Source organism: Pseudomonas sp. PAMC25584, from assembly GCF_058135675.1.
Window position 1 is genome coordinate 5,095,766 of sequence record NZ_CM176870.1, and the last position, 56,163, is coordinate 5,151,928.

Sequence of the window (56,163 nt, forward strand, 5' to 3'; positions counted from 1 at the left end):
GCGCCGGATACGGGCAGTTCGAGGTCTTTCTTCCACTTCACGTCGCCATTCATGCGATCCATGGAGATCACCACGCCGGTCACGTCAGCGGCCACAATGTTGTCACCGTCGATTGCCGGTACCAACATGTTGTAGGTTTCGCCCTGACCGTCACCGATGGAGCGGCTCCATTGCTTTTGCAGGACCACTTCTTCCTTGAAGCTGGTCAGCTCGGCCGGAGGCAGTTCTTTTTTACTGTTGCTGCTGCAACCCGCGGCCAGAACGGCCAGAGCCAGCAATGCTGCATGTTTCCAACGGATCACGTCACGCATCCCCTTTGGCCAAGTCGTCGAGCTTGATTTGTAAGCCACCGACCGCTGCTTCATCAGACAGCGCCGCCTTGGCTTTTTGGTACGCAGCATTGGCTTCGTCGGTACGACCCAATTGGACCAACAGGTCGCCCTTGAGCTCTTCGCGAGTGGCTACAAATGCCTTGTCAGCATCACCGTCGAGCAGTTTGAGTGCTTCGTCGGCCTTGTTCTGTGCCGCCAATACCTGAGCCAGGCGCTGACGTGCGATTTCACCCAGGGTCGGGTTGGTCGGCTTGTCGGCGATGGCCTTCAGTTCGGTGACTGCATCATCCAGCTTGCCGGTGTCGACCGCGACTTTCGCGACGAACAGGCTGCCGTATTGGGCGTAGGTGCTACCGCCAAATTCGCTCTTGAGCTTACCAGCCAGGTCTGCCACTTGCGCAGGATCGGGCTTGCCGCTCGGCGTCAGCGTGGTTTCCAGCAATTGCTGATAGAGGATCGAGGCACCTTGGGACTGGTTCGCCTGATACTTGTGCCAGGCTTGCCAGCCGAACACTACCACTAAAGCCAGCAGGCCACCGGTAACCAGGGGCTTGCCATTACGCTGCCACCAGTCCTTGAACTCGGCCAACTGCTCATCATCAGTACTCGACACCCCAACACTCCTCAATCGCTAAATTCGGCTGTTCGACAGCTTCAACCCTGCACGACGCAGGTGGCCAAGTGCGCGGCGAGCGCATCAAAGGCAATGTTCTGTTGCTCGCCCTGGCCACGCAGGGGTTTGAAACCTATCACTTGCTGGGCCAATTCGTCATCGCCGAGGATCAGTGCGTACAGCGCACCGCTCTTGTCGGCCTTCTTGAACTGGCTCTTGAAGCTGCCGGCGCCAGCATTGATCTGCAGGCGCAGGTTCGGCAGTTGGTCGCGCACTTTTTCGCTCAGGGCCAGGCCAGCCAGTTCGGCGGCCTCGCCAAAGGCACACAGGTACACATCCACCTGCCGGGAGATTTCTTCCGGAACCTGCTCAAGGGTTTCCAGCAGCAGGATCAGCCGCTCGATACCCATGGCAAAACCCACGCCGGGCGTAGGCTTGCCACCCATCTGCTCGACCAGGCCGTCGTAACGGCCACCGGCACACACGGTGCCCTGCGCGCCGAGTTTGTCGGTAACCCACTCGAACACGGTCTTGCTGTAGTAATCGAGGCCACGCACCAGTTTCGGGTTGATCACGTATGGAATACCGGCGGCATCCAGACGCGCCTTGAGGCCCTCGAAGTGGATACGGGATTCGTCGTCCAGGTAGTCGGCCATCTTCGGCGCGTTGACCAGTACGGCTTGCGTGTCGGCGTTCTTGGTATCGAGGACGCGCAACGGGTTGGTTTTCAGACGGCGCTGGCTGTCTTCGTCCAACTTGTCCAGGTGGGCGGACAGGTACTCGACCAGGGCGACGCGGTAGCGGCCCCGGGACTCGCTGGTGCCCAGGCTGTTGAGTTCAAGCTTGACCGCATCGCGGATGCCTAGCAGCCCCCACAGGCGCCAGGTCAGCACGATCAGCTCGGCGTCGATGTCCGGACCGTCGAGGTTGAACACTTCCAGGCCGATCTGGTGGAACTGGCGATAACGGCCTTTCTGTGGACGCTCGTGGCGGAACATCGGCCCGATGTACCACAGCTTCTGCGGCTGGCCACCGCCGCTGAGGCCATGCTCGAGCACGGCGCGCACGCACGCGGCGGTGCCTTCCGGACGCAGGGTCAGCGAATCGCCGTTGCGGTCTTCGAAGGTGTACATCTCTTTTTCGACGATGTCGGTCACTTCACCGATGGAACGCTTGAACAGCTCGGTGAACTCGACGATCGGCATACGGATCTGTTTATAACCGTAGTTATCCAGCAGACGCGCAACGGTGCTCTCGAAGTAGCGCCACAGCGGCGTCTGCTCCGGAAGGATGTCGTTCATGCCACGAATGGCTTGCAGAGACTTGCTCACATCTATTCCTTAAATTCGCTGGATCAGCCGCGCGCGATAACTGCAGCGTCAGCTTCGACCTTCTCGGCCGCTTTCTGGCGGATCAGTCTTTCGAGCTCATCCACCAGATTGTCATTCGTCAGTTTCTGCGACGGCTTGCCGTCGATGTAAATCAGGTTCGGGGTGCCGCCGGTCAAGCCGATATGGGCTTCCTTGGCTTCACCCGGACCGTTGACCACGCAACCGATCACCGCAACATCCAGCGGCACCAGCAGGTCTTCGAGGCGCCCTTCCAGTTCGTTCATGGTTTTCACCACGTCGAAGTTCTGCCGCGAGCAGCTCGGGCAGGCAATAAAGTTGATGCCACGGGAACGCAAATGCAGGGATTTGAGAATGTCGTAACCGACCTTCACTTCCTCTACCGGGTCTGCCGCCAGGGAGATGCGGATAGTATCGCCAATCCCTTCGGCGAGCAGCATACCGAGACCCACCGCAGATTTCACTGTGCCTGAGCGCAAACCGCCCGCTTCAGTGATACCCAGGTGCAGCGGCTGCACGATTTCCTTGGCCAGCAAGCGGTAGGCCTCTACCGCCATGAACACGTCGGAGGCCTTTACGCTGACCTTGAAGTCCTGGAAATTAAGGCGCTCAAGGTGTTCAACGTGGCGCAGCGCCGATTCAACCAGCGCGGCGGGGGTCGGCTCGCCGTATTTCTTTTGCAGGTCTTTTTCCAGGGAACCGGCGTTGACGCCGATGCGGATCGGAATCCCGCGATCACGGGCAGCATCCACCACCGCGCGCACACGGTCTTCGCGACCGATGTTGCCCGGGTTGATACGCAGGCAATCAACACCCAACTCCGCAACGCGCAAAGCGATCCGGTAGTCGAAGTGAATGTCGGCAACCAGCGGCACCTTGACCAGTTGCTTGATGCGGCCGAAGGCTTCGGCGGCATCCATGTCCGGTACGGAAATCCGCACGATGTCGACGCCAGCAGCTTCCAGACGATTGATCTGGGCGACGGTGGCAGCAACATCATTGGTGTCGCTGTTGGTCATGCTCTGTACCGCGATGGGGGCGTCGCCGCCCACCGGCACCGAGCCGACCCAGATCTTGCGCGATACGCGACGTTTGATTGGAGATTCGCCGTGCATGACTATTGTCCCAACTTCAGGCGAGCAGTTTCGCCACTGGTGAAAGGCGCTACGTCGACAGGCTGGCCGTTGTAGGCCACTTGCGCACCACGGGCAAAGCCCAGACGCAGCGTCAAAGGAGGCTTGCCGCCCTGGTCGAGCGTATCTCCCTTACGCTTCATACCGCTAAACAGCACTTTGCCATTGCCATCGGTGAGTTGCGTCCAGCAGTCAGCGACGAAAGTAATATGTACGCGCCCGTCACCGGCGATCAACACAGGCGTGGTCGGCGGCGAAATCGCGGGCGCCGCAGGGGCGGTAGGCGCTGGCGTCTGCACAGGAGCGGCCGGCGCCACAGGTGCAGCCGGGGTGTGCGCCGTTGCAGGCGGTACGACCGGGGTATGCGCCGGTACAGCTGGAGCCGGCACCGCAGCGATGGCCGCCGGGGCCGATTCCACTGCGGGTTGCTCGGCAGTCACTGGCGCTTCAGGCGCAGCCTGGCCTTCGGCGACAGCCTGGTCTTCCGGCTCGTCCAATGGGTGAATCTGCGTGGTGCCGTCGGCGCTTTCGACTTCGACGTGCTCCAGAGCGTTGCTGGTCAAGTCCTTGGTGCGCTGGGAGGCTTGGTCCTGCCACCAGACGAAGCCGCCACCAATCACGGCGATCAGCAACAACAGGCTGACGATGCGCAGGATCGTGTGGGACACCCGCACCGGCTCTTCGATGCGCCCCAGACCATGGACATTGCTGCCCTGGGAGTCGGTGCCGGTGAACTGGTCGAATTGCTGGACCAATATGGTCTGGTCGATACCCAGTAATTTGGCGTAGGCGCGGATATAGCCGCGGGCGAAGGTATGCCCAGGCAGCTTGTCGAACGCGCCGGCTTCCAGGTTGCCCAGGGACGTGGTGGTCAAATTGAGCTTGAGGGCCACTTCCGCCAGAGACCAACCATTGCTTTCGCGGGCCTGACGCAAGGTGTCGCCTGGGTTTACGCGATTAGCTGCTACAACTTCCGGGTGCGCCGCTTTCATCATTGCTCCGACAGGTATTGCTGATATTCCGGGGTACCGGGATAGAGTCGTTCGAGTTGCTGGCCATAACGTGCGGCCGTGTTGCGTTCTTCATGAACCGTCGCCAGGCGCACTCCGAGCAATAGACTACGTGCATTTTGCCCGCTGAGCAGGCTAAAACGCTCGTAATAGTCACGTGCCGGCACATAATGCCTGTCTTCGTAAGACAACTCAGCCATTTCGAGCAAGGCGCGAGGCTGGCGACTGTTCAGGTGCAGGGCTTTTTCCAGGTGCTGGCGCGCGATATCACGCTGGCCGAGACGCTTGGAAGCCACCCCAAGGTTCTCGAACACCCGCGACCGCTCTGGGTAGAGGGTATCGGCGCAGGCTTGCTGGAAATAAAGGGACGCCTGTTCATAGCGTTTCTGTTCGAACAGGAAGCTGCCGTAATTATTCAGCAGCCGTGGATCGGCAGGGCGCGAAGCCAGGGCCTTGTTGAAATACTGATCGGCCAGCTCAGGCTCGGCCTGGGCCTGGAACACCAGGGCCAGTGCGCCATTGGCGTCGGCATCGTCGCTATCCAGCTCAAGAGCCCTCTTCAGCGGCACCTTGGCCTGCTCGCTCATGCCTTGGCGCAGGTAACCCAAGCCCAGTTGCACATAAGCCACTCGCGCCTCTTCACGACCCTTGCCGGTTTGCAAAGGGCTGTCATGGCCCGAAGAAACACAACCGGCCGCGAGACCGGTAACAAGCAATAGCAGCGCAAGGCGCAAGGGCATAGAGATCCTCTCTCAGGTTCGAGTCGCAGTGCTTTGCGGCATATCGTCGGCGGCGCTCAGTTCGCGCACCGCGATATAACGTTCGCTGCGACGGGTGCGATCCAGCACCTGTCCTACCAATTGGCCACAAGCGGCGTCGATGTCTTCACCACGGGTGGTGCGCACGGTGACGTTGTAGCCGGCCTGGTGCAGTTGATCCTGGAAACGGCGGATGGCGTTGTTGCTCGGCCGCTCGTAGCCAGAATGTGGAAACGGGTTGAAAGGAATCAGGTTGATCTTGCACGGGGTGTTCTTGAGCAGTTCGATCATCTCGACCGCGTGCTCGACCTTGTCGTTGATGTCCTTGAGCATAGTGTACTCAATGGTCAACACGCGCTTCTCGCCCAAGGTCGCCATGTAACGCTGGCAAGACTCGAGCAGCATCTTAAGCGGATACTTCTTGTTGATCGGCACCAATTGGTTACGCAATGCGTCATTGGGTGCGTGCAGCGATAACGCCAGGGAGACGTCGATGTGCTTGGACAGCTCATCGATCATCGGTACCACGCCGGAAGTCGACAGGGTCACACGGCGCTTGGAGATGCCGTAGCCCAGGTCGTCCATCATCAGGTGCATGGCGGCGATGACGTTATCGAAGTTCAGCAGCGGCTCACCCATGCCCATCATCACCACGTTGGTGATGGCACGGTCGACGGTTGCCGGGACGCTGCCAAAGGATTTGTTGGCAATCCACACCTGGCCGATGACTTCGGCGGCGGTGAGGTTGCTATTGAAGCCTTGCTTGCCGGTGGAGCAGAAACTGCAGTCCAGGGCACAGCCTGCCTGGGACGAAACGCACAAGGTGCCACGTTTGCCCTGGGGAATGTAGACGGTCTCGACGCAACTGCCGGACGCCACGCGCACCACCCACTTACGGGTGCCGTCGCTGGAGATGTCCTCGCTGACAACCTCGGGACCACGGACCTCGGCAATAACCTTGAGCTTGTCGCGCAGGGCCTTGCTGACGTTCGTCATGGCGTCGAAATCGTCGACACCAAAGTGGTGAATCCACTTCATTACCTGACCGGCACGGAAACGCTTCTCCCCGATTGAGTCGAAGAATTTTTCCATTTCCTGCTGAGTCAGACCCAGCAGGTTGGTTTTTACAGTCGATGTAGTCATGGATTCACCTTCACTCTTAAGCCAATGCTTAGCGAGTGGTTACTTCAGTAGCTGCGAAGAAGTAAGAGATTTCGCGAGCAGCAGCGGCTTCGGAGTCCGAACCGTGTACAGCGTTGGCGTCGATGGAATCAGCGAAATCAGCACGGATGGTGCCGGCAGCGGCTTCTTTAGGGTTGGTAGCGCCCATCAGCTCACGGTTCAGAGCGATAGCGTTTTCGCCTTCCAGAACCTGAACAACAACAGGACCGGAGATCATGAAGGCAACCAGGTCGCCGAAGAAGCCACGAGCGCTGTGCTCAGCGTAGAAGCCTTCAGCTTCAGCCTTGGACAGTTGCTTGAGTTTCGAAGCTACAACCTTCAGGCCGGCTTTTTCGAAACGAGTGGTGATCTCGCCGATGACGTTTTTTGCAACAGCGTCAGGCTTGATGATGGAGAAAGTACGTTGAACAGCCATGGTGTAACTCCAGAAACGGTAATTTACGAAAAATTAAACCCGCGAATTATACGCGGGTTCTTGGGTATTGCCTAACCTGCGGGGATGATCAGTCTATTTCTTCGATCCAGAGAGCCTGGACCGCTTCCAAGACCTTCTCGCCGCAACGGCCAGAAGTATTGTCGAAATCGGGAAGCTCCATGATCCACTGCTGCAGGTCGACGAAGTTGACCATCAGCGGGCTCACATCCGGCTTGGCTTCAGCCAGTTCTTCAGCAATGCGCTGCACATCATTCCAACCGTAACTCATGACAGTACCACCAGTCAGTGCGCCGCTTCGGCCGCATGGTTGAGCGAATATTTCGGAATTTCGACGGTGATGTCTTCAGTCCCGACCTTGGCCTGACAGCTTAGGCGAGAAGTCGGCTCCAGGCCCCAGGCACGGTCAAGAAAGTCTTCTTCCAACTCGTCCGCCTCTTCCAGAGAGTCGAAACCCTCGCGAATAATGCAGTGGCAAGTGGTGCAAGCGCAGACACCACCGCACGCACTCTCGATTTCGATGTGGTGCTCATGGGCAACTTCGAGGATGGACTTGCCGGTCTCAGCCTCCACGACCATACCGTCCGGGCAATGCTCGGCGTGTGGCAGAAAAATGACCTGCGGCATCAATTATTCCTCAATTTCATTCAGGTTGCGGCCCGCCAGGGCGGCTTTTACCGTCTGGTTCATGCGGCGGGCGGCGAAGGCATCGGTCACTTGCGACAGGCGCTTGGTCTGCTGCTCGATGGCATAGCCATCGGAGCCTTTCATCAATTCGGCCAGCTCCTGCATCTGCAGGTCGATGACCATGCGCTCTTCAGCATCCAGCAGGCGTTCGCCGTCGACCTCCAGTGCGCCCTGCACCGCTTCGAGCAGGCGCCGGGCATCGACTTGCTGCTCACGCAGTACGCGGGCGACCTTGTCGTCACCGGCATACTGGAACGAATCCTTGAGCATCTTGGCGATTTCGCCATCGGTCAGACCGTAGGACGGCTTGACCTGGATGCTGGCTTCAACGCCCGAGCCCAATTCACGCGCAGCCACACTGAGCAGGCCATCAGCGTCGACCTGGAAGGTCACGCGAATTTTCGCCGCACCCGCAACCATCGCCGGGATACCGCGCAATTCAAAGCGTGCCAGGGAGCGGCAGTCGCTGATCAGCTCACGCTCGCCTTGCAGCACATGAATCATCATGGCCGTCTGGCCATCTTTGTAAGTGGTGAAGTCCTGGGCGCGGGCGACGGGGATGGTGGTGTTGCGTGGAATCACCTTCTCCATCAGGCCACCCATGGTTTCCAGCCCCAGGGACAACGGAATCACGTCGAGCAGCAGCAGTTCGCCACCGTCGCGCTTGTTGCCTGCCAGGGTATCGGCCTGGATCGCGGCACCAATGGCCACCACTTGATCCGGATCGATTTCAGTCAGCGGCTGACGGCCAAACGCTTCGGCAACAGCGTCGCGAACGCGCGGCACACGGGTCGAACCACCGACCATCACCACGGCAGCGACATCTTCCAACTCAACACCGGAATCACGCACGGCGCGGCGGCAAGCCTTGAGGCTGCGGGCGACCATCGGCTCGATCAACGAATCGAAGGCTTCACGGGTCAGCTGGGCCGACCAATTGCCGTAGGAAACGTCAACAGAGACCGCGCCAGTCAGGGCTTCCTTGGCGGCACAGGCGGTTTGCAGCAGATGGCGCTGCTCGCCGGGGTCTAGGTCAGCAGACAAACCGGCACTGTTGATGATCCAACCGGCGATCGCGTGGTCGAAGTCATCGCCGCCCAGGGCCGTATCACCACCAGTGGCCAACACCTCAAAGACACCGCCAGTCAGGCGCAGGATTGAAATATCAAAGGTGCCGCCGCCCAGGTCGTAAATTGCGACCAAGCCTTCGGCATGCTGATCCAAGCCGTAAGCCACGGCAGCAGCGGTCGGCTCGTTGAGCAGACGCAGCACGTTCAGGCCGGCGAGCTTCGCCGCATCCTTGGTGGCTTGGCGCTGAGCGTCATCAAAGTAGGCTGGAACCGTAATTACCGCGCCGACCAGTTCGCCGCCCAAGGTGGTTTCCGCGCGCTGGCGCAGCACCTTGAGGATATCGGCCGACACTTCCACCGGGCTTTTCGGGCCCTGGACGGTGTCGATGAACGGCATGTGCGACTCACCGCCAACAAAGCGGTACGGCAACTGGTCACCCAATTGCTTGACGTCGGACAACCCACGACCCATCAAGCGCTTGACCGACAGCACGGTGTTCAATGGATCGGTAGAGGCTGCCCGCTTGGCCGACTCACCGACTTCGGTGTGATCAGCGTGATAGCGCACTGCCGACGGCAGGATCACCTGGCCATCAGCATCGGGCAGCGGCTCGGACAGGCCGCTGCGCAAGGCGGCGACCAGGGAATTGGTGGTGCCCAAGTCGATTCCGACCGCCAGGCGACGCTGGTGCGGTTGAGGACTTTGGCCGGGTTCGGCGATCTGCAGTAGGGCCATGGTAATCAGGTCTTATCTGTCTTTCAGGCGTGCAACATGGGCAGCGCTGGGTTAATCGTCGAGGCGCTCTTCTAACTGGCGCACTTCGTAGGTGAGCTTGTCGAGGAACTGCATGCGCCGCATCAGGCGTTCTGCCTGCTCACGTTGCGCTGCATCATCCCAACAGGCTGCGAAGCTTTCGTAGAGCGCATCCTGAGCCACTTTCAGACGCCGCTTGAAGACCGCGACACCCGCCAGATCGGCTTCGTCCTGCAAGTCTTCGAGCTCTTCGCGCAACTGCATCTGCTGCATCAGAAAGTCCGGATCATGCACCGTGACTTCCAGCGGCAACTCACCACCATTCATCGCGAGCAGGTAACGCGCGCGCTTGGGGGGGCTTTTGAGTGTCTGATAGGCTTCGTTGAGGCTGGCCGATTGCTCCAGCGCCAGGCGTTGCTCGCGCTCGGAAGCGTCAGCGAAGCGGTCCGGATGCACGCCACGCGCCAATTCACGGTAGCGCCTGGCAAGCTGCTCGAGGTCCAGCCGAAAGCTCGGCTGCAGCTCGAATAAAGCGAAATGACAAGGATTGCCCACAAGTAGCCTCAGATGTTGAAGCTTTCGCCGCAGCCACATTCACCGCGCACGTTGGGGTTGTTGAACTTGAAGCCTTCGTTCAACCCTTCCTTGACGAAATCGAGTTCGGTGCCGTCCAGGTAGGTCAGGCTTTTCGGGTCGATGATCACTTTCTCGCCGTGACTTTCGAACACCTGATCTTCCCCCACCACCTCGTCGACAAACTCCAGCACATAGGCAAGGCCGGAACAGCCCGTGGTGCGAACACCCAGACGAATCCCCTCACCTTTACCGCGCCCATCCAGGGAGCGTCGCACGTGCCGCGCAGCCGCTTCTGTCATGCTGATAGCCATCGTTGACTCCTTACTCGTCGCCAAATGCTTAGATCAAGCCTTTCTTCTGCTTGTAGTCACGAACGGCGGCCTTGATGGCGTCTTCTGCGAGCACGGAGCAGTGGATTTTCACTGGCGGCAGAGCCAGTTCTTCGGCCAGTTGGGTGTTGCTGATAGTCACAGCCTCATCCAGGGTCTTGCCTTTCATCCATTCGGTCGCCAGGGAGCTGGAGGCGATAGCCGAACCGCAGCCGTAAGTCTTGAACTTGGCGTCTTCGATAACGCCCGCCTCATTGACTTTGATCTGCAGGCGCATCACATCGCCGCACGCCGGAGCGCCGACCATGCCGGTGCCGACATCAGGGTCTTCCGCATCCATCTTGCCGACGTTGCGCGGGTTTTCGTAGTGGTCAATGACCTTTTCGCTGTAAGCCATGGTACTGAATCCTCACTCATCAGGGCCGCTCTGGAGCCCTGTAAAAACGCCTGCGTTTTCCGCCACGTTCCTACAGAGCCGGGGTGGCGGCTTCTATAGTTAGTGTGCCGCCCACTCGATCTTGGAAATATCGATGCCGTCTTTGTACATATCCCAGAGCGGCGACAAGGTGCGCAGCTTGGTGACGGCCTCGCAGACTTTCTGCGCGGCGTAGTCGACTTCTTCTTCGGTGGTGAAACGGCCAAACGTAAAGCGGATCGAGCTGTGCGCCAGTTCGTCGTTGCGGCCAAGGGCGCGCAGCACGTAGGACGGCTCAAGGGAGGCCGAGGTGCAGGCCGAACCGGACGAAACCGCCAGGTCCTTGAGCGCCATGATCAGCGACTCGCCTTCGACGTAGTTGAAGCTCAAATTCAGGTTGTGCGGTACACGGGCAGTCATGCTGCCATTGATGTACAGCTCTTCAAGGTTTTCGACCTGCTTGTAGAAGCGATCGCTCAGAGCCTTGATGCGCACGTTTTCGGCAGCCATGTCTTCCTTGGCTACGCGGAATGCTTCGCCCATACCAACGATCTGGTGGGTCGCCAGGGTGCCCGAACGCATGCCGCGCTCGTGACCGCCGCCGTGCATGGTGGCTTCGATGCGCACGCGAGGTTTGCGGCTCACGTACAGGGCACCGATGCCTTTAGGACCGTAGGTTTTGTGCGCCGAGAACGACATCAGGTCGACTTTCAGCTTCGACAGGTCGATGTCGACCTTGCCGGTGGACTGAGCAGCGTCGACGTGCAGCAACACACCTTTGGAGCGGGTCAGCTCGCCGATGGCCACGATGTCGTTGATGGTGCCGATTTCGTTGTTCACGTGGATCACGGAAACCAGGATGGTGTCATCACGCATCGCCGCTTCGATCATCGCCGGCGTCACGATACCGTCGGTGGTCGGCTCGAGGTAGGTGACTTCGAACCCCTCACGCTCCAATTGGCGCATGGTGTCGAGGACCGCCTTGTGCTCGATCTTGGTGGTGATCAGGTGCTTGCCTTTGGTCGCGTAGAAATGCGCGGCGCCCTTGATTGCCAGGTTGTCGGATTCGGTAGCACCGGAGGTCCAGACGATTTCGCGTGGGTCGGCACCCACTAGGTCAGCGACTTGGCGACGAGCGTTTTCAACCGCTTCTTCGGCTTTCCAGCCGAATACGTGGGAACGGGACGCCGGGTTGCCGAAGTTTCCGTCAACCAGCAGGCATTCGCTCATCTTTTGCGCGACACGCGGATCAACCGGGGTGGTCGCTGAGTAATCAAGGTAAATCGGCAATTTCATGGACTTTCTCCTAAATCAGGCTGGCTGGCGTGCCGTTAGCTCTTCGGCTGTCACTCGACGGCGGACGCTTCAATCTTGTCCAGGCGCGGCGCCTTGGTGTTGCAACGGCGCTGGTCCTGACGCTGGGCTACTTCTTGCACCTCACGGCGAGTCACAAGATCAGCCAAGCTGATACCACTCAAAAACTCATGGATCTGCAGGCTCAAGTCACACCACAAGTGGTGGGTCAGGCAGGTGTCGCCAGCGTGGCAATCACCCAAACCCTGGCATTTGGTGGCATCGACGGATTCGTTGACCGCGTCGATCACCTGGGCCACCTGGATACCCTGCATATCGCGGGACAGTTGATAGCCGCCACCCGGTCCACGCACGCTGGAGACCAGATTGCTGCGGCGCAATTTGGCGAACAGCTGTTCGAGGTAGGACAGGGAAATGCCTTGGCGCTCGGAGATATCGGCCAGGGACACCGGCCCAGTTTGCGCGTGCAAAGCCAAATCAAGCATGGCGGTCACCGCGTATCGGCCTTTTGTAGTCAGTCTCATGGACAAGTACCAAGGTGTTTCAGAATGGGAGCAAGTATGCGATTCCCGAGTATTTAAGTCAACTATAAGACCTAGTACTTTAGTCAGGATTAGCCGTAAAAAGGGCGCGCAAATAATATCAGGATGGGGTCGGGACGAACAGCGGGAACACGGCCGAGCAGGAATTCCGAGACCAATGGAGATCAACATGCGTGAGGGGGCTTGCTCGCGATAGCGACGGATCAGTCAATGTATTGGGTGACTGAACCACCGCTATCGGGGGCAAGCCCCCCTCCCACAGGGTATTTCGGCTGATCGTGAGACTTCAGCCGACCTTGGTGGCGGCTTCGTCTTTGATCTCGGCGAAGTCCTCTTCGCGCAGCGAAGGCAGGTCTTTCGCACAATAGCTGCTGCCCAACTCCTTCAGAGCACCACACATGCCGTCCAGCTTGCCATCTACCGCCTGCAGGTGATCAAGCAACTGGCCGATGGCACGAGCCACTGGGTCGGGCATGTCTTCGCTGACGCCGTAGGCATCGAAGCCGATCTTCTCGGCCATAGCCTTGCGCTTGGCTTCCTGCTCATCACCGACTTCCGGCTTGACGATGATCCGCCCTGGAATCCCAACCACGGTTGCCCCGGGCGGCACGGCTTTGGTCACCACTGCATTGGAGCCGACCTTGGCCCCAGCCCCCACAGTGAACGGGCCAAGCACCTTGGCGCCCGCCCCTACCACCACGCCGTTTTCCAGGGTCGGGTGTCGCTTGCCTTTATTCCAACTGGTACCGCCAAGGGTCACGCCCTGGTACAGGGTCACGTCATCGCCGATTTCGGCGGTCTCGCCAATGACGATGCCCATACCGTGGTCGATGAAGAAGCGGCGGCCGACCTTGGCGCCCGGGTGAATCTCGATGCCGGTCAACCAGCGCCCAAAGTTGGACACCACCCGCGCCAGCCATTTCCAACCCATGCCCCACAAGGCACCGGACAGCCGATGAATCCAGATCGCATGCATGCCAGGGTAGCAAGTCAGCACTTCAAAGGCATTGCGCGCCGCCGGGTCCCGGTGGAAAACACTCTGGATATCTTCTCGCAAACGCTCGAACATTTTTAATCCTTCCGCTTAAGAAGCTCGCCACGGGCCGCTTTCTGGGTTTCCGTGAGGATGCCACGCAATATATTCATTTCCGCTCGACTGACCGAGCTGCGTCCGTACAGGCGACGCAGGCGCGCCATCAAGTGCCGGGGTTTTTCCGGATCGAGGAATTCAATGGCCACCAGGGTTTGCTCCAGGTGCTCATAGAACCGCTCCAGCTCGTCCATGGTGGCCAACTCGCCACTTTTGGTCGATGCCACTTCATCCTTCTCGACCTTGCTCGGCTGCCCTTCAGCGGCCAGCCAGGCCATGCGCACTTCGTAACTCAACACCTGCACCGCCGCCCCGAGGTTCAGCGAGCTGAACTCGGGGTCTGATGGAATATGCACGTGATAATGACATCGCTGCAGCTCTTCGTTGGTCAGGCCGGAGTCTTCACGACCGAACACCAGGGCGATTTCAGCGCCGCCGGCGGCTTCCTCCACCACTTTGGTCCCGCACTCACGCGGATCGAGCAATGGCCAAGGGATTCGACGGTCGCGGGCGCTGGTGCCAAGCACCAGGTTGCAGCCGACCAATGCATCTTCCAGGGTGGCGACGACCTGGGCATTTTCAAGGATGTCATTGGCGCCAGAGGCACGGGCATCGGCCTCGTGGTGCGGGAACACGCGCGGCTCGACCAGCACCAGGCGCGTCAGCCCCATGTTTTTCATGGCTCGCGCCACCCCGCCGATATTGCCGGGATGACTGGTATTGACCAAGACGACACGAATGTTTTGCAGCAAGGGAGGCGCTCTCGGACACGGGAAAGGGGAGCAAATCTTACAGAACAGCCTAAGGTTATGCCATGAAAGCTCACGTCGTCCTTCACCTGAAGAAAGTTTCTGCTAGAATGCTCGGCTTTCTTTAACAACCTTAGGTGACACATCCATGCAGCCCATGCTGAATATCGCGCTGCGCGCCGCCCGCAGCGCCAGTGAATTGATCTTCCGCTCCATCGAGCGCCTGGATACCATCAAGGTCGACGAAAAAGACGCCAAGGATTATGTATCCGAGGTGGATCGCGCCGCCGAGCAGAAAATCATCGACGCCCTGCGCAAGGCCTACCCTACCCACAGCATTCTCGGCGAAGAAACCGGCATGCATAAAGGCAGCGGCGAAGGCGAAGACTACCTGTGGATCATCGACCCACTGGATGGCACCACCAACTTCCTGCGCGGCATCCCGCACTTTGCCGTGAGCATCGCCTGCAAATACCGTGGCCGCCTGGAACACGCCGTTGTGCTGGACCCGGTTCGCCAGGAAGAATTCACCGCCAGCCGTGGCCGTGGAGCCCAGTTGAACGGTCGTCGCCTGCGCGTCAGCGGCCGCACCAGCCTGGACGGCGCCCTGCTGGGCACCGGCTTCCCATTCCGTGACGACCAGATGGACAACCTGGACAACTACCTGGGCATGTTCCGCGCCCTGGTTGGCCAGACCGCCGGCATCCGCCGCGCCGGTGCAGCCAGCCTGGACCTGGCCTACGTGGCCGCCGGTCGTTTTGATGCATTCTGGGAATCGGGCCTGTCCGAGTGGGACATGGCGGCGGGCGCGCTGCTGATCCAAGAAGCCGGCGGCCTGGTGAGCGACTTCACTGGTGGTCACGACTTCCTGGAAAAGGGCCACGTGGTTGCCGGTAACACCAAATGCTTCAAGGCAGTATTGACGGCGATCCAGCCGCACCTGCCGGCTTCGCTGAAGCGCTAAGCGAGCGAGCGAGCACAAAAAAGCACCCCTCGGGGCGCTTTTTTTATGCCTGGAATTTGGCGTTAACTTAAATACCAGCAACACCACAAGCCAACCGTGGAAGGGGGCTTGCCCCGGATATCGGAGTTTCAGCTACAGATAGACTGACTGACACACCGCCATCGGGGGCAAGCCCCCTCCCCACATTGTGAACTGCGCCAGGCCCGGAATTACGGCTGGTTCTGACCGAGAATCAAACGCCCCTCTTTATCGACCGGGATCTGACCGCCTGGATCACGATCCATGCGCACCGTACCTTCCTTGCCACCCAAGGTGTAACGCACGTCATAGCCGACAACCTTATCGCTGATGTCGTTGACGGTGTTACAACGGGTTTGCGTGGTGGTGTAGGTATCGCGGTTCTGCATGCCTTCCTGAACCTTGTTACCGGCGTAGCCGCCACCGACCGCACCGGCTACGGTGGCCAGTTTCTTACCGTTACCGCCACCGACCTGGTTACCCAACAGGCCACCCGCCAGCGCACCGACCACCGTACCAACGATCTGGTGTTGATCCTGCACCGGCTTCTGCCGGGTCACTGCGACGTCCTTGCAGACCTCGCGAGGCGTCTTAATCTGGGTGTTCACCGGCTGCACCGCCAGCACTTGCGCATACTCAGGGCCGCTTTTTACCAGGCTATAGGTGGCAACAGCACCCCCGGCAGTCACACCGACAGCACCCAATACCGCACCAACCAGCAACGACTTGTTCACGTTGAACCTCCTGACCATCACAAACGGACCGAAAGATCCGCGCTATACCCAGCCTTGGAGCAAAAAAAAAGGCGCGAGTTCAATACTCGCGCCTTCTTTGTAACAACAAATCAACGCTCACCCATCAAGGGCGGTCGTCGACCTCCTTGCCAGTCGCGGCCGGAGGGATCAGGTCTTCGCTGTTGAGGTTCAGCCAGATCAGTACCACGTTGGCGATGTAGATCGACGAGTAGGTGCCCGCCAGAACGCCGATAAACAGCGCCAGGGAGAAGCCCCACAGGTTGTCACCACCAAAGATCATCAGTGCCGCGATCGCCAGCAAGGTGGAGATCGACGTCGCCATGGTCCGCAACAGGGTCTGAGTGGTGGAGATGTTGATGTTCTCGATCAGCGTCGCCTTGCGCAGTACGCGGAAGTTCTCTCGAACCCGGTCGAATACCACGATGGTGTCGTTGAGGGAGTAACCAATGATCGCCAGCACGGCAGCCAGTACGGTCAGGTCGAAGGTGATCTGGAAGTACGCCAGGATACCCACGGTTACCACCACGTCATGGATCAGCGACACAATGGCGCCAACCCCGAACTTCCACTGAAAGCGGAAAGCCAGGTAGATCATGATGCCGCCGAGCGCCATCAGCATGCCGAGACCACCCTGGTCGCGCAGCTCTTCACCCACTTGCGGGCCGACGAACTCGACGCGCTTGACCGACGCTGGGTTATCACCGCCGACCTTCTGCAAGGCCTCGGCGACCTGATGACCCAGTTGCGGGTCTTCGCCCGGCATGCGCACCAGCAGGTCGGTGGTCGCACCGAAGCTCTGCACGATGGCTTCGTGATAGCCGGCCTTGACCAGCTCGCTGCGCACCTGGCTAACGTCGGCTGGCTTCTCGTAGGTCAGCTCGATGAGCGTACCGCCGGTGAAGTCCAGACCGTAGTTAAGGCCCTTATGGAACCAGCTGAACAACGCCAGAACGGTAAGGAGCACAGTGACGCCGAACGCAATATTGCGAACGCCCATGAAGTTGATTGTACGTAACATGGCAGCCCCTTAAATCCACAACTTCTTGAAGTCACGCCCGCCAAAGATCAGGTTGACCATTGCGCGGGTCACCATGATGGCCGTGAACATCGAGGTAAAGATACCGAGGGACATGGTCACCGCAAAACCTTTGACCGGGCCGGTACCCATGGCAAAGAGAATCCCGCCGACCAGCAATGTGGTCAGGTTGGAGTCGAGAATCGCGGTAAATGCCCGGCCGAAGCCTTCGTTGATTGCACGCTGCACGGTCATGCCAGCGGCGATCTCTTCACGAATCCGCGAGAAGATCAGCACGTTGGCGTCCACCGCCATACCCATGGTCAGCACGATACCGGCGATACCTGGCAGGGTCAGCGTAGCACCCAGCAGCGACATCAAGGCCAGCAGCATCACCATGTTGCCCGCCAGGGCCACGGTAGCGATGATGCCGAAGAAGCGGTAGATGGCGATGATGAACAGCGACACGAACAGCATGCCCCACAAGGCCGCATCGACACCCTTGGTGATGTTGTCGGCACCCAGGCTCGGGCCGATGGTGCGCTCTTCAGCGAAGTACATCGGCGCAGCCAGGCCACCGGCACGCAGCAGCAGGGCCAGCTCGGACGATTCGCCCTGGCCGTTCAGGCCGGTGATGCGGAATTGAGCACCCAGCGGCGACTGGATGGTCGCCAGGCTGATGATCTTCTTCTCTTCCTTGAAGGTCTGCACCGGCACGTCTTTCTCGACGCCGTTGACCATTTGCTTGGTGTAGGTGGTGATCGGGCGTTGCTCGATGAAGATCACCGCCATGCTGCGACCGACGTTGCTGCGCGTGGCGCGGCTCATCAGTTCGCCGCCGTGGCCATCCAGGCGGATGTTCACTTCAGGCGTACCGTGCTCGCCGAAACCGGCCTTGGCGTCAGTCACCTGGTCGCCGGTGATGATCAAGCCACGCTCGATCTGCGCCGCAGGGCGGTTGCCTTCACGGAACTCGAAGGTCTCGGAAGTGGCTTTGGAAGCACCCGGCTCGGCGGCCAGACGGAATTCCAGGTTGGCTGTCTTACCGAGGATGCGCTTGGCTTCAGCGGTGTCCTGCACGCCCGGCAGCTCAACCACGATGCGGTTGGCACCCTGGCGCTGAACGATCGGCTCGGCCACACCCAGTTCGTTGACGCGGTTACGTACCGTGGTCAAGTTCTGCTTGATGGAGTATTCGCGGATTTCCGCCAGCTTGGCCGGGGTCATCGCCAGACGCAGTACAGGTTGACCGTTGAGGTCGGCCGGTACGATGTCGAAATCGTTGAAGTTCTTGCGGATCAGCGCACGGGCCTGTTCGCGCGCGGCCTCGTCAGAGAAGCCCAGCTGGATGGCACCGTTGAGCTGCGGCAGGCTGCGATAACGCAACTTCTCTTTACGCAGCAGGCTCTTCACGTCGCCTTCGTAGACTTTCAGGCGCGCGTCGAGGGCCTTGTCCATGTCGACTTCCAGCAGGAAGTGAACACCACCGGACAAGTCCAGACCCAGCTTCATCGGGTGCGCACCAATGCTGCGCAGCCATTTTGGCGTGGTCTGTGCCAGGTTGAGCGCGACAACATAGTCGTCACCCATGGCCTTACGCACGACGTCTTTGGCCGGCAACTGGTCTTCTTGCTTGGTCAGGCGCAACAAGCCGCCCTTCGCATCAGCTGCCAAGGTTGCCGCTTTAACCTGGATACCCGCATCGGTGAGCGCTTTGCTCGCGCGTTCCAGGTCAGCCTGATTGACCTTCAGCGAAGTGCTGGCGCCAGAGATCTGGATCGCAGGGTCATCAGGATAGAGATTGGGAGCGGAATAAATAAAACCGATCGCCAGCACCGCCAGGATCAGTAGGTATTTCCACAGAGGGTATTTGTTCAGCATCACGCCGCCCGCTTATAACGCGGGGCGCCTTGCGCGCCCCGTCGATTGGTAAAGGTTGGAACTTAGATCGCTTTGAGCGTGCCTTTAGGCAACGTGGCGGCGATGGCGCCCTTCTGGAACTTCATTTCTACGGTGTCGGAGACTTCCAGAACCACGAAAGCGTCGGAAACCTTGGTGATCTTGCCCGCGATACCGCCGGTCGTCACAACTTCGTCACCTTTTTGCAGGCTGCCGAGCAGGTTTTTCTGCTCTTTGGCGCGCTTGGCCTGTGGACGCCAGATCATCAGGTAGAAGATGACCAGGAAGCCGACCAGGAAAATCCACTCGAAACCACCGCCCAGGGGGCCGGCAGCAGCAGGCGCAGCGGCATCAGCCATGGCGTTAGAGATAAAAAAGCTCATTTAGCACTCCAGTTGCAAATAGTGAATCTTAGGGTCGGAAAACTCAGTCCAAGGGCGGCACAGGGAGCCCGCGCTTGGCATAGAAGGCATCGACGAAGGCGGCCAATGTACCCTGTTGAATAGCCTCGCGCAAACCAGCCATCAGGACTTGGTAGTGACGCAAATTGTGGATGGTATTCAACATGCTACCCAGCATTTCCCCGCACTTGTCCAGATGGTGCAGATAAGCACGGGAGAAGTTCTGGCAGGTGTAGCAGTCACAGGTGGGATCGAGCGGCGAATCATCATGGCGATGGAACGCGTTACGGATCTTCAGCACGCCTGTATCGATGAACAGATGCCCATTGCGGGCATTACGGGTTGGCATCACGCAATCGAACATGTCCACACCGCGGCGCACACCCTCTACGAGATCTTCCGGTTTGCCAACGCCCATAAGGTAACGAGGTTTGTCAGCCGGCATCAGGCCCGGCAGGTAATCCAGCACCTTGATCATCTCGTGCTTGGGCTCACCTACCGACAGACCGCCGATGGCCAGACCGTCGAAGCCGATCTTGTCCAAGCCTTCCAGCGAGCGTTTACGCAGGCTTTCATGCATGCCGCCCTGGACGATACCGAACAGCGCCGCGGTGTTGTCGCCGTGGGCGTTCTTCGAGCGCTGGGCCCAACGCAGCGACAACTCCATGGAAACCCGCGCGACGTCTTCATCAGCCGGGTACGGCGTGCATTCGTCAAAAATCATCACAATGTCGGAGCCCAGGTCGCGCTGGACCTGCATCGACTCTTCCGGGCCCATGAACACTTTGGAACCGTCGACCGGCGAGGCGAAGGTCACGCCCTCCTCCTTGATCTTGCGCATCGCGCCCAGGCTGAACACCTGGAAACCACCCGAGTCAGTGAGGATCGGGCCTTGCCACTTCATGAAGTCATGCAGGTCGCCGTGCTTCTTGATCACTTCCGTGCCCGGGCGCAGCCACAGGTGGAAGGTGTTGCCGAGGATGATCTCGGCGCCGGTGGCGACGATGTCGCGCGGCATCATGCCTTTGACGGTGCCGTAGGTGCCCACAGGCATGAATGCCGGGGTCTCGACGGTGCCGCGTGGGAACGTCAGGCGACCGCGACGGGCTTTGCCGTCAGTGGCCAGCAATTCAAACGACATACGGCTCATAGTTGTTCCTCGGGGCCCGCGTCTTTAGGGGCAGTCGGCGCCGGATTACGGGTGATAAACATCGCATCACCGTAGCTGAAAAAACGGTATCCATTGTCGATGGCGGCCTGATAAGCAGCCATGGTTTCCGGATAACCGGCAAATGCCGACACCAGCATCAACAGCGTGGATTCCGGCAAATGGAAGTTGGTCACCAGGGCATCGACCACATGAAACGGCCGGCCAGGGTAAATAAAGATATCGGTGTCGCCACTGAACGGCTTGAGCACGCCATCACGCGCCGCGCTTTCCAGGGAACGCACGCTGGTGGTGCCCACGGCAATAACCCGTCCGCCGCGCGCCTTGCACGCGTTGACCGCGTCCACGACGTCCTGGCTGACTTCCAGCCATTCGCTGTGCATATGGTGGTCTTCGATGTTATCCACACGCACCGGCTGAAACGTCCCGGCCCCCACGTGCAGGGTCACATACGCAGTCTCGACGCCCTTGGCGGTGATCGCATCCAGCAACGGCTGGTCAAAATGCAGCCCGGCCGTTGGCGCGGCCACGGCGCCGAGGCGCTGGGAGTAGACCGTCTGATAGCGCTCGCGGTCCGAGTCTTCGTCGGGGCGGTCTATATAAGGAGGTAACGGCATATGGCCGACGCGTTCAAGCAGCGGCAACACTTCCTCGGCAAACTTGAGCTCGAACAACGCATCATGGCGCGCCACCATCTCGGCTTCGCCACCGCCATCGATCAGCAGGGTCGAACCCGGTTTCGGCGACTTGCTGGAACGCACATGGGCCAGCACGCGATGGCTGTCCAACACCCGCTCCACCAGAATTTCCAGCTTGCCGCCGGAGGCTTTCTGGCCAAACAGCCGCGCCGGAATCACACGGGTATTGTTGAACACCATCAAATCGCCTGGGCGTAAATGCTCAAGCAAATCAGTGAATTGACGGTGTGCGAGGGCACCACTCACCCCGTCCAGGGTCAGCAGTCGACTGGCGCGACGCTCGGCCAAAGGGTGGCGAGCGATCAGCGAATCAGGGAGCTCAAAAGTAAAGTCAGCAACGCGCATGATGGGGTTCGTCTAGCAGGGCCGGGAAGTCTAGCGGAAATAGTCAAAATTGACCATGAAACGTGATTGACCAACGGTAATCTCATCTCTATACTTCGCCGCCATTGAGCCCTGATGGCGGAATTGGTAGACGCGGCGGATTCAAAATCCGTTTTCGAAAGAAGTGGGAGTTCGATTCTCCCTCGGGGCACCATCTTAAAAAAAGACCTTGAAATTCAAGGTCTTTTTTTTCGCCTGTCGAAAAGTGGGCAACCGACAAAATCCCTGGCCACCGCTCCCTCAACTTGAAACACGGCCCGCTGTGGGAGCTGGCTTGAACTGGCCTAATGATTTTGGACACTTCAATCGGGCGCTATGATGGCGCCCAAATCTGAGGTGTTTGGATATGCGTAAATCTTATTCGAGTGAGTTCAAACTCAAGGCGGCCAGCATGGTGCTGGACGAGGGGCAGTCGGTTCCCGACGTCTGTGCCAGTCTGGATATTGGCCCGACTGCGTTGCGCCGCTGGGTCGATCAGGTTCGCAAAGAGCGGCTGGGCTCGACTCCGATTGGCGCCAAGGCTATTACCGCCGATCAACGAGAGATTCAGCAGCTCAAAGCGTTACTCAGGCAAAAAGACCTGGACATCGAAATCCTAAAAAAGGCCAGTGCTCTCTTGCTGTTGGACGCCAAAGATCATTCACGTTGATCTGTGAGCTGGACGAGCAGTACGGCGTTAACAATTGCTGTCGGGCGTTCGATGTTAACCGCAGCAGTTTTTACGCCTGGCGTCAGCGCCAAGGCAAGGTGAAACCTGAGCGGGAAAAGCTCAAAGCCGCCCTGGTCGAGCATCACAAGGAGTCCAGAGCATCTGCTGGATCGCGTACTTTAGCTAAGGAACTGCAAGCCAAGGGGCATCGCGTCGGGCGGTACATGGCGCGTAGCCTGATGCGTGAAGCGGGCGTCATCAGTCGTCAACGCCGGCGGCATAAGTACAAATCATCCGGCGTGGAAGCGCTGGTAGCGCCGCATGTGCTCAAGCGCCAGTTTGATGTCACAGCGATCAACCAGGTGTGGTGTGGCGATGTGACGTATATCAAAGTCGGCAAGCGCTGGATGTATTTCGCGGCAGTTCTGGATCTGTTCGCTCGCCGGATTGTGGGGTGGTCGTTTTCGATGATTTCCGATGCCACGCTGACCTGCGAAGCGTTGCGAATGGCGGTCGAGTTGCGAGGCCGTCCAAAAGAGGTGCTGTTTCACTCCGACCAAGGCTGTCAGTACACCAGCCACAAATTCAGGAATGAAATGCGCAAGCATGGACTCCTGCAAAGCATGAGTCGCAAAGGTGAGTGCTGGGACAACGCCCCGATGGAGCGTTTCTTTGGGAGCCTTAAATCAGAATGGGTACCAGAAGATGGCTACAGCTCAGAGCATGAAGCCCGAGTGGATTTGCAGCGTTATTTGATGCGTTACAACAACGTCAGGCTCCACAGCTACAACGGCTACCGGTCGCCGGTAGCTATGGAGAAACTGGCGGCGTGAAACCTTAACTGGTGTCCAAAATTAGTTGACCAGTTCAGCTTGCCTGCGATAGCGTCAGCCGCAACGCCCTCAAACCACCAGACTAAATACCCGCCACGTCTCCCTCCTCCATCACCCCATTGGGCAACACCCCATTCGCCAAATCATCCACCACCGCCTTTGCCATCTCCCCCAAATAATGCGCCGCCCAGGCATAACGATCCGCGCCCGTGTCCATGGCGGCATCCAACGCCAGCAGTTTTGAACAGCGCAGCAACTCGGAGGCATGCTCCAGGGCATCGCGGATGGGCACGCCGGAATTGACGCGGAATAGCCGGTGAAGGTTGGGCAGTTTGCCACAGGTGGAAAAGGTGATGACACCTAGGGTTTTGTTGAGGGGTAGGTTGATCATTGGACACCTCCTGGATGGGCGGAGGTGTGGGTTTTGGGATTGCGGGGGTATGGCCTGTCAGAAATACTCATGGCTTAAGCTCCTAATATAGTGAGCCTATTGTTTCTCGGATTCTCAAGTCTGGTCGCTGGGTTGGAAGCGACGGGGAGGAAGTTAGCGCAGGAGCGATTGGGGTTGAAAGTCAGTATCTGTGGCGAAAAGTTTCCATTAGGTCGCTCGGGGTTGGCGAACCACGCCGATTCCCCCCCAGATGCAGAGAGTGTCAGATTTTTTGTGTGCGGGCCGTTAACGGCCTGCCGTTAGGTAGGCCTTAGTTTTACCAGGTCGGCCTGATAAATCGATCTCCATACAAGATCGCAAATTGATTCATCGCACTCTTCCAGTCGTGTGCCGGCTTGCCCCAGTTTGCGGTGATATTGCGTAAGCCCAACCAGATTAGCTTCGTCGCGGCATCGTCCGTTGGGAAATGGCCTCTGGTCTTGATGATCTTGCGCAACTGAGCGTTGATACTCTCGATGGCGTTCGTTGTGTAGATCACTTTACGTATGGCCGGGGGAAACACGAAGAAGGGGATAACTCGATCCCACGCACGCTTCCAGGCCTTTGCGACCGTTGGATATTGCTTGCCCCAAGGGCCGGTTTCGAAGGCTAACAGCGCTTGTTCAGCGGCGTCAGCGTTGAGTGCCTGATAGATCGGCTTCAACGCTTTCGCCAGCTCGCGGCGCTTATCCCAAGGCGCGTAATCAAGACTGTTACGGATCAAATGCACAATGCAGGTCTGCAACGTCGTCTCGGGAAATACCGCGCTCAGCGCTTCAGGCATACCTTTGAGGCCATCAGTTACTGCGATCAAGACGTCCTCGACACCTCGGGTTTTGAGGTCGTTGAAGACCTTCATCCAAAACTTCGCACCTTCGGTTGTTTCAATCCAAATGCCCAAGATGTCTCGGGTTCCATCCGGCAAGACACCCAGCGCCAGGTAGATTGCCTTGTTGCGAACCAAACCTTCGTCGCGAATTTTGACTCGCAACGCATCGAAGAAAATCACCGGATACATCGGCTCAAGCGGTCGTTGTTGCCAGGCAGTGACTTCGTCTAAAACCGCATCGGTCACTGAACTGATGAAATCGTGAGAGACCTCTGTTCCGTACTGTTCGGATAAAAATGCACGGATCTCACGGACCGTCATGCCTCGGGCATACATCGCAATGATCTTGTCATCAAAGCCCGTAAAGCGGCGTTCGTGTTTTGGGATCAGGATCGGCGCAAAACTTCCATCGCGATCTCTGGGAATGTCCAGGCGAAGCGGGCCGTCATCGGTGAGCACCGTTTTGCCGCTCTTGCCGTTGCGCTGGTTACTCGACTCCTCAGGGCGCTCCGCGCCCTGAGGATAGCCAAGGTGGTGACCCAGTTCGGCACCAAGGGCTCGCTCGATCAGCGCCTTTTTGAACGCCATCGACGCATCCTGAATGGCTTCGGCACTCATCGGACCGCTGACGAACTGGTCGATCAGCTCTTTGGGAATGGTTGGAAGATCACGCGGGGCCTCACGGGCCGGTTTCTTTTTGGTCGGCATATATGCACCTCTTCTGCAATGTTATGCCCGAACACAAAATTTATGACAGTCCCCAGATGCAGGAAACAACCGGGGTCTGCCCCCGATTACTTCCGGGAAAACGTATTGGTTTAATGGGCATCAGAAATGACAGTGTGCGCAGGTCGCGATGGCTGATATCTTTCCCGCGCGCCCAATCGCGTCCAATCAACGCCGATCCAATCAAGGAAGATAAAAACAATGAAAGTATTGCTCATCGCTTCGCTAGGAATTTTGTCGCTGACTCAAACATCACTATCCTTCGCGGATAATGCTAATGGAAAAAATCTCTATCTACAGCGATGCAGCATGTGCCATGGAATGGATCTCAAAGCAACAGGACCGCTGGCTAAAAAAAGTAATCCGCCGACTCCTGATCTAACAACGCTCGCTTTCAAAAAACGATTAAATGATTATCCGGGCGTGATAGTGTCTTCGATAATACTTCGCCCAAATGGCGACTTAATTCCAAGAACCTTGCGAGAGAATGGAGTAAAGCTATCGCCGCACTCATGGAGCGTTAAGGATTTTCGCGATTTAAATCAATACATGGGTGGCGTTATTTCACAAACCCGATGACCGTTGAAGTGCCTGGTCCTATGCTGTCTCCTTGGATTGACATGCCGCTTTAAGCGCTCTGCCAACAGTTCAAACTCGATACATTTGCTACGGATTGGCCTACGCTGGAACAGCAGGCTGCCGAGAAAGAAACGAAGAACGCGCTGCGGTTATCGCAGGAGCTCAACGGCTCAACAGCCACATGAACGGTGATTTTTAGAATAGCTAACATGACGACCAAGCCTTCTGCGCAAGTATCCCGCGCTGAGTACGCGCGACGGATAAATCGTGTACTCAACTACATCGATGCTCACCTCGATCAGCCGTTAGATGGCGCGCAGTTAGCCGACATCGCCAATTTCTCGCGCTTCCATTTTCATCGAATTTTCGCCGCATGGATGGGCGAAACGCTTGGCAGTTACGCACAGCGTCGACGGCTCGAGAAGGCGGCCTTCCGGCTGTCCTGTGGTAGCCATGAAACAGTACTTGAAACAGCGTTGGCCACCGGCTTCCACTCGGGCGAAGCGTTTGCGCGAGCCTTCAAACTCAAGTTCGGCTGCACGCCATCGACCTGGCGCTCCACGACTCTTCAGCGGCTGAAAATGCAGGCGTCCGCGATCGGACAGCAACCAGGCAACCAAGAGAGCAATCCTGATCAGGTCTTCAGCAATATCCATCAGGAAGGCGAGCCCGCGCTCGGTGAATCTGACGTCTCTTATCGGCTAACGGAAACTTGTGCCATGGATGTACGTATCATTGATTTACCAAAAGCACGCGTCGCGTATCAACGATTGATCGGTCCATATGGGCCCGCCATCGGCGAATTTTGGCGCGGTACCATTGCGCCGTGGATGCGCTCAAATGGCCTCAGTGATGAAACGTGTTATGGCATAGGTCATGACGACCCGTCTCTCACTCCAGCCAACAAGTGCCGCTACGACGCTTGCGTCGAAGTACCGGCACATTTTGTTGCTAGCGGCCAGGTCGATATTCTAGCTCTGCCGGGCGGCCGTTATGCCGTAGCGAGTTTCAAAGGGAAAGCTAAGGTTTTAGGTAACGCCTGGATATGGCTGACGCGTGAATGGATGCCGTCCAGCGGACTACAATGCGACGATAGGCCTTGCTTCGAGATGTTTTCTGCGACCACGGCACTTGACCCACACACCGGTGAGTTTAGCTGCGACATCTGCATTCCAGTGCGAGCGCTGTAACGCAACTCCCGCGTGCCGCATTGTTTAGGGGCGTGAGCGCATCGCATTCACCAGCCACTATCGTTATGCCATGCAGCTGCATGGCATAACGCAAAATCGAGCAAGCGATAAGAGCCCATATCCCTAACGCAGCATTCGTTAAAGTCCATCATTGATCTAGCTGCACAGGTGAAAATCAGACGAGTTAATTCTCTTCACTCGAAATGGTTTACGGCCGATTGTGTTGAAAAAGTCGGTTTTCCCAAAACACTCGAAATTGATGGATGAAAACACCTCTGTTGCACGCTGCTACGTTAAATCCGAGTCCTGAACCTTCTGCCAAAAACTCAGATTTCAATCTCAGGCGCGTACTTTTCTGCCGTGGAATTCGAAGCCGACTTTTTCAACAGAATCGGTCGATTTCTGCCGGTCATATCCGGCAGAAGTCGCCCCTTAACTCACTGCCAGCCAGAAGAAAAGCCAACGTCCACGAGAATCGGCCTCGGCAAATAAATCCGCCCCCCCTTTTCCCTCATTGCTCTAGATCGAACATCCTCGCGAACCGGTCATACAGTCAACCGATAGGTAGACTGCACCAACCCCGAAGGAAAGCTGCAACTGGATACCAGTTCCAAGCCAATGTCCTTCTTCAGGGCCCCAAACAATCGCCTTCCCGATCCGATCAGTACGGGAACAGTGGTAATCACCATATCGGCGACTAACCCATCGCGCAGGAAGGATTGCACCAACTGCCCGCCGTCGACATAGACACGATGCACGCCTTGCCTCGTCAGTTCGGCCATCAGCTCCCCTGGTGCGAGGTTTGAGAAACGCAGCGTGCCCTTCAGCGCCTCGGGCACGGGCGTAGCGGCCAGTTGTTCAGACAGAACCACTACGGGCCGGTCGTAGAACCATGTGTCGAAGGTCCGCACCTTCTCATAGCTGCCTCGCCCCATCACGATTACATCCTTGTCGGCAATGAAGGCGCAGTAGCCGTGATCTTCATTCGGATCATCACGCTGCAAAAGCCAGTCAATGTCGCCATCTGGCCGGGCGATGAAGCCGTCCAGGCTGACGGCGATGAAAACATGTGCAGTGGCCATCAGGGCCTCCCTATAGAAACGCCGTTTATTCATCCATGATCATAAGCCGAATAAAAGGCTCGCCCTATCCCAATCTCTGCGCCTGATAACAGGCGTGTATCACTCCCCGTCAACGGCACTGCAATGTAGACCGCACCGGCACTTACACCTGCCATGGGCATAAGGAGGAAAACGTTGGCGGTTATAGTTAGCCAACTAACCTGTTCATGCTTATTACCGCAATACCGAAAACAACACATCGCCTCATCCAAAAGTCTTAACTCCCCTATTAATAGGTCGTGATTTTGCAAAGAGGCGTTGACGTATTTGTCACGTCAGGAATATGGTTTTCATACCCCCTCGCGCTTTATCAAGTGCCCCCCGACGTCCGGGGTTATACGTATTGGTAAATTGCGAAAAAATAAAAACAAATACGCAGGCCGACCATGTACCAGACGTTAAAACGTATGCTCCTCTGCTCGGCCTGCATTTACGTCCCCATTTTCGCGCACGCGCAAGAAACGGAATTGCCGACGATCCAAGTCATCGGCAGTTCGCCCGTCGCCGGCGACTCAATCGATCGGGATAAAGTGCCGACCGATACTCAATCGCTGATTGCCGACGATTTCGACCGCAATAAATCAGCCTCAGTATTAGACACGCTCTCTCAACAGACCCCAGGCCTTCAGATCTCCGATGTCCAGGGCAACCCGTTCTCGCAGGACATCAATCTGCGTGGCTTCAGGGCCTCCGCGACGCAAGGAACCCCGCAGGGGCTGGCCGTTTATATGAACGGCGTGCGTATCAACGAAGCGTTCGGCGATACCGTGAATTTTGACCTGGTGCCCACCGTGGCCATTGACCGTGCTGACGTATGGACCAGCAATCCGGTCTTCGGACTCAACGCCCTCGGCGGGGCGATCAATCTGCAACTCAAGAACGGCTTCACCTATGACGGACTGGAAGCCGAGGTCACAGGAGGGTCGTTCGGACGCCTCGGCAGCTCTCTGCAATACGGTGCCCAAAAAGACAACTGGGCCTTCTACACCTCCGGTGAAGAAATCCATGAAGACGGCTGGCGTGATCACTCCTCTTCGAGGATCAAGCGGTTCTACACCGACCTTGGCTACAAGGACGACGAGCGTGAGTTCCATCTAAGCCTCTCGGGCGCGTCGAACACGCTGGGGGTCATTGGCCCGACCCCGGTCGAGGAACTGGCGCGTAGATACTCAAGCGTCTACACGTTTCCCCAGACAACCGAAAACAACATGTTGATGATCGGCCTTAACGGCAAGGTATCGATCAATGACGACTGGGCGGTGCAAAGCAATATCTACGTGCGCCATTTCGACCAGAAACATGTCGATGGCAACACCTCCGATGTGGCGGCATGTACGGGCGATCCCACGCAGTTATGCCTTGGCGACGCGGCCGCGCAGAACGCCAGGAGCGGAGAAAACCTAGCATCGAACTTGCTGCCTGGCAGCGGATTGAACCAGGGGATCGCCGGGTCGATAGACCGCACTCACGTCGACTCCGACACCGTCGGCGCCTCTCTCCAGACCACGTATGACGGCTCGCTCCTAAAGCTGAACAATCATTTCGTGGCAGGTGCCAACATCGACTATTCCAGCCTGTCGTTTTCCGGAAGCAATGAACTCGGGACGATACCGGACACCACGATAGATCCTTACGTAATCGGCTCCGGAATCACTTATCAGACCAGCGACGGCTTGATTCAACCGGTCAGGCTAAGCGCGAAGAATACCTATCAGGGGCTGTTTTCCTCCGATACGCTCGACATCACCGATCGCCTGTCGGCCACGCTCGGTGCGCGGCTGAATATCGCTCAGATCAACCTGAGTGACGCGCTGGGCAACTCGCCTGAACTCACCGGTGATCATCGCTACGCTCGCTTGAACCCACTCACAGGCCTCACCTACAAGCTGACGCCAGACCTGACCGTGTACGGCGGCTACTCCGAAGCCAACCGCGCGCCCACACCGCTCGAACTGGGTTGCGCAAACCCGGCGAAACCGTGCTTGCTCGAAGGCTTCCTGGTGTCAGACCCAACCCTGAAGCAGGTGGTCTCAAAAACATACGAGGCAGGTCTTCGTGGTCACAGCACAGTAGGCGCCGACTCGACGATTGACTGGAAGCTCGGCGCTTTCCGGACTAACAACAGCGATGACATCGTCAGTCAGCCCAGCAGCCTGGTCCCAGGCTATGGCTACTATGTGAATGCGGGCAAAACCCGTCGCCAGGGTATTGATGCCTACGTCCAGTACCGAACTTCCGACTGGTCTGCCTACACGACGCTGGCCTATGTCGATGCAACCTACCAATCCAACCTGAGCCTGACGTCGGCCAACAATCCTCAAGCCGATGCCAACGGTAATATTGCTGTCGCCCGCGGCGAAAAAATCCCCGGTATTTCGCCATGGCAATTGAAGATGGGCGGGGATTATAAATTGACACCTGCCTTGACCCTCGGCGCAGACATGATCGCCAACAGTAGCCAGTATTACGTTGGCGACGATTCAAACCAGAACGCCAAGTTGGCCGGGTACGCGGTGTTCAATGTCCACAGCGATTATCAGCTCACCCAAACAATCAAACTCTTCGCGAAACTGGACAATGCCCTTGATCGCAAATATGCCACCTACGGTACGTTCGCCGCCGTTGGCGACATCCCGTCGCTTGGGCTATCCAATCCGCAAACCATCACCCCGGCGGCGCCTCGGGCGATGTATGCCGGCTTCAACGTGAAGTTCTGAGTCTCTTCGCAGCGTCCGCCCATCCGGCCCATACAATTGGTTACCGCCAATGCGGTTAAGAAACCCAACAATCCGCTGGTTACACGCCATCCGCAGCCCAACGCCTCGCCATTGGCGATATTAAGCTGCCGCGCCACCGCGCGCCCTGATTGCGCTGAAGTGGAAAACGCGAGCATGGCGGAGGTCACCCGCAACCAGGCTGCCGCAACCGCCGCGTGGAACTGATCCTGGAGCGCTGACGCGTGGGTCTTTTTTTTCCGGCGCAGAACAGTGATCATCGCCCTCCCCACCCAAGCCTGAGGAAGCGAGACCATGGAATTGACGCTGGAAGCGGTTGCGCTCTTCGCACTGAAACTGGTGCACGAGACCGACGGCGGCAGCCCGGTTTTGCGTGACGATCTGGTGATGGACGGGTACGAGCGGGAAGTGTTTGGGTTATTGGTGCGACGCGGGGATCTGCCTGCGATTCAACTCAAGATCGAGGAGTGTGCGGTGCAGGCACTGGATACAGTGGGCGGCGCCCAGACGGTGCTGGGGCGGGAATTGCGGCGGTTGGCGACTGACGTGCAAAACGTCCGTCAACTCGATGCACTGCCCGCGCCGCTAACCACCCTCAAGGACTATTTGAAAGACATCCAGTGACTCGGTGATCAGCGTGCCGGCCAGCGTCAATAGCGCCTGCCCAATTACCGCCGCCCGTCACCCGCCATACGCACGGCCAAGCCCATCAGCACTGAGCCCATCAGCCAGCGCTGCGCCACCTGCCAACCGGGCCGGGTGACGAAAAACACCGCGATGGAGCCCGCCATCATGGCAATCATTGCGTTGACGCCCACGCTAATGAAAATCTGCGTAAAACCCAGCACCAAAGATTGCGTCAGCACACTGCCGTGGCCGTTCGGGTCGATGAACTGCGGCAGCAGCGACAGATACATCACCGCGACTTTAGGGTTCAGCAGGTTGGTCACAAAGCCCATCATGAACAGCTTGCGCGGGCTGTCCTGGGGCAAGTCCCGCACCTGAAAAGGCGAACGACCACCCGGCTTGACCGCCTGCCAGGCCAGGTAGACCAGATACAACGCACCGCCGAGTCGCAGCGCGTCGTATGCCAAGGGAACCGCCATGACCAATGCGGTGATACCCAACGCCGCGCACAGCATGTAAACGATAAAACCCAACGCCACCCCGCCCAGGGAAATCAAACCGGCCGTGCGCCCCTGGCAAATCGAGCGGGAAATGAGGTAAATCATGTTCGGCCCGGGCGTCAGCACCATGCCCAGTGAGATCAGGCCATAGGCAAGCCAGTTGGACAGTTCGGGCATCGTGCAGCTCCTGAATGAGGGTGTTGTCGGCGAAAGCCCCTTGGCCAACGTTGTCGTGTCGAGCGCCATGGTAGGGCGTGCGACAAGCGCGCGTTAGATACAGATCTGCGAGCAAAACGTCATACACAGGACAGGCACATGGTCGACTTCGCCCTCGCTGCCGTACAAAAACAGCGTGGCCTATTCCGTGGAATCGTCCGGGACTTTCGCTCCGGATTTCCAAGCACCTACTGACCTGATCAGCGGGCAAAAAAAGACCTTGGCGTCCCAAGGTCTTTTTTACTGCAGGCATGCCTGATTCAATGGATGCACACCGTCAAATATGGGCGCAGGCCATCAGCCCCGCTCCCTCCCCAAACACCTGCAATACCAAACCACCCCACCCACAACCGCCCCTACAACAGTGATGCCATTCCCCACCAACCAAATCCCAAAATTCCGAGCCTGCTCCGCATCCCCCTCATAGAACGGCCCAAAGTACGCCGACACCGCGACCACCACCCCGTTGAACACCGCAACCGCCACGGCAACCACCAAAAACACGAACACGCCCCCCTTACAGACCTTCATATAACGCTCCAACACCAAATCTCCCTTGACTGGTGATAATCCGAGAACGATCCCTTTGATCGAGAACGCCAACTGAATTCGCGGATAGCTCAGCCAATCCGTCAATCGCCGCCCATTCCATAAATCAATGTGGTCACCACTACGGTTACCGAACGTTTCATTGCCCCGGTGCCAAAAAAACCTTGAAGAAGTGGATTCGGCACGGGGCGGCGTCTCCGAAGATTTCCGGATGGTTTTTCCATAGCGTATGGAACGTCAGCATTTAGCATTTCCATCGCGTTTTTTCGCGACCGTAGCAAACGCTCTGCTGCTTAAGAGGGGATCAGATAGAAATCAGAACGGTCCTACTTGCCTGTCAGTTTTGGCTGCAGGGTATAACTCACATGCCCTCACAGGGGATGTTCTTATTGGTGTGAAAGTAAGTGCTAACTGGGCCGGTGTTTGTACGGAATGTTCCGCAGCAGAATAGGCAGCTGGGCGGTTAAGTATAGGAACTTCAGAACGACGCAGGTTTCATGTGGGGCTCGACAACTCCCACACGAGGTCAGAATCACTGGGGTTGAAACATCTCCAGATACGCCAGGATGTTGTCGATTTTTTCCTGATCGCTGATGCCCCAGAAGATCATGCGCGTGCCGCTCACTACCTTCTTCGGCGCCTCGATATAGGCCGCGAGTTTTTCGCGGGTCCAGACCACCCCGGAGTTTTTCATCGCATCCGAATACTGATAGTCGGCGGTAGTGCCGGCAGGCCTGCCGATGATGCCGTTGAGTTCGGGGCCAAAGCCGCCGCGCGCGCCCTCGCCGATGTTATGGCAGCCGCCGCAGGTTTTGGCGAAGAGCTTGCCGCCCGCTTCGGCATCGCCGGCGGCGCAGGCCGCGCCGGTGTTGAGGATCAGGGCGAAGGTCAGTAAGGCGCGGTATTTCATAAGGGCTCCACATCGGGTGATACGGGTGATTATGCCGGTTTGTCAGGAGCGCATGCCCATCCAGATCACCGCTTCGGTCCATGCCGTCACCACCGATGCCAGCGCCCTGAACCACGGGTCATCCCGGTCGATCTGCGCGGCCGAGTGGTCACGGTTGACGGCCTTATGTCACGGCCTGTGGGAAGCAGGCCGGTGGTAGGTGGAAAAGCGCCGGTATCGTGCAGCAGCACCCGGTCAATACGCAACCGGGTCCCTCAGAACGACCATCCATCGTTCCAGGCATATCTGATCGAACCTAATGCGCTGCGCCCCACTCCACCCTACTGAACCCTGATGGTGGAGTAAGGATCATGGCTCAGCCATCGATTTTAGTGCTGGAAGACGACGAAATCATTCGCGCGTTAATGGTCGACGTACTGGAGGATTTCGGTGCGCATGTCACCTCGTTTCCTTCGGCGGATGAAGGCATGATTTACCTGGAGCGGGCCGATGACCCGGTGGACCTGATTGTGAGTGATATCCAGATGCCTGGATTGCTCAACGGCTATGACCTGAGTCGAGTGGTGGCCCATCGTTGGCCAGCGGTGCCGGTGGTGCTGACGTCCGGCAACACCAGGCTGGCGGCGCAGTTGGGGGGATCGGTACGGTTCCTGCCCAAGCCGTGGAGCACCCGCCATCTGCTCGAATGCGTACAAACCGCACTGACCCAGCAGGTAGCGTCGATGCATTAATAGCTTCGCGACATCACTTCGCCGAAGGCTCGGCGGCGGTTAGGTGTCGGAAAAATCGTTGCGAAAAGTGAGCTGGGCCGCAGCCGTGAGTTCCGATTTAGGGTGCCCAAGGTGAATGACGATTCCCACACCTGTGTCGTCTCGTTTTGACGCGATTTGTTTATAGCTCAGGCTTCCCACGCTCTGTAGTTTCGGTCCGCGTCGACATCCTTCGACGCGAACTGAACTTACAGAGGGTACCGTGATGGATATTTTTTCCAGTCATCTGAGTTTTGAAAACAGCCTTTTGCAGACCTACTTGAACACACCAGAAGAAAACCCTCCTCGCCCGAAAACGCCCTCTCAGGGGTCGACCATTGATTTCAGTGGCGAGCGGCTGCCAAAGAAGGACAACCGTTCGAGCGGCCTGGACAGCCTGGGCGGTGGAAACATCATCTAAGTCGTCAAACAGAGAGGCTGCAACCCTGCAGTCTCTTCCACCTTTCGATCCACCCGACCTTAACAAAATACTGACATCCCCCGGGTTAACCTTCGCAACCACCCTGCACAGAGCTTTCAACCCTATGCCTCACGCCGGCACCTTGCCCGACGTCCTCGCCGGCCCGCTGCTGCGGCGCCTTGAACCCCAGCGCCTGGTGATGTGGCTGGTGGGGACCCGGGAACTGCCTTTGAGCCTCAGGCTGCACGTCGCCGAGCAGACCCTCGATATCTCACTGGACCAAGGCCAGTGCCAAATCGTGCCGGTGGGGCGCCAGGCCTTTATCCACTTGATCGACGTCCCGTTGGACGACGCCCTGCCCCAGAACGTGGTGATCGGCTATGACCTGCTGATCGATGGCCGCGGCATCGCCCAATGGGCACCGCACCTGCTCTATTGCGACGCGCAATCGCCGAGTTTCGTGCTGCATAGCCGTATTCATCAATTGGTCCACGGCTCCTGCCGCAAGCCCCATCACCCGGCGGACGAAGGCTTGCTGTGCGTCGACCGCCTGCTGGCCGACGCCCAAACCCCAGCGCAACGCCCGGCGTTGTTGATGATGAGCGGCGACCAGGTGTACGCCGACGATGTCGCCGGGCCGATGCTAAGGGCGATTCACGGGCTGATCGCGCGCCTGGGGCTGTTCGACGAATACCTGGAAGGCGCCGTGGTGGACAACAGCGCCAGCCTCTATGGGCATCACGCCAGTTATTACCATCGGGCCGAACTGCTGCCCGCGCTGGACAGCAACGAGACCCTGCGCGAGCGTTTTTTCGGCGGTGTGAAGAAGCCGATTTTCACCAGCAGCACCGCCGACAATCACCTGGTGACCTTCGCCGAAGTGATAGCCATGTATTTGCTGGTCTGGTCCCCCACACCCTGGACGCTGATCACACCACAACCGCCGCAACTGAGCGCCGACGCGCAACAGCGTTATGCCCGTGAGCAGGTGCAGATCGATCAATTCCGCAACGGCCTGCCCGGCGTTGCGCGGGTGCTCGCCCATCTGCCCACGTTGATGATCTTCGACGATCACGACATCACCGACGACTGGAACCTCAGTGCCCAGTGGGAAGAAACTGCCTACGGCCATCCGTTCTCCAAACGCATCATCGGTAACGCGTTGCTGGCTTACCTGCTGTGCCAGGGCTGGGGCAACCAGCCGGATGTGTTTGCCAAGCTGATCGGCCAGACACAGGCGCTTGCCGCCCAGGCGCACGACAATCATCTGAACGCGAGCGCGCAGGATGAACTGCTCGAAACGCTATTGACCTTCCAACAGTGGCATTACGTCCTGCCGACCAGCCCCGCGCTGGTCGTGCTCGACACCCGCACCCGGCGCTGGCGCAGCGAATTCAACCTCAAACAACCATCCGGCCTGCTGGACTGGGAAGCCTTGAGCGAACTGCAACAGGAACTGCTGGACCACCCGTGCGCGATCATCGTCTCCCCCGCGCCGATCTTTGGCGTCAAGCTGATCGAGACCGTGCAAAAAGTCTTCAGTGGGTGCGGCTACCCGCTGCTGGTGGACGCCGAAAACTGGATGGCGCATCGCGGCGCCGCCGAGGTGATCCTGAATATCTTCCGCCACTCCCGCACGCCGGGTAACTACGTCATCCTCTCGGGCGACGTACACTATTCGTTCGTCTACGAAGTGCTGATCCGTCATCGCAACGCAGGCCCCAAGCTCTGGCAGATCACCAGCAGCGGCATCAAGAACGAATTCCCACCGCGCCTGCTGGAATGGTTCGACCGCCTCAACCGCTGGCTCTACTCGCCGCGTTCTCCGCTCAACGGGTTCACCCGCCGCCGCAACATGCAGGTGGTGCCGCATATCCCGGAACACGCGCAAGCCGGTGAGCGCTTGTGGAACTCGGCGGGGATCGGCCAGGTGTTTTTCAACGAGCAAGGCCAGCCTGAAGCGATTTACCAGCACAACGCCGATGGAAAGGCACGGACGAGGATGCTGGCGCCTAGGTAATAGCCTATCGCCACACGCCCTGAAGCCGCAAAGCCTCTCTATTCAACGCGTGCAAGCCCCGTTGTACAGTAGCGCCAGCCACGGAGTATCGGCGGGAATTTGAATGGCCTTCTGGGCCTGCCCACGCAGGAAGCACACACATGGACGATACATCCGGCAACAAACCCTCAACTGACCTCAATGCCGACATTCTGCATGCGATCATGGAACTGGTCAGCGACGGAGTCTGGGACTGGAACGCGAATACCGGGTTCGTTTACCGTAACCCGGGCTGGTACGAAATGCTCGGTTACCCCAGCCACTCCCTGGAGAACAGCGTGTTCACTTGGGAGAACATCCTCCACCCCGACGACTACCTCCGGGTGATGACGCTGTTCGATGACTACATCAACCGTCGCTCGCCCCATTACCAGACCGAATACCGCTGCCGCAAAAAAGACGGCAGCTACCTGTGGATCGAAGACCGCGGCTATGTGGTTGCGCGTAACCTCGACGGCTCGGTGGCGCGCATGGTCGGCGCCCACCGCGACATTAATACGCGCAAATGCTCCATCGAACAGCTCGAACGGCGTAACCAATCGCTTGAAGCCTTGGTTGCCGAACGCACACGCGAGTTGTCACGGGTCAATCAGCAACTGCAATTGCAACTGGACGAAAACCGCTCACTGGCCGAGCGCGACGCCCTGACCCGCGTGGCCAACCGTTATCGCCTGGAGAAAGTGCTGCTGGAAGAATGCGACCGCGCCGAACGTTTCCGCCTGCCGTTGGCGCTGCTCGCCATGGATATCGATGATTTCAAGCCGATCAATGATCGACACGGCCACGGCGTCGGCGACAAGACCTTGGTGAGCGTCGTGGAGAGCCTGGAATCCTGCGTGCGCCCCGGTGACTTGCTGGCGCGTTGGGGGGGCGATGAGTTTGTGGTGGTGCTGCCCAAAAGCACCCTGAATACAGCGAAAGCCCTGGCCGAGCGCATTCGCCAAAAAATGACCGCGATGCCCGCCGTGGGTGACTTCAAAGTGACCCTGAGCCTGGGGGTGGTGGAGCGTCTTGCGGGTGAAACCCCCGCCGCGCTGATGGCGCGGGCCGATCAGGCGCTGTATCGGTCCAAGGCAGCGGGGAAGGACGTCGTCTCGGAATAAATGCACGTTCACATGTGGGCGCTGGGCTTGCCCGGCTCCTACATTGAGTGCGCGGGGTTTGTTGCCCCGAACAACCTGCTGGCAACCGCTCCTTCCGATTTGGAATGACCCGGCGACTTTATTTCGTTTGCGGCACAGCCTGGCTCGCGGCTTAGATAAAAACAAGCCCGCCACTGCCGAGTCCGAGATTCATGAGCCGCGAAACCATCAGCCAGTCGATTTCCATCGTTCACCCCATCAGCCTTAGCCACGGCAAGAACGCCGAGGTCTGGGACACCACGGGCAAGCGCTACATCGACTTTGTCGGCGGCATCGGCGTGCTCAACCTCGGGCATTGCCACCCGGCGGTGGTCGAGGCAATTCGCCAGCAGGCAACCCAACTGACCCACTATGCCTTCAACGCCGCACCGCATAGGCCTTACATCGAGCTGATGGATCGTCTGAGTACGTTTATCCCGGTGGACTACCCGGTCAGCGGCATGCTCACCAACAGCGGCGCGGAAGCCGCGGAAAACGCCTTGAAGATCGTGCGCGGCGCCACCGGCCGCACTGCGGTGATTGCGTTCGACGGCGCGTTCCACGGCCGCACGCTTGCCACCCTCAACCTGAATGGCAAGGTGGCGCCCTACAAGCAAAAAGTCGGTGTCCTGCCGGGCCCTGTGTATCACCTGCCCTACCCGAGCGCAGACAACGGCGTGACCTGCGCCGAAGCGCTGAAGGCCATGGACCGCTTGTTCAGTGTGGAAATCGACGTCAACGATGTAGCCTGCTTCATCATTGAGCCGGTGCAGGGCGAAGGCGGTTTCCTCGCGCTGGATATCGAGTTTGCCCAGGCCCTGCGCCGTTTCTGCGATGAGAAAAATATCCTGCTGATCGTCGATGAAATCCAGTCCGGTTTCGGCCGCACCGGCCAGCGTTTTGCCTTCTCGCGCCTGGGCATAGCGCCGGACCTGATCCTGCTCGGCAAAAGCATCGCCGGCGGTGTGCCGTTGGGCGCCGTGGTGGGGCGCAAGGCATTACTCGACAACCTGCCCAAAGGCGGGCTGGGCGGCACTTACTCCGGCAATCCCATCGCCTGCGCGGCGGCGTTGGCCACCCTTGAGGTGATGACGGATGCACACTTGCAGGCCTGGGGATCGCAGCAGGAAGAGGCCATCCTGCGCCGCTACGAAACCTGGCGCGCGCAAGGCCTGTCGCCTTACCTGGGCCGACTGACCGGCGTCGGCGCCATGCGAGGCATAGAGCTGGCCCACGCCGACGGCACGCCCGCGCCCCAGCAACTGAGCCAATTACTGAGCCTGGCGCGGGACGCCGGTTTGCTGCTGATGCCCAGCGGCAAGTCGCGGCACATCATCCGTTTACTGGCGCCGCTGACCACTGAGCCAGCGGTGTTGGAGGAAGGCCTGGACATCCTCCAGGCGTGCCTCAAGCAACTGGGCTAGTAACGCGCATCCTGCGGCTTGCCGCCGTTGGGCCAGTCTTTGACCTTGTCCGGGAAATCCGGGCGAGGTTGCCCCGAGAAATACGCCGCGACGTCCACCGCTTCCTGGTCGGACAAACCACCCTGGCCCAACGGAAATTGCTCGTGGAAGCCGATCGGCATGTTGCGTTTGACGAACGCCGCCGCCGTGTAGGTGCGCGCCATGCCGGCACCGATATTGAACGATTGGTCGCCCCACAGCGGCGGGTACACCCGCTCGCCGTCGGCACGCGCCAGGCCCTCGCCATTGTCGCCATGGCACACCGCGCATTGCTTGGCGTAGACCGCCTTGCCGTTGGCCAGGTCGGGTTTGATCGCCGCGTCGACTTTTCCTACGCCGCGCCCGGCCACCTTGTCTTCGGGGCGGGTGTTGTTCTTCATCCAGTCGAAGTACGCGACCATCGCCTGCATATCGGCTGATTGCGGCGGCAACGGTTTGCCGTTCATCGAGCGGCGGAAGCAGCCGTTGATGCGCTCTTCCAGGCTCACCACCTTGCCCGCGCGCGGTGCATAACTGGGGAAGAAGGCCGACACGCCAACGAAGGGCGAGCCGTCCGCCACCGTGCCGGCGTTGAGGTGGCAACTGGTGCAATTGAGCGAATTGCCCACGTTGGCGGGCAGCAATTCCTTGGTTTGCAGGTGCAGGCGCATGCCGCGGACCACCTGGTCGGCGTTCGGCGCGGCGAGCAGGTCGGCCAGGCGCGGGGTTACGAAGGCAGTTGAGTCGGTCGTGGTCGGGTTGAGCTGGTCACGCAACGTCTTGACCTGCGCGGCACTGATCGGCGTGCCCTGGTTACCCCAGCGTGTGCGCACAAAACTGAGAATGTCGGCGACTTCCTGGTCCGCCAGCCGGGCAAACCCGGGCATGGTGTAGACCCGTGGGTAGGTGGCTGTTTGTGCGGTCTGCCAACCGGTGAGGGTAATGTGCAGCAGCGATGTCGGGTCGTTCGAGGCGATGCTCGGGTTGCCGGCCAAAGGCGGGAACAGACCTTTCACACCCCCGCCGTCGCTGCGGTGGCAGTCGCTGCAGAACTGCATATAACCCAGGCCGCCACGGCTGGTGAACAGGTCGGCGGGCGGCACCGCCGGTGCGCGGGCCAGCGACGGCATCGGCAGATCGTCCTCGCCTGGCGGCAGGGATTTCAAATAGCGGGCAATCGCGGTCAGGTCGTCGTCACTGAAATGCTGGGTGCTGTGGTGAATCACATCGGCCATGTTGCCGGCGACGGTGGCAAAGCGGTTCTGCCCGGTTTTGAGCAGTTGCACGGTGTCTTCCACGGTCCACAGGTTGCGCAGGCTCAGGGCGCGCCAATGCTCGACGGTTTCGCCGGCCAGGTAATGCTGGCCGCTGCGCCCGTCATCGCTCATGGCTTTTTCCTGGAAAGCGATGCCGCGTGGGGTGTGACAGGAGCCGCAGTGGCCCAAGCCCTGGACCAGGTAGGCGCCACGGTTGAGCTGCGCGTCACGGCCCGGGGCCGGCTGGAACGCTTGCGTGTCGAGGAAGGCGAAGTTCCACAGGGCCAGGCCCCAGCGCTGGTTGAACGGGAAGCCCATGTCCGCCTCGAGGTTGGCCTCTCGCACGGGCTCTACGCCTTGCATCAGGTAGGCATACAAGGCGCGCATGTCCTCCTCGCTCATCTTGGCGTAGGACGGATACGGCATCGCCGGGTACAGGTTCATACCCGCAGGTGTGACGCCTTCACGCATGACCCGGTCGAACTGCTCGAAGCTGTAGGCGCCAATGCCCGTCTCGCGGTCCGGCGTGATATTGCTCGAATAGATCGTGCCCATCGGCGTGCTCAGCTCCAGCCCGCCGGCCATCGCCTTGCCTTGCTTGGCGGTGTGGCAGGCGATGCAGTCGCCCAATTGCGCGACATATTTGCCGTGTTCGATCAGCAGGGTATCAGCGGAATTTGCGTGCAGGGGTAGCGTCAGGCAGAGCATCGCTCCCAGCATGGCCACGCGTGACAAAGAAAGCGCCATTGCATTTGTCCTTTAATAGCCTGGCGTGGGGATGTCCCCCCGGCGCAGGTCTGTGTTCGTTTTTATAGGTTCATCAGACCTCTGTGTTGTAACGGGTTTACCGCTGTGGGCTTTTGATGTGGGTCAGGCTCAAACCGTAAGGGTGCCGCCAACTGACCGTTGATAAGGAAATCCTTGAACACATGTACGTATTCCTGTACGTTTCGTACCATCAAGCGAGGACATACCCATGGAAACAATCAACTACACCAATGCCCGTGCCCATCTCTCCGAGACAATGGATCGGGTTAATGACGATCACATCCCGTTGCTGCTCACCCGGCAAAAAGGTGAGCCCGTGGTGATGATCTCGCTCTCGGAATTCAATGCCCTTGAAGAGACGGCCTACCTGCTGCGCTCGCCAAAAAATGCTGAACGCCTGATCAACTCGGTCAACAGCTTGAGAGCGGGCAAAGCCAAAGCGAGGCGGCTGATTGAGGAATGAAAATACTCTTCACCCCTGAGGGCTGGGACGACTATCTCTGGTTTGAGCAAAACGACAAAGCCGGACTCAAACGTATCAATTTGCTGATCAAGGCGATACAAAGAGACCCATTTGACGGCGTGGGCAAACCCGAACCACTCAAACACAACCTCAGTGGCTTCTGGTCTCGGCGAATCACCGCCGAACATCGATTGGTCTATGGCATAGAGGATGATGAGGTTCAGATCTTGATGTGTCGTTATCACTATTAACGGGGAATACCTGTTGAAGCCGACTGCCCTGATCCGCGCCTGAAAATATCCGACGTTTTTCTGCACGGAAGCACACCATGCTCGACATCCTCCAAGGCACGCCCGTTTGGGTATACGCCGTTTACCTGTGGATTTGTTACTACGGGATCAAGGCCTGCCTGGGTGGCCGCGAGAATCGGCGGTCATTGATGATCCTGTCGGCGGTGCTGGTGGTGTGGTCGCTGATATCGCTGGCACCGTCGATGCTGTCGAGCGGTGCCTGGGTGGGCGGCGCGGTCATCGGCAGTCTGCTGGGCATGCTGTTGTTTAATGCCAACGGCGCCCGACTGGAAACCGATGGCGACACGCTGGTGCTGCCGGGCACGTGGAAAACCCTGTTGATCTCGCAGCTGTTCTTCGCGGTGAAGTATTACTTCGGTTACCAGCAGGCCGTGCATCCGCTGTTGCTGAGCACGCCATCGATGCTGGCCGCAGTCGGTGGCGCATCCGGTTTGACCGTAGGTCTGTTTTGCGGGAGGGCAATCACGCTGCAGCGGGCGCTGGCTGCCTTGCGTCGCAATAAGGGCATTGTGCTGCCTTGACCTGATCCCCCTCCCCGCCGAAAATGCCCGACGCTTTTTTGTCCCTGTTTACTGAAGTAGTGAAATTTCAATGTCCGATTCCTACACCGCAGAATCCGCCGCAGAATCCGTAGTCGCCTTGCAATCCAAAGCTGAATACGAAAACGCCATCAATCTTTCACAGCATGTGCCAGCGGCCAAGATCATCAGCGAGATGGTGCTGGACGCATTCCATACCTCCAAGGAAAGCGACCAGATCCGCGAACTGCGTGTGGCCATCCGCGAGGCCCAAGACGCCTTCGATGACGACAAGGCCTACGACCTGATGGGCCAGCTCAAGCAGCTCAAGGACGCCGAAGCCGCCGACAACATCGCACTGGAAGACCTCAGCAGCCAGTTTTCCATCAGCCGCATCCTGTCCAGCTTCAAGGACGACCCGCAGTTTCAGGAGCTGGTCTATGGCCTGGCCCTCAAGGTGCTGAACCAGTCCCACCAGGCCATCAGCAACCCAAGCGCCGGCAAGGGCAAGGTCGCTCGACCGAAGAAAGAAGCCGAAGTGTTTGTGATCAGCAAGGACGGCATCAGCGTCACCCTGCCGCTGCGCACGCCGCGCTCGAAGCTCAACGTCGACCGTGAAGCGTTCGAGTTCCTGGGTTTCAGCTTCGTGGGTGAAGGCGATGACGCCGAGCTGGAGGTTGAGAGCTTTGTGGATAACGCAGGCGCTGAACAGCCACTGAGCCGCAAGAGCGTGATCACGGCGTTGCAGCAGCAGACCGCATTTGATGGGTATAGCATCGCGCAGCAGTAGTACCGCTGTATCGCTGAACCCAATGTGGAATCGTCGCACCGCCCCTCCCACATTGGGTTTGTGTCGGGTTAAACGCTGCGCTGGACCTGCGCCGCAAACACCTCACGAAACCGCTCCATCTCGCGCTTGTTCCCTACTGTCACCCGCACCCACTGCGGCCAGCTCTTCCACACGCGGCCAATCATCACCCCTTGCGCGGCCAGCTTCTCTATCACCTGCTCCGCTGGTTGCTTCACATCGATCATGAAGCAGTTGCTTTGCGACACCGTGCAGGTGAACCCACGGGCCTTGAGCCAGGCGACGGTTTCCTCGCGCAGTTGCGCGTTCAGGGCCTTGCGTTGCGGCAATAGCTTGATGTCTTCGAGGCTGGCCCGCGCGCCGAGCAAGCCGCTACCGGCGGGGACGTTGTCACCACCGAACACCGCGAGGCGTGCCAGCAACGCCGGGGCGCCAATCGCCAGGCCCACGCGCGCGCCAGCCATGCCGTAGATTTTCGAGAAGGTGCGCAGCACCAGCAGGTCGTCGTGTTCCTTGACCCAACTGACACAGCTGGGGGCGTCGGCGAAGTCGATGTACGCCTCGTCCACCACCAGCACGCTGCCTTGGGGTTTGTTCGCCAGTGCGTGGCGGATGGCCTCGGTGGGGGTCAGGGTACCGGTGGGGTTATTCGGGTTACACAGGTAGAGCATGCCCGCCTGGGGATCGGCGGCAAGCATCGCGGGGATGTCGTGGGCGTGCTCGGCTGTGAGGCTCACTTCATGTACCGACGCCCGGTTCGACTCGGCCGCCTGGCGCGGCACTTCGTAGGACGGCGCGGCCATCACCAGGCCGCGGCTTTCGCCGGTAAACGCCAACACGGCATAGCGCAGCGCCGCCATGGAGCCGGAGAACACCGCCACCTGGTCCTCGGCAATCCCCTGCTGCTGGGCAAACAGCGCGGCCAAGGCGTACATGTGGCCGTAGGGATAACGTCCGGCCGTGGCAATCGCACCCTGCATCGCCTCACGGGCGGCGCCCGAGGGGCCGTAAGGGCTTTCGTTGTAGTTGAGCCGCACCTTGTCAACCTTTGCCGGCGGCGGGCTGGCGACCGCCCAGTCCAGGCGCCCCAGCAGGGGCAAGGCCGCGCCCAGGGCGAGAAGGGAGCGACGACTAACGCTGACCATGGTGACAACTCCTTGTAGGCGGGTGATGGATTCGCACAGTTCATACACAGGGGTATGACGAGAAAGGCCCCGGCCGATTTAACCCCGCGCCCAAGAAAAAGCCCCGCGCTTCTCACGAAGGCGGGGCTTGTTCACTGCTTGGAACCACTCAGGGCGCGTAGGTCAGCAACAGCTCTTTGGGCACTTGGAAATCCAGGGACATCATCACGCTGAGCGCGGTGATGGTGAAGATCGAGAACACGAACAGCTTGCGCGCCCAGACGGTGTCGTCCACCGCCTTGTAGCCGGTCCAGGCCATGTACAACCAGTACATGCCCATGGCGGCGGCGACGGCAAGGTAGCTCATGCCGGCGTAGCCACTGAAGGTCAACATCAAGGTCGCCACGAGGAAGGCCAGGATGTACAGCAGGATGTGTTTCTTGGCCACCTGGATGCCACGCTTGACCGGCAGAACCGGAATCGACGCAGCCAGGTAGTCGTTGAAACGGAAGATCGCGATGGCATAGGAATGCGGCATCTGCCACAGGCTGAACATCACCAGCAGCACCAGCGCGGCCATGTCGAAGCTATTGGTCACAGCCACATAACCAATCACCGGCGGCATCGCCCCCGACAGACTGCCCACCAGCGTGCCGTGAACCGACTTGCGCTTGAGGTACAGGCTGTAGAGGCCGACGTAGATGACAAAACCGATCACGGCAAACAGTGCCGCCAACGGATTGGCCACCTTGTACAACAACACCACGCCGGCAACACCCAGGACGGTCGCGAACAGCAGGGCCAGTTTCAGGGAGATAAGGCCCTGGACCAGCACGCGATTCTTGGTGCGTTCCATCTTGATATCGATGTCGCGGTCAATGCAGTTGTTGAAGACACAACCGGAAGCTACCACCAGGGACGTGCCGATCATTGCTGCCAGGAAGATGGCCAGATCGACATGTCCCTTGGAGGCCAGGAAGAAGCCGCCTGCCACAGAAAGCACGTTACCGAAAATGATCCCCGGTTTGGTGATTTGGATAAAGTGCTTAAGCGACATCGGGTCTTACCTCACTTCGCCATCATGAAGGTGTGGATGCTGAACATGATCCACAGCGACAGACCAACCAGCAGAACGATCACCAGGCCTGCGAACACAAACGCAATCACGTTCTCGCGCTGAGCCTCGGAGCGGTCCAGGTGCAGGAAGTACACCAGGTGAACCAGGACCTGAATCACCGCAAACGCCAGGACGATCATCAAGGTGATCGACTTCGGCAAGGTTGGGTACATCACCAGGCCGAACGGGATCAGGGTCAGGATGACCGACAGGATGAAGCCGATAGCGTAAGTCTTTACGCTGCCGTGGCTCGCATCATGGCTGTCATGGGAGTGTGCATTAGCCATTACAGAGTCCCCATCAAGTAGACGACGGTGAATACGCAGATCCAGACCACGTCCAGGAAGTGCCAGAACAGGCTCAGGCAGTTCAGGCGAGTCTTGTTGGTGTTGGTCAGGCCGTGTTTATTGACCTGATACATCATCACCGCCATCCAGATCAGGCCAGCCGTCACGTGCAGACCGTGGGTCCCCACCAGCGTGAAGAACCCCGACAGGAAGCCGCTGCGGTGCGGGCCGAAGCCTTCGGAGATCAGCAGGTGGAACTCGTTGATCTCCATGCCGATAAAGCCCAAGCCGAACAGGAAGGTCAGACCCAACCAGGTCAGTACGCCCTGCTTGTTGCCCTTGTAGAAGGACAACATGGCGAAGCCGTAGGTGATCGAACTGAACAACAGCAAGGCGGTTTCGCCGAGCACGTAAGGCAGTTCGAAGATGTCGTGGCCCGCCGGGCCACCCGCTACGTTGTTTACCAGTACCGCGTACACCGCGAAGATCGACGCAAACAAGATGCAGTCGGTCATCAGGTAGAGCCAGAAACCGTAAACGGTTACCGGGCCCGAGTCGTGGTGATGGTCATCGTGCCCATGATCATCGACATGGGCGTGTCCAGCATTGGTCACTAAGTTCGACATGGTTTAAGCCTGTTCCAACGAGGTTTCTACACGGTTGGCCGGGATCTTCTTCTCGGCCACCAGGCGAGCGTGCTGCTCGGCTTCGATGCGCTCGATCGTTTCGACCGGCACCATGTAGCCTTGATCATCACGTGCAGCGTGGACAATGAAGTAGCCGATGGTGCCCACCAGGCTCACGATTGCCAGCCACCAGATGTGCCAGATCATCGCGAAACCGAACACGGTCAACAGCGCACCCATCACCACGCCAGTGGCGGTGTTGTTTGGCATGTGGATCGGTTCGTAGTGCTTAGGCTGCTGGTACGCAGTACCGTCTTCCTTGGCTTCGGTGAACGCATCGATGGTGTTCGCAGTAGGAATCACGGCGAAGTTGTAGAACGGTGGTGGCGACGAAGTCGACCATTCCAGGGTGTGGCCGTTCCATGGATCGCCCGACTCGCACATGTTCTGCTTGCGATCACGCACGCTGACATACAGCTGGATCAACTGGCAGGCGATACCCACAGCGATCATCAACGCACCGACCATGGCGACGTACAGGTACGGCACCCACTCAGGGTTGGTAGTAGCGTTCAGACGACGGGTCATGCCCATGAAGCCCAGTGCATAGAGCGGCATGAACGCGACGAAGAAGCCCGAGATCCAGAACCAGAATGCTGCCTTGCCCCAGCCTTCGTGCAGCTTGAAGCCGAACGCTTTCGGGAAGAAGTAGCTGAAACCAGCGATGTAACCGAATACCGCACCGCCGATGATCACGTTGTGGAAGTGAGCGATCACAAACAGGCTGTTGTGCAGCACGAAGTCAGCACCCGGGATGGCCAGCAGTACGCCGGTCATGCCGCCGATGGCGAAGGTCACCATAAAGCCCAGGGTCCACAGAACCTGGCTGGTCATACGCAAACGACCGTGATAGATGGTGAACAGCCAGTTGAATAGCTTCACCCCCGTCGGGATCGAAATCAGCATCGTCGCCAGGCCGAAGAAGGCGTTGACGCTGGCCCCCGAACCCATGGTGAAGAAGTGGTGCAGCCAAACCATGAAGCCCAGTACCGAGATCGCGCCGGAAGCGTAGACCATCGAGTGGTGACCGAACAGGCGCTTGCCGGTAAAGGTCGAGATCACTTCGGAGAAGATACCGAACGCTGGCAGGATCAGGATGTACACCTCAGGGTGACCCCACGCCCAGAACAGGTTCACGTACATCATTGGATTGCCACCAAGTTCATTGGTGAAAATGTGGAAATCCAGGTAACGGTCAAGCGACAGCAGTGCCAGGGTAGCGGTGAGGATCGGGAACGAAGCCACGATCAGCACGTTGGCCCAGGTGCAGGTCCAGGTGAAGATCGGCATGTCCATCATCTTCATGCCAGGGGCGCGCATTTTCAGCACGGTGGCCAGGAAGTTGACCCCCGTCAGCGTCGTCCCGAGCCCTGATAGCTGTAGCGCCCAAATGTAGTAGTCCACACCCACGCCCGGACTGTACGCCAGGCCCGACAGCGGCGGATACGCAACCCAACCGGTCTTGGCGAATTCGCCGACGCCCAGGGACAGGTTGACCAGCACAACGCCGGATACCAGCAGCCAGAAGCTCAGGGAGTTCAGGAACGGGTAGGCAACGTCACGGGCACCAATCTGCAGCGGCACTGCAAGGTTCATCAGGCCGGTGAAGAAAGGCATCGCCATGAAGATGATCATGATCACACCGTGAGCGGTGAAGATCTGGTCATAGTGTTCAGGCGGCAGGTAGCCCGGCGAACCCTCGGTGGCCATGGCCAACTGGGTACGCATCATGATGGCGTCGGCAAAACCACGCAGCAGCATGACCATGGCAACGATGATGTACATCACACCGATTTTCTTGTGGTCGACCGACGTCAGCCACTCGGTCCACAGGTAGGTCCACTTCTTGAAGTAAGTGATACCTGCAAACAGTGCCAGACCACCCAGCGCGATCATGGCGATGGTCACCATCACGATCGGCTCGTGGAACGGGACCGCATCCCAACTTAATTTACCAAACATCGTTTACTCCTCTGCCCCAGCAGTTGAATGCGAGCCCGTGTCAGAACCTTCAACCGCAGCCACTTCTTTCTTCTCGTGCTTGACCGGCTTGCCTGGTTTCATGCCTTCGTACTTGTCGACGATCTTCTGAAACAGGTCCGGCGTGTACGCGGAGTACGAAGCGGCAGGGTTGTTCTGGCTTGGTTTGGCAAGGGCTTCGTATTCAGCTTGATCAAGCTGTTTAGGTGCGGCCTTGACTTCGGCTACCCAGGCGTCGAATTCTTCCTGGCTCGTCGAGATCGCTTTGAATTTCATGCCGGTGAAGCCAGCGCCGCTATAGTTGGCGGAGATGCCGTCCATTTCAGCTTTCTGGTTGGCCATCAGGTGCAGCTTGGTCTGCATGCCGGCCATCGCATAGATCTGGCCACCCAGGCCTGGAATGAAGAACGAGTTCATCACAGTGTCGGAGGTGATCTTGAAGTTAACCGGGGTATGTTCCGGGAACACGATCTTGTTGACGGTGGCGATACCCAGGTCCGGGTAGATGAACAGCCACTTCCAGTCCAGCGCGACCACTTCGATATTGATCGGCTTGGCGTCGGATTCCAGCGGACGGTACGGGTCCAGTGCGTGGGTGGACTTGTAGGTCACATAACCCAGGGCAATGATGATGAGGATCGGAACCAGCCACACCGCGATTTCAATCTTGGTGGAGTGCGACCACTTCGGCGCGTAAGTCGCGTTGGTGTTCGACGCGCGGTATTTCCAGGCGAAGGCGAAGGTCATGATGATCACAGGAACCACTACCAGCAACATCAGCAGGGTGGCGGTGATGATCAGGTTGCGTTCATCCAGACCGACCTGTCCTTTGGGGTCGAGCAAGGCCCACTTGCAGCCTCCCAGCATTAACATCATGCCAAGCAGCGGCAAAAAGCCTAGTAATCGGGGGTACCTGTTTTTACTCATCTCACGACCTCTAAAGCAGCTTGCGCAATGCAGTTGGGTTTTGATCGCCAACACTTCACCCTGCCAAGGGTTGGCATTTCTCTTCGATTGAATAAGAGCCTGCCCGTGCGCCCTGATTGGACGGTTAACGGACCTGCGGTGAGTTCTTATTCGATTTCGTGGTTAAAGGCCTTGTTACAGACCAATTCCATTTGGTGCGGATAGTTGAAAGGCTGCCGGAACCTGGGGTCGCACAGAGCCATCCATCTGCCCCTCGACCGCTCCAATGCTCAAAAGATTGAACAGCACCGGACATTCAGTGCGGGCGATTGTAGTTAGCTAGCGATGTATAAACCATGTCTTATAAAGAAATAATTTTTATCGATTCCAGCAATAATCCTTCACCTATTTTGCAAAAGTTCGCGATCTTATCGCGTTAGATTCTCAACAAAAACCACAAAAAATGCCGTGTTATAGGGCAAACTGCCACACCCCTTACCCCCTGTAAGGGCCTAAAAAACCGATCCAAGCCCCCATAAAACAAGGCATTAACAGATCACCGAAAGCCTCGAACCGCGCGCCATTCGCGGTGTCGATCAAACGATGAACTGACAGCACACATTCACGACCCGGGGCAAATTCAAGCGGCGGTTCAGCGGCTCAGAAACGTCCTGCAACGGCGTCTGTGTGACAACATGTCGCACGCTGCACACCGTCAAAATTGTCCCGCGTCACTGTCCCTTCATTAATCCCTACAAACAAAAACGCCCCGGCGTTCCCTTGAGAAGGACCGGGGCGTTTCAGTGAACGACTCAGGCTTTGCGTTGGCGATTGCGATAGATACCCAGGGGCACCAGGATCACCGTCAGCACGAACGCCACCAGCGCCCATTGCGCCAGTGACAGGCCGAGCACCGGCGGGTAAGGCGTGCTGCAGAAGCCATCGACCTGGAAGACCAGTGGAAACACCTTCGCCAGGGGCAGGCCGTCAACGATCGGTTGCAGCACATCCACGCCGCAACTGACCTCGGGGAAGAACTGGGTGTACACATGGTGGCCGGCAGCGGCCACGCCGCCCAGGGCACTGAGGACCACCAAGCCTTCAAACAGCGTGATCGCGCCTTTGCTGCGCATGGCCGCACCGATAAACGCAAAGACCGCAATCAACAGCAAGGCGTAGCGTTGCAGGATACACAGCGGGCACGGCGCCTCGCCCAACACCACCTGCATGTACAGCGCACCGCCGATCAGCGCCAGGCAGATGATGCCCAGCAACGCCAGAAAGCGCCGTTCCCTGCCCAAACGCAATTCGTCACTCATCTCCGTATCCCTTTGTTTGATTGTGCCAATGGCCGCAAGTTTACACACAGAGAGTGGTTTAAACAGAGAGGGGTTAACAGGGGGTTAACAGGGGATTAATCGGAGGGAATGGAGCACTAAATGTGGGAGGGGGCTTGCTCCCGATAGCAGTGTGTCAGCTACAGATAAGCTGACTGATCCAACGCTATCGGGGGCAAGCCCCCTCCCACAGTGTGAACAGTGTGAACCTTTAGGTGGTTATTCCAGGGCGGCGGCCGGGCCGAAGAATTCGTAGCGGCTTTGTTTTTCGGGTACGCCCAAGGCTTTGAGGTGGCGCTTGATCGCGGCCATGAAGCCTTTAGGGCCGAGGAAGTACGCATCCAGGTCGCGCTGCTCGGGCAACCACGCCGCGAGTTGTTCCTGGCTCAGCAGGCCGAGCGTGTCCGCCGCAGGGCTCACGCCATCGTCCTCGGCGTAGCAGTAGAAGCGCTTGAGCTGCGGATGCTGGACCGCCAAGGCGTCCACCCACTCCCGAAACGCATGCACCCCGCCGTTACGCGCACAGTGGATAAAATGCACCGGGCGCTGGGTGGCCAGGGCCGCTTCGAGCATCGGCAGCGTTGGCGTAATGCCCACCCCGCCGCTGATCAGCACCAGCGGTTTATCGCTGGCCACCAGGGTGAACTCGCCCGCTGGCGGAAACAGGTCGATCGTCGCGCCGACCTGCAGTTGATCATGCAGGTAGTTGGACACCCGCCCACCGGCTTCGCGCTTGACGCTGATGCGGTATTGGCCGGCATCGCTGAGGGCCGACAAGGAATAGTTGCGGCGCACTTCTTCGCCATCGAGCAGCAGCGTCATACCCATGTACTGACCGGGCGCAGCAGCGAGGATCGGGGCGTTGTCCACCGGGGCGAAATAGAAGGAAGTGATTTCGGCACTTTCTTTCACGCGCTTGAACAGCTTGAATGACCGCGCACCACGCCAGCCACCGGGCGCCTGGGCCTTCTCGTCATAGATCGCAGCTTCGGCGCCGATCAGGATATCCGCCAACTGGCCGTAGGCCGCTCCCCAGGCGCTCATCACCTCGGGGGTGGCAATCTCGCTGCCCAGCACTTCGGAAATCGCACGCAACAGGCAGGCACCCACGATCGGGTAATGTTCCGGCAGGATCTGCAAGGCCACGTGTTTGTTGATGATCTTCGCCACCAGGTCACCCAGTTGATCCAACTGGTCGATATGCCGCGCATACATCAACACGCCATTCGCCAGGGCGCGGGGCTGGTCGCCGCTGGCCTGGTGCGCCTGGTTGAACAGCGGGCGGACCTCCGGGTATTCGGAGAGCATCATGCGGTAGAAATGGGTGATCAGCGCTTCGCCGCCGCTTTCCAGCAGGGGCACGGTGGATTTGACGATGGCACGGTCTTGGGCACTAAGCATGGAGCCTCCTGGGCTTCTTTACTGATTGCCTTGAGGTAATCAGCATTCATGCCAACTAATAAATCGTTAAATTTCAACCAGTTAAATTAAACATAGTCAGTATGACTCCTACGCAATATAGTCATAAGGACTACAAGGAGTCATTATGACTGCGCAATCGCTGCTCACCACCCTGCTCCCCCTGGTCGCCGACCTGTCCCGTGAACTGCCCGAAGGCGAGCGTTACCGCCGCCTGCTGCACGCCATGCGCGCCCTGCTGCCGTGCGATGCCGCCGCACTGTTGCGCCTGGACGGCGAGTCGCTGGTGCCGCTGGCCGTGGACGGCTTGAGCGCCGATACCCTGGGCAGACGCTTCAAGGTCAGCGAACACCCGCGTTTCGCCATACTGCTCAGCAGCCCCAGCCCGACGCGTTTCGACAGCGACAGTGAATTGCCCGATCCCTACGACGGCTTGGTGGACGGCCTGCACGGGCACCTCGAAATTCATGACTGCATGGGCTGCCCGCTGTTTGTCGATGACCAACCGTGGGGCCTGCTGACCCTGGACGCCCTCGACCCCGAGCGTTTCGAACGGGTCGAACTGGATGCGCTGCAGGCCTTCGCCAGCCTCGCCGCCGCCACGGTCAACGTCGCCGAACGCATCGAGCGCCTGGCGTTGCGTGCCGAAGACGAGCACCAGCGCGCCGAAATCTACCGCCAGGCCAGCGGCCAGCAGCACAAAGAGATGATCGGCCAGAGCAAGCCCCACAAACGCCTGGTAGAAGAGATCAGCCTGGTGGGCGGCAGCGACCTCACCGTGCTGATCACCGGCGAAACCGGGGTCGGCAAGGAGTTGGTGGCCCAGGCGATCCACGCCGCGTCGTCCCGTGCAGACAAGCCGCTGATCAGCCTCAACTGCGCCGCCCTGCCGGAAACCCTGGTGGAAAGCGAGCTGTTCGGCCATGTGCGTGGCGCCTTCACCGGCGCGTCGAACGAGCGCCGCGGCAAGTTCGAACTGGCCAATGGCGGCACGCTGTTTCTGGATGAAGTCGGCGAGTTGTCGTTGACGGTGCAGGCCAAGCTGCTGCGCGTCCTGCAAAGCGGCCAACTGCAACGCCTGGGCTCGGACAAGGAACATCAGGTGGACGTGCGCCTGATCGCCGCCACCAACCGCGACCTGGCTGAAGAGGTGCGCAACGGCCGCTACCGTGCCGACTTCTACCACCGCCTCAGCGTCTACCCGCTGCAAGTGCCGGCGCTGCGCGAGCGCAGGCGCGATGTGTTGCTGCTGGCAGGGTTCTTTCTCGAACAGAACCGTTCACGCATGGGCCTGGGCAGCCTGCGCCTGACCAGCGACGCCCAGACGGCATTGCTGGCCTACAACTGGCCGGGCAATGTGCGCGAGCTGGAACATTTGATCGGACGCAGCGCACTAAAAGCCCTGGGTAACTGTCGCGAACGTCCGAAGATTCTCAGCCTGAGCGCCCAGGACCTGGACCTGCCCGACGTCAGCGCAGCGCTGATCGAACCCCCACCCGAAGTAGCCACCATCGCCAGCGGCGACCTGCGCCAGGCCACCGAGCACTACCAGCGCCAAGTGATCAACGCCTGCCTGGAACGCCACCAGCACAACTGGGCCAGCGCCGCCCGTGAACTCGGCCTGGACCGCGCCAACCTAGGCCGCATGGCCAAGCGCCTAGGCCTCAAATAACCCAAATCACCCAATCAAACCCAAACCCAACCCCAAAAATGCAAAAAATGCAAAAAATGCAGGAAATGCAAAAAATGTGGGAGGGGGCTTGCCCCCGATAGCGGTAGCTCAGCGACAAATAAGTGACTGACCCACCGCTATCGGGGGCAAGCCCCCTCCCACCTAAAGCAACCCCCTCCCACCTAAATCACCACCCCACCACCTTAAACACCCCTCCCACCTCAGACCTGCTTCGCCCTGAACCCCGGGTCCACCGGCAAAACCACCTTCCCCCTACGAAACACCAACACATTCCCCACCATCACCAACACCAACCCCGCCAACGCCGGCGCAGTCCACTGATACCCCTCGACAAACGCCGACACATTCAGCGCCACCACCGGAAACAACACCGTGCAATACGCCGCCCGCTCAGGCCCCATCCGCCCCACCAACGTCAGATACGCCGTAAACCCAATCACCGAGCCCGGAATCACCAAATACCCCAACGCCCCGATATACCGCGCACTCCAATCCATCTCGAACGGAATACCGCGCACCACACAATAGGTCGCCAGCATCAAGGCCCCATACGCCATGCCCCAGGCATTGGTCGTCAACGGCCGCAACCCCGCCTTCTGCTGCAGACTCGAAAGCATATTGCCCGCCGAAAAACACATCGTCCCCAGCAGCGCCAGGCCCAGCCCGAGCAACGTCTGCGGGCTGGCGGTGTGCCCCGCCAGCTCCGGCCAGAACAACAGGCCCAACCCCAACAAACCAAGCCCGCCGCCCATCAACACATTGCGCGCGACCCGCTGGCCAAAAAACACCCGCGCATTCAGGGCATTCCACAGCGTCGCCGTGGAAAACACCACCGCCACCAGCCCGCTGGGAATCCACTGGCTGGCCGTGAGAAAGCACATGAAATTCACGCAGAACAGGCACAAGCCCTGGGCCAGGCAGATCAGATGCCCGCGCCGGTTCATCACCTGCAACTTGCGACTGAGCAGCAACAGCGCAAACAACACCAGCGCCGCCAGGCCGAAGCGATAGACGATCGACACGGGAATCGCCACCACGCCCAGTTGCCACTTGAGGGCGATCCAGGTGGTGCCCCAAATCAGCACGGTGAGTAAATACAGGAAAAGGTTCATAACAGGCTCCGCTGGTTGAGCCACAGTGTCACCTTCAACCCCAGGCCGGCACTTGCAGATTCTTGCGCTTTTGTCGCGCGGCGGGCTCACAGCACCAGCGGCTCGGAGTAGGATGCAAGGCGTCGGAGAGTACACACCATGTCAACGCTGGAATCCCTGCAAGTCTTTCAAGCCCTCAACCGCTCGCCCCATGCTCGCCTCGAAGCCTGCGCCGAGCTCGGTGACGGCTTGTCTGCGGCGCTGTGGAGCAACCACCACGATTCCCAGGATTACCAGGCACCCGGCCATCACACCTTGTCCTGCTACATCGGCGGCGGCACCGGCACTTTTCGGCGCGACCAGCCGGGCACCAAGGGCGGGCCCGACAAGTTGTGCATCCTGCCGGCCGAGCATCAGTCGGCCTGGGTGATCAACGGCGACATCCGCCTGGCCCATGTGTATTTCAGCCAGGCGCAATTCGCCTTGGGCTGCATCACCCTACTCGACCGCGAACCGCGCGCGCTGCAGTTGCAGGAAAGCACCTTCCTCGAAGACCCCAGCCAGGCGCGCCGCTTTCACCAGTTGATCGCCCTCAACTGGCACGAACCCGCCGAACGCCTGCTGACCAGTAGCCTGGCCCATGAAATGCTCAGCCACACCCTGCTCAGCCAAGTCGGCGCGCGCGACGGGCTGCGCTTGAAAGGCGGGCTGGCGGCGCATCAACGGCGCTTATTGGTGGACTACATCGAGCAGCACCTGGACGACCCCATCAGCCTCGGGCAATTGGCCGGGATGTGCGCGCTGTCGGAATACCATTTTGCGCGGATGTTCCGCCAGAGCTTCGGCCTGCCGCCCCATCAATACCTGTTGGCGCGACGCCTGGCCCGTGCGCAGAGCCTGCTGCGCAGTGGCAGCCTGCCCGTGGGTGATATCGCGTTGATGTGCGGCTTCTCCAGCGCCAGCCACTTCACCCATCGTTTTCGCCAGGCCATGGGCGCGACGCCCGGCGAATACCGTCAGGCGTTCTGCGCTTAACCCATCAAGCCCAACGTCTTGGCCTTGGCCACCGCCTGGG

59 protein-coding genes, 1 tRNA gene and 1 pseudogene (2 of these 61 only partly in view) are annotated in these 56,163 nt (G+C 58.9%); 20 read left to right on the forward strand and 41 right to left on the reverse strand.

From position 1 onward, the window contains the following. The 18 genes from bamB to trmJ form a co-directional block, all read right to left on the reverse strand. Positions 1-311: the beginning of an outer membrane protein assembly factor BamB gene (gene bamB, locus ACS5Q8_RS23765; RefSeq protein ID WP_017846172.1), read on the reverse strand. 841 nt of this gene lie to the left of the window's left edge; 311 of the gene's 1,152 nt are visible here — the first part of the coding sequence; the start codon lies at positions 309-311; the stop codon falls past the left edge of the window. Next, a complete protein-coding gene (locus tag ACS5Q8_RS23770) occupies positions 304-945 on the reverse strand; it encodes a YfgM family protein (RefSeq protein ID WP_247403067.1) in 642 nt (213 codons plus the stop codon). The genes bamB and ACS5Q8_RS23770 overlap by 8 nt, the downstream gene beginning before the upstream one ends. A gap of 41 nt (positions 946-986) precedes the next feature. After that, on the reverse strand, positions 987-2,276 hold the full coding sequence (gene hisS, locus ACS5Q8_RS23775) for a histidine--tRNA ligase (protein WP_247403069.1): 1,290 nt from the start codon (positions 2,274-2,276) through the stop codon (positions 987-989). A gap of 23 nt (positions 2,277-2,299) precedes the next feature. After that, complete coding sequence (ispG, locus tag ACS5Q8_RS23780) at positions 2,300-3,409, reverse strand: flavodoxin-dependent (E)-4-hydroxy-3-methylbut-2-enyl-diphosphate synthase (protein WP_276194721.1); 1,110 nt, start codon at positions 3,407-3,409, stop codon at positions 2,300-2,302. A gap of 2 nt (positions 3,410-3,411) precedes the next feature. Next, entirely contained in the window at positions 3,412-4,419 is a 1,008-nt protein-coding gene (locus ACS5Q8_RS23785) for a RodZ domain-containing protein (protein ID WP_426100180.1), read from the reverse strand. Beyond that, positions 4,419-5,177 (reverse strand): type IV pilus biogenesis/stability protein PilW, encoded by a 759-nt coding sequence (gene pilW / locus ACS5Q8_RS23790; protein WP_465159488.1) that lies wholly within the window; start codon positions 5,175-5,177, stop codon positions 4,419-4,421. Before pilW ends, ACS5Q8_RS23785 begins: the two co-directional genes overlap by 1 nt. Before the next feature lie 12 nt (positions 5,178-5,189). Beyond that, the gene (rlmN, locus tag ACS5Q8_RS23795) at positions 5,190-6,338 is read right to left on the reverse strand and encodes a dual-specificity RNA methyltransferase RlmN (protein WP_276194724.1); all 1,149 of its coding nucleotides are present in this window, start codon (positions 6,336-6,338) and stop codon (positions 5,190-5,192) included. 28 nt (positions 6,339-6,366) lie between these two features. Next, a complete protein-coding gene (gene ndk, locus ACS5Q8_RS23800; RefSeq protein ID WP_017846179.1) occupies positions 6,367-6,792 on the reverse strand; it encodes a nucleoside-diphosphate kinase in 426 nt (141 codons plus the stop codon). A gap of 88 nt (positions 6,793-6,880) precedes the next feature. Next, on the reverse strand, positions 6,881-7,081 hold the full coding sequence (iscX, locus tag ACS5Q8_RS23805) for a Fe-S cluster assembly protein IscX (protein WP_276194727.1): 201 nt from the start codon (positions 7,079-7,081) through the stop codon (positions 6,881-6,883). A 14-nt stretch (positions 7,082-7,095) separates the two neighbouring features. After that, positions 7,096-7,437, reverse strand: a complete 342-nt coding sequence (fdx, locus tag ACS5Q8_RS23810) for an ISC system 2Fe-2S type ferredoxin (RefSeq protein ID WP_247399833.1) — start codon at positions 7,435-7,437, stop codon at positions 7,096-7,098. Between the two features lie 3 nt (positions 7,438-7,440). Then, a complete protein-coding gene (hscA, locus tag ACS5Q8_RS23815; protein ID WP_276194729.1) occupies positions 7,441-9,303 on the reverse strand; it encodes a Fe-S protein assembly chaperone HscA in 1,863 nt (620 codons plus the stop codon). Between the two features lie 51 nt (positions 9,304-9,354). Beyond that, the gene (gene hscB / locus ACS5Q8_RS23820; protein WP_426100182.1) at positions 9,355-9,876 is read right to left on the reverse strand and encodes a co-chaperone HscB; all 522 of its coding nucleotides are present in this window, start codon (positions 9,874-9,876) and stop codon (positions 9,355-9,357) included. A gap of 8 nt (positions 9,877-9,884) precedes the next feature. After that, a complete protein-coding gene (gene iscA, locus ACS5Q8_RS23825) occupies positions 9,885-10,208 on the reverse strand; it encodes an iron-sulfur cluster assembly protein IscA (RefSeq protein ID WP_276194733.1) in 324 nt (107 codons plus the stop codon). Between the two features lie 28 nt (positions 10,209-10,236). Continuing rightward, positions 10,237-10,623 (reverse strand): Fe-S cluster assembly scaffold IscU, encoded by a 387-nt coding sequence (gene iscU, locus ACS5Q8_RS23830; protein ID WP_010565229.1) that lies wholly within the window; start codon positions 10,621-10,623, stop codon positions 10,237-10,239. Between the two features lie 99 nt (positions 10,624-10,722). Further along, on the reverse strand, positions 10,723-11,937 hold the full coding sequence (locus tag ACS5Q8_RS23835; RefSeq protein ID WP_276194736.1) for an IscS subfamily cysteine desulfurase: 1,215 nt from the start codon (positions 11,935-11,937) through the stop codon (positions 10,723-10,725). 50 nt (positions 11,938-11,987) lie between these two features. Continuing rightward, positions 11,988-12,479 carry a Fe-S cluster assembly transcriptional regulator IscR gene (iscR, locus tag ACS5Q8_RS23840; protein WP_003194020.1) on the reverse strand — a complete coding sequence of 164 codons (492 nt, stop codon included), beginning with the start codon at positions 12,477-12,479 and terminating at the stop codon, positions 11,988-11,990. A 304-nt stretch (positions 12,480-12,783) separates the two neighbouring features. Continuing rightward, positions 12,784-13,566, reverse strand: a complete 783-nt coding sequence (gene cysE / locus ACS5Q8_RS23845) for a serine O-acetyltransferase (RefSeq protein ID WP_426100183.1) — start codon at positions 13,564-13,566, stop codon at positions 12,784-12,786. Positions 13,567-13,568: 2 nt separating this feature from the next. After that, on the reverse strand, positions 13,569-14,339 hold the full coding sequence (gene trmJ, locus ACS5Q8_RS23850; protein WP_276194745.1) for a tRNA (cytosine(32)/uridine(32)-2'-O)-methyltransferase TrmJ: 771 nt from the start codon (positions 14,337-14,339) through the stop codon (positions 13,569-13,571). A gap of 145 nt (positions 14,340-14,484) precedes the next feature. Here trmJ and suhB point away from each other — a divergent pair, with 145 nt between their 5' ends. Further along, positions 14,485-15,300, forward strand: a complete 816-nt coding sequence (suhB, locus tag ACS5Q8_RS23855) for a type III secretion system regulator SuhB (protein ID WP_276194746.1) — start codon at positions 14,485-14,487, stop codon at positions 15,298-15,300. Positions 15,301-15,509: 209 nt separating this feature from the next. On the opposite strand, the gene ACS5Q8_RS23860 is transcribed toward suhB, so the two are convergent. From ACS5Q8_RS23860 to queA, 6 genes are all read right to left on the reverse strand, one after another. Further along, complete coding sequence (locus ACS5Q8_RS23860) at positions 15,510-16,052, reverse strand: glycine zipper 2TM domain-containing protein (protein ID WP_276194748.1); 543 nt, start codon at positions 16,050-16,052, stop codon at positions 15,510-15,512. Between the two features lie 124 nt (positions 16,053-16,176). Beyond that, on the reverse strand, positions 16,177-17,091 hold the full coding sequence (gene secF, locus ACS5Q8_RS23865) for a protein translocase subunit SecF (RefSeq protein ID WP_247399227.1): 915 nt from the start codon (positions 17,089-17,091) through the stop codon (positions 16,177-16,179). 9 nt (positions 17,092-17,100) lie between these two features. Next, the gene (secD, locus tag ACS5Q8_RS23870) at positions 17,101-18,969 is read right to left on the reverse strand and encodes a protein translocase subunit SecD (RefSeq protein ID WP_247399230.1); all 1,869 of its coding nucleotides are present in this window, start codon (positions 18,967-18,969) and stop codon (positions 17,101-17,103) included. 62 nt (positions 18,970-19,031) lie between these two features. After that, positions 19,032-19,370, reverse strand: coding sequence for a preprotein translocase subunit YajC (gene yajC / locus ACS5Q8_RS23875; protein ID WP_076017553.1), 339 nt, complete (start codon positions 19,368-19,370; stop codon positions 19,032-19,034). Between the two features lie 43 nt (positions 19,371-19,413). Then, positions 19,414-20,529: a tRNA guanosine(34) transglycosylase Tgt gene (tgt, locus tag ACS5Q8_RS23880; RefSeq protein WP_276197995.1), complete on the reverse strand. Its 1,116-nt coding sequence runs from the start codon at positions 20,527-20,529 to the stop codon at positions 19,414-19,416. 5 nt (positions 20,530-20,534) lie between these two features. After that, entirely contained in the window at positions 20,535-21,599 is a 1,065-nt protein-coding gene (gene queA, locus ACS5Q8_RS23885; protein ID WP_426100185.1) for a tRNA preQ1(34) S-adenosylmethionine ribosyltransferase-isomerase QueA, read from the reverse strand. 108 nt (positions 21,600-21,707) lie between these two features. On the opposite strand from queA, the gene ACS5Q8_RS23890 reads away from it, so the two are divergent. The 3 genes from ACS5Q8_RS23890 to ACS5Q8_RS23900 all read left to right on the forward strand — a co-directional run bounded on the left by ACS5Q8_RS23890 (position 21,708) and on the right by ACS5Q8_RS23900 (position 23,120). Then, positions 21,708-21,792 (forward strand) — tRNA-Leu (locus ACS5Q8_RS23890). 192 nt (positions 21,793-21,984) lie between these two features. Continuing rightward, entirely contained in the window at positions 21,985-22,287 is a 303-nt protein-coding gene (locus tag ACS5Q8_RS23895; RefSeq protein WP_276193552.1) for a transposase, read from the forward strand. Further along, positions 22,284-23,120 carry an IS3 family transposase gene (locus tag ACS5Q8_RS23900; protein ID WP_465159146.1) on the forward strand — a complete coding sequence of 279 codons (837 nt, stop codon included), beginning with the start codon at positions 22,284-22,286 and terminating at the stop codon, positions 23,118-23,120. The genes ACS5Q8_RS23895 and ACS5Q8_RS23900 overlap by 4 nt, the downstream gene beginning before the upstream one ends. A gap of 82 nt (positions 23,121-23,202) precedes the next feature. Here ACS5Q8_RS23900 and ACS5Q8_RS23905 read toward each other — a convergent pair whose 3' ends face one another. Next, on the reverse strand, positions 23,203-23,511 hold the full coding sequence (locus tag ACS5Q8_RS23905) for a DUF3077 domain-containing protein (protein ID WP_276194751.1): 309 nt from the start codon (positions 23,509-23,511) through the stop codon (positions 23,203-23,205). 316 nt (positions 23,512-23,827) lie between these two features. Then, complete coding sequence (locus tag ACS5Q8_RS23910) at positions 23,828-25,087, reverse strand: IS256 family transposase (protein ID WP_276194114.1); 1,260 nt, start codon at positions 25,085-25,087, stop codon at positions 23,828-23,830. A gap of 219 nt (positions 25,088-25,306) precedes the next feature. Here ACS5Q8_RS23910 and ACS5Q8_RS23915 point away from each other — a divergent pair, with 219 nt between their 5' ends. Next, positions 25,307-25,684: a c-type cytochrome gene (locus tag ACS5Q8_RS23915; protein WP_276194752.1), complete on the forward strand. Its 378-nt coding sequence runs from the start codon at positions 25,307-25,309 to the stop codon at positions 25,682-25,684. A 209-nt stretch (positions 25,685-25,893) separates the two neighbouring features. Then, positions 25,894-26,874 carry an AraC family transcriptional regulator gene (locus ACS5Q8_RS23920; protein ID WP_465159489.1) on the forward strand — a complete coding sequence of 327 codons (981 nt, stop codon included), beginning with the start codon at positions 25,894-25,896 and terminating at the stop codon, positions 26,872-26,874. A 545-nt stretch (positions 26,875-27,419) separates the two neighbouring features. Here the strand turns inward: ACS5Q8_RS23920 and ACS5Q8_RS23925 are convergent. Further along, a complete protein-coding gene (locus ACS5Q8_RS23925; RefSeq protein WP_276194754.1) occupies positions 27,420-27,956 on the reverse strand; it encodes a dihydrofolate reductase family protein in 537 nt (178 codons plus the stop codon). Positions 27,957-28,381: 425 nt separating this feature from the next. Between ACS5Q8_RS23925 and ACS5Q8_RS23930 the strand changes: the two genes are divergently transcribed. Both ACS5Q8_RS23930 and ACS5Q8_RS23935 read left to right on the forward strand, forming a co-directional pair. Beyond that, complete coding sequence (locus tag ACS5Q8_RS23930) at positions 28,382-30,712, forward strand: TonB-dependent receptor (protein ID WP_465159490.1); 2,331 nt, start codon at positions 28,382-28,384, stop codon at positions 30,710-30,712. Positions 30,713-31,024: 312 nt separating this feature from the next. After that, on the forward strand, positions 31,025-31,354 hold the full coding sequence (locus tag ACS5Q8_RS23935; RefSeq protein WP_247396101.1) for a hypothetical protein: 330 nt from the start codon (positions 31,025-31,027) through the stop codon (positions 31,352-31,354). A gap of 44 nt (positions 31,355-31,398) precedes the next feature. Here the strand turns inward: ACS5Q8_RS23935 and ACS5Q8_RS23940 are convergent, their stop codons facing one another. The 3 genes from ACS5Q8_RS23940 to ACS5Q8_RS23950 all read right to left on the reverse strand — a co-directional run bounded on the left by ACS5Q8_RS23940 (position 31,399) and on the right by ACS5Q8_RS23950 (position 33,532). Beyond that, positions 31,399-32,034 (reverse strand): LysE family translocator, encoded by a 636-nt coding sequence (locus ACS5Q8_RS23940; protein ID WP_465159491.1) that lies wholly within the window; start codon positions 32,032-32,034, stop codon positions 31,399-31,401. Between the two features lie 336 nt (positions 32,035-32,370). Next, positions 32,371-32,709: a hypothetical protein gene (locus ACS5Q8_RS23945; protein WP_443693874.1), complete on the reverse strand. Its 339-nt coding sequence runs from the start codon at positions 32,707-32,709 to the stop codon at positions 32,371-32,373. Between the two features lie 445 nt (positions 32,710-33,154). Continuing rightward, entirely contained in the window at positions 33,155-33,532 is a 378-nt protein-coding gene (locus ACS5Q8_RS23950; RefSeq protein WP_276194785.1) for a c-type cytochrome, read from the reverse strand. Between the two features lie 350 nt (positions 33,533-33,882). On the opposite strand from ACS5Q8_RS23950, the gene ACS5Q8_RS23955 reads away from it, so the two are divergent. From ACS5Q8_RS23955 to ACS5Q8_RS23975, 5 genes are all read left to right on the forward strand, one after another. Next, positions 33,883-34,263: a response regulator gene (locus tag ACS5Q8_RS23955; RefSeq protein WP_443693873.1), complete on the forward strand. Its 381-nt coding sequence runs from the start codon at positions 33,883-33,885 to the stop codon at positions 34,261-34,263. 244 nt (positions 34,264-34,507) lie between these two features. Next, positions 34,508-34,702 carry a hypothetical protein gene (locus tag ACS5Q8_RS23960; protein ID WP_465159492.1) on the forward strand — a complete coding sequence of 65 codons (195 nt, stop codon included), beginning with the start codon at positions 34,508-34,510 and terminating at the stop codon, positions 34,700-34,702. A gap of 124 nt (positions 34,703-34,826) precedes the next feature. Beyond that, positions 34,827-36,722 (forward strand): alkaline phosphatase D family protein, encoded by a 1,896-nt coding sequence (locus tag ACS5Q8_RS23965; RefSeq protein ID WP_443693871.1) that lies wholly within the window; start codon positions 34,827-34,829, stop codon positions 36,720-36,722. 140 nt (positions 36,723-36,862) lie between these two features. Further along, a complete protein-coding gene (locus tag ACS5Q8_RS23970; RefSeq protein ID WP_443693870.1) occupies positions 36,863-37,864 on the forward strand; it encodes a sensor domain-containing diguanylate cyclase in 1,002 nt (333 codons plus the stop codon). Positions 37,865-38,055: 191 nt separating this feature from the next. Then, on the forward strand, positions 38,056-39,306 hold the full coding sequence (locus ACS5Q8_RS23975; RefSeq protein ID WP_276194789.1) for a 2-aminoadipate transaminase: 1,251 nt from the start codon (positions 38,056-38,058) through the stop codon (positions 39,304-39,306). Here the strand turns inward: ACS5Q8_RS23975 and ACS5Q8_RS23980 are convergent. Next, a complete protein-coding gene (locus ACS5Q8_RS23980; protein ID WP_443693868.1) occupies positions 39,303-41,327 on the reverse strand; it encodes a c-type cytochrome in 2,025 nt (674 codons plus the stop codon). The genes ACS5Q8_RS23975 and ACS5Q8_RS23980 overlap by 4 nt on opposite strands. Positions 41,328-41,556: 229 nt before the next feature. On the opposite strand from ACS5Q8_RS23980, the gene ACS5Q8_RS23985 reads away from it, so the two are divergent. From ACS5Q8_RS23985 to ACS5Q8_RS24000, 4 genes are all read left to right on the forward strand, one after another. Next, positions 41,557-41,811 (forward strand): type II toxin-antitoxin system prevent-host-death family antitoxin, encoded by a 255-nt coding sequence (locus ACS5Q8_RS23985; protein ID WP_276194791.1) that lies wholly within the window; start codon positions 41,557-41,559, stop codon positions 41,809-41,811. Further along, on the forward strand, positions 41,808-42,062 hold the full coding sequence (locus ACS5Q8_RS23990; RefSeq protein ID WP_276194792.1) for a Txe/YoeB family addiction module toxin: 255 nt from the start codon (positions 41,808-41,810) through the stop codon (positions 42,060-42,062). The genes ACS5Q8_RS23985 and ACS5Q8_RS23990 overlap by 4 nt, the downstream gene beginning before the upstream one ends. Positions 42,063-42,139: 77 nt before the next feature. Next, complete coding sequence (locus ACS5Q8_RS23995; RefSeq protein ID WP_276194793.1) at positions 42,140-42,643, forward strand: hypothetical protein; 504 nt, start codon at positions 42,140-42,142, stop codon at positions 42,641-42,643. 70 nt (positions 42,644-42,713) lie between these two features. Further along, the gene (locus ACS5Q8_RS24000) at positions 42,714-43,430 is read left to right on the forward strand and encodes a hypothetical protein (protein WP_276194794.1); all 717 of its coding nucleotides are present in this window, start codon (positions 42,714-42,716) and stop codon (positions 43,428-43,430) included. A 68-nt stretch (positions 43,431-43,498) separates the two neighbouring features. Here ACS5Q8_RS24000 and ptaA read toward each other — a convergent pair whose 3' ends face one another. From ptaA to cyoA, 6 genes are all read right to left on the reverse strand, one after another. Further along, entirely contained in the window at positions 43,499-44,593 is a 1,095-nt protein-coding gene (gene ptaA / locus ACS5Q8_RS24005) for a pyoverdine biosynthesis transaminase PtaA (protein ID WP_465159493.1), read from the reverse strand. A gap of 148 nt (positions 44,594-44,741) precedes the next feature. Continuing rightward, positions 44,742-45,629 carry a heme o synthase gene (gene cyoE / locus ACS5Q8_RS24010; RefSeq protein ID WP_276194796.1) on the reverse strand — a complete coding sequence of 296 codons (888 nt, stop codon included), beginning with the start codon at positions 45,627-45,629 and terminating at the stop codon, positions 44,742-44,744. Positions 45,630-45,640: 11 nt separating this feature from the next. Then, positions 45,641-45,976, reverse strand: a complete 336-nt coding sequence (cyoD, locus tag ACS5Q8_RS24015) for a cytochrome o ubiquinol oxidase subunit IV (RefSeq protein WP_276194797.1) — start codon at positions 45,974-45,976, stop codon at positions 45,641-45,643. Continuing rightward, entirely contained in the window at positions 45,976-46,602 is a 627-nt protein-coding gene (locus ACS5Q8_RS24020) for a cytochrome o ubiquinol oxidase subunit III (protein WP_276194798.1), read from the reverse strand. Before ACS5Q8_RS24020 ends, cyoD begins: the two co-directional genes overlap by 1 nt. A gap of 3 nt (positions 46,603-46,605) precedes the next feature. Further along, on the reverse strand, positions 46,606-48,624 hold the full coding sequence (gene cyoB / locus ACS5Q8_RS24025) for a cytochrome o ubiquinol oxidase subunit I (RefSeq protein WP_276194799.1): 2,019 nt from the start codon (positions 48,622-48,624) through the stop codon (positions 46,606-46,608). 3 nt (positions 48,625-48,627) lie between these two features. After that, positions 48,628-49,569: a ubiquinol oxidase subunit II gene (cyoA, locus tag ACS5Q8_RS24030; protein ID WP_276194800.1), complete on the reverse strand. Its 942-nt coding sequence runs from the start codon at positions 49,567-49,569 to the stop codon at positions 48,628-48,630. A gap of 27 nt (positions 49,570-49,596) precedes the next feature. Between cyoA and ACS5Q8_RS24035 the strand changes: the two are divergent. Further along, positions 49,597-49,850, forward strand: a pseudogene (locus ACS5Q8_RS24035) (hypothetical protein). Positions 49,851-50,360: 510 nt separating this feature from the next. On the opposite strand, the gene ACS5Q8_RS24040 reads toward ACS5Q8_RS24035, so the two are convergent. Both ACS5Q8_RS24040 and hmpA read right to left on the reverse strand, forming a co-directional pair. Continuing rightward, complete coding sequence (locus ACS5Q8_RS24040; protein WP_276194801.1) at positions 50,361-50,867, reverse strand: disulfide bond formation protein B; 507 nt, start codon at positions 50,865-50,867, stop codon at positions 50,361-50,363. Positions 50,868-51,104: 237 nt separating this feature from the next. After that, positions 51,105-52,286 (reverse strand): NO-inducible flavohemoprotein, encoded by a 1,182-nt coding sequence (hmpA, locus tag ACS5Q8_RS24045; protein WP_426100199.1) that lies wholly within the window; start codon positions 52,284-52,286, stop codon positions 51,105-51,107. A gap of 145 nt (positions 52,287-52,431) precedes the next feature. Between hmpA and norR the strand changes: the two genes are divergently transcribed. After that, positions 52,432-53,976, forward strand: coding sequence for a nitric oxide reductase transcriptional regulator NorR (gene norR, locus ACS5Q8_RS24050; RefSeq protein WP_465159494.1), 1,545 nt, complete (start codon positions 52,432-52,434; stop codon positions 53,974-53,976). Positions 53,977-54,197: 221 nt separating this feature from the next. Here the strand turns inward: norR and ACS5Q8_RS24055 are convergent, their stop codons facing one another. Beyond that, on the reverse strand, positions 54,198-55,109 hold the full coding sequence (locus ACS5Q8_RS24055) for a DMT family transporter (protein WP_465159495.1): 912 nt from the start codon (positions 55,107-55,109) through the stop codon (positions 54,198-54,200). A gap of 138 nt (positions 55,110-55,247) precedes the next feature. On the opposite strand from ACS5Q8_RS24055, the gene ACS5Q8_RS24060 reads away from it, so the two are divergent. Further along, positions 55,248-56,123, forward strand: coding sequence for a helix-turn-helix domain-containing protein (locus ACS5Q8_RS24060; protein ID WP_247405561.1), 876 nt, complete (start codon positions 55,248-55,250; stop codon positions 56,121-56,123). Here ACS5Q8_RS24060 and ACS5Q8_RS24065 read toward each other — a convergent pair. Beyond that, on the reverse strand, positions 56,120-56,163 hold the final stretch of the coding sequence (locus tag ACS5Q8_RS24065; protein ID WP_465159496.1) for a LuxR C-terminal-related transcriptional regulator. It continues 2,464 nt past the right edge of the window; 44 of the gene's 2,508 nt are visible here — the last part of the coding sequence; the start codon falls outside the window, past its right edge; it ends in the stop codon at positions 56,120-56,122. The genes ACS5Q8_RS24060 and ACS5Q8_RS24065 overlap by 4 nt on opposite strands.

Coding starts and splice junctions, on each gene's coding strand:
- ispG (WP_276194721.1), bottom strand. CDS start 3,409: ATGCACGGCGAATCTCCAATCAAACGTCGCGTATCGCGCAAGATCTGG.
- ACS5Q8_RS23785 (WP_426100180.1), bottom strand. CDS start 4,419: ATGAAAGCGGCGCACCCGGAAGTTGTAGCAGCTAATCGCGTAAACCCA.
- pilW (WP_465159488.1), bottom strand. CDS start 5,177: ATGCCCTTGCGCCTTGCGCTGCTATTGCTTGTTACCGGTCTCGCGGCC.
- rlmN (WP_276194724.1), bottom strand. CDS start 6,338: ATGACTACATCGACTGTAAAAACCAACCTGCTGGGTCTGACTCAGCAG.
- ndk (WP_017846179.1), bottom strand. CDS start 6,792: ATGGCTGTTCAACGTACTTTCTCCATCATCAAGCCTGACGCTGTTGCA.
- iscX (WP_276194727.1), bottom strand. CDS start 7,081: ATGAGTTACGGTTGGAATGATGTGCAGCGCATTGCTGAAGAACTGGCT.
- fdx (WP_247399833.1), bottom strand. CDS start 7,437: ATGCCGCAGGTCATTTTTCTGCCACACGCCGAGCATTGCCCGGACGGT.
- hscA (WP_276194729.1), bottom strand. CDS start 9,303: ATGGCCCTACTGCAGATCGCCGAACCCGGCCAAAGTCCTCAACCGCAC.
- iscA (WP_276194733.1), bottom strand. CDS start 10,208: ATGGCTATCAGCATGACAGAAGCGGCTGCGCGGCACGTGCGACGCTCC.
- iscU (WP_010565229.1), bottom strand. CDS start 10,623: ATGGCTTACAGCGAAAAGGTCATTGACCACTACGAAAACCCGCGCAAC.
- ACS5Q8_RS23835 (WP_276194736.1), bottom strand. CDS start 11,937: ATGAAATTGCCGATTTACCTTGATTACTCAGCGACCACCCCGGTTGAT.
- iscR (WP_003194020.1), bottom strand. CDS start 12,479: ATGAGACTGACTACAAAAGGCCGATACGCGGTGACCGCCATGCTTGAT.
- cysE (WP_426100183.1), bottom strand. CDS start 13,566: ATGTTCGAGCGTTTGCGAGAAGATATCCAGAGTGTTTTCCACCGGGAC.
- suhB (WP_276194746.1), top strand. CDS start 14,485: ATGCAGCCCATGCTGAATATCGCGCTGCGCGCCGCCCGCAGCGCCAGT.
- secF (WP_247399227.1), bottom strand. CDS start 17,091: ATGTTACGTACAATCAACTTCATGGGCGTTCGCAATATTGCGTTCGGC.
- secD (WP_247399230.1), bottom strand. CDS start 18,969: ATGCTGAACAAATACCCTCTGTGGAAATACCTACTGATCCTGGCGGTG.
- yajC (WP_076017553.1), bottom strand. CDS start 19,370: ATGAGCTTTTTTATCTCTAACGCCATGGCTGATGCCGCTGCGCCTGCT.
- tgt (WP_276197995.1), bottom strand. CDS start 20,529: ATGTCGTTTGAATTGCTGGCCACTGACGGCAAAGCCCGTCGCGGTCGC.
- queA (WP_426100185.1), bottom strand. CDS start 21,599: ATGCGCGTTGCTGACTTTACTTTTGAGCTCCCTGATTCGCTGATCGCT.
- ACS5Q8_RS23895 (WP_276193552.1), top strand. CDS start 21,985: ATGCGTAAATCTTATTCGAGTGAGTTCAAACTCAAGGCGGCCAGCATG.
- ACS5Q8_RS23905 (WP_276194751.1), bottom strand. CDS start 23,511: ATGATCAACCTACCCCTCAACAAAACCCTAGGTGTCATCACCTTTTCC.
- ACS5Q8_RS23910 (WP_276194114.1), bottom strand. CDS start 25,087: ATGCCGACCAAAAAGAAACCGGCCCGTGAGGCCCCGCGTGATCTTCCA.
- ACS5Q8_RS23915 (WP_276194752.1), top strand. CDS start 25,307: ATGAAAGTATTGCTCATCGCTTCGCTAGGAATTTTGTCGCTGACTCAA.
- ACS5Q8_RS23920 (WP_465159489.1), top strand. CDS start 25,894: ATGACGACCAAGCCTTCTGCGCAAGTATCCCGCGCTGAGTACGCGCGA.
- ACS5Q8_RS23925 (WP_276194754.1), bottom strand. CDS start 27,956: ATGGCCACTGCACATGTTTTCATCGCCGTCAGCCTGGACGGCTTCATC.
- ACS5Q8_RS23930 (WP_465159490.1), top strand. CDS start 28,382: ATGTACCAGACGTTAAAACGTATGCTCCTCTGCTCGGCCTGCATTTAC.
- ACS5Q8_RS23935 (WP_247396101.1), top strand. CDS start 31,025: ATGGAATTGACGCTGGAAGCGGTTGCGCTCTTCGCACTGAAACTGGTG.
- ACS5Q8_RS23940 (WP_465159491.1), bottom strand. CDS start 32,034: ATGCCCGAACTGTCCAACTGGCTTGCCTATGGCCTGATCTCACTGGGC.
- ACS5Q8_RS23950 (WP_276194785.1), bottom strand. CDS start 33,532: ATGAAATACCGCGCCTTACTGACCTTCGCCCTGATCCTCAACACCGGC.
- ACS5Q8_RS23955 (WP_443693873.1), top strand. CDS start 33,883: ATGGCTCAGCCATCGATTTTAGTGCTGGAAGACGACGAAATCATTCGC.
- ACS5Q8_RS23960 (WP_465159492.1), top strand. CDS start 34,508: ATGGATATTTTTTCCAGTCATCTGAGTTTTGAAAACAGCCTTTTGCAG.
- ACS5Q8_RS23965 (WP_443693871.1), top strand. CDS start 34,827: ATGCCTCACGCCGGCACCTTGCCCGACGTCCTCGCCGGCCCGCTGCTG.
- ACS5Q8_RS23970 (WP_443693870.1), top strand. CDS start 36,863: ATGGACGATACATCCGGCAACAAACCCTCAACTGACCTCAATGCCGAC.
- ACS5Q8_RS23975 (WP_276194789.1), top strand. CDS start 38,056: ATGAGCCGCGAAACCATCAGCCAGTCGATTTCCATCGTTCACCCCATC.
- ACS5Q8_RS23980 (WP_443693868.1), bottom strand. CDS start 41,327: ATGGCGCTTTCTTTGTCACGCGTGGCCATGCTGGGAGCGATGCTCTGC.
- ACS5Q8_RS23985 (WP_276194791.1), top strand. CDS start 41,557: ATGGAAACAATCAACTACACCAATGCCCGTGCCCATCTCTCCGAGACA.
- ACS5Q8_RS23990 (WP_276194792.1), top strand. CDS start 41,808: ATGAAAATACTCTTCACCCCTGAGGGCTGGGACGACTATCTCTGGTTT.
- ACS5Q8_RS23995 (WP_276194793.1), top strand. CDS start 42,140: ATGCTCGACATCCTCCAAGGCACGCCCGTTTGGGTATACGCCGTTTAC.
- ACS5Q8_RS24000 (WP_276194794.1), top strand. CDS start 42,714: ATGTCCGATTCCTACACCGCAGAATCCGCCGCAGAATCCGTAGTCGCC.
- ptaA (WP_465159493.1), bottom strand. CDS start 44,593: ATGGTCAGCGTTAGTCGTCGCTCCCTTCTCGCCCTGGGCGCGGCCTTG.
- cyoE (WP_276194796.1), bottom strand. CDS start 45,629: ATGTCGCTTAAGCACTTTATCCAAATCACCAAACCGGGGATCATTTTC.
- cyoD (WP_276194797.1), bottom strand. CDS start 45,976: ATGGCTAATGCACACTCCCATGACAGCCATGATGCGAGCCACGGCAGC.
- ACS5Q8_RS24020 (WP_276194798.1), bottom strand. CDS start 46,602: ATGTCGAACTTAGTGACCAATGCTGGACACGCCCATGTCGATGATCAT.
- cyoB (WP_276194799.1), bottom strand. CDS start 48,624: ATGTTTGGTAAATTAAGTTGGGATGCGGTCCCGTTCCACGAGCCGATC.
- cyoA (WP_276194800.1), bottom strand. CDS start 49,569: ATGAGTAAAAACAGGTACCCCCGATTACTAGGCTTTTTGCCGCTGCTT.
- ACS5Q8_RS24040 (WP_276194801.1), bottom strand. CDS start 50,867: ATGAGTGACGAATTGCGTTTGGGCAGGGAACGGCGCTTTCTGGCGTTG.
- hmpA (WP_426100199.1), bottom strand. CDS start 52,286: ATGCTTAGTGCCCAAGACCGTGCCATCGTCAAATCCACCGTGCCCCTG.
- norR (WP_465159494.1), top strand. CDS start 52,432: ATGACTGCGCAATCGCTGCTCACCACCCTGCTCCCCCTGGTCGCCGAC.
- ACS5Q8_RS24055 (WP_465159495.1), bottom strand. CDS start 55,109: ATGAACCTTTTCCTGTATTTACTCACCGTGCTGATTTGGGGCACCACC.
- ACS5Q8_RS24060 (WP_247405561.1), top strand. CDS start 55,248: ATGTCAACGCTGGAATCCCTGCAAGTCTTTCAAGCCCTCAACCGCTCG.